Below are 46703 nucleotides of genomic sequence, written 5' to 3'. Positions count from 1 at the left end.
CTACAGTGGATGTAGAAGACAAGAGGAGGGAACCTTCATGGTATCATCAACGATTGACTTGGAAGTTAGATTTGCCGAAGCAATGAAATCTATTGCACGAAGAGCAGATTTGAAGGGTTATGTAGAGCAAACGCCGGCTGTCTACCAGCTGCTGCAGCGTGCGGCTGCCAAGTATGTGTCAGGGGAGGAGCGCAAAGACGCTCTTGAGGCCGGGCAAAGACTTGCAGACAAGGGATACGCGCTCTCACTTGAATACATCGGCGAGAATGCAACAGACGCGCTTGTTTGTGAAGCGGCCGCTTTTGAATTATCAGGACTTATTCATGCCTTGGCAGAGCAAGGGGTGGCAGCACGTGTTTCATTCGACCTTTCACACATTGGCTTATCGCTAGATGATGAACTTGCATATAAACACCTGGCTGTACTTGCCGAACAAGCCCAGGATGCTGATATTGAGCTCTTTATCAGCATGGAAGAGTCTGTAAAGACCGATGCCATACTAGCAATCTATAAAAAAGCAGCCGCAGCCTATTCAAATCTCGGAATCACGATTCAAGCTCAACTGAACCGTACGAAACAGGATCTAAGCGATTTACAATCTGCTCCCGGACGAATTCGCATTGTAAAAGGAGCATATCAAGAGCCTGAACAGCTCTCCATTCCTCGCTCCACGGCACTAAATGAGCGGTATGTGCAGCTTATCGACCAGGCCATTCGCATGGGACACCGCTTGTCAATCGCCACCCATGACCAATCACTGATCGATGAGGTTATCAAGCGGGGATGGATTGACAAACCAGGCGTTGAGTTCGAATTGCTGTACGGGATTCGCCCTGATTTGGCGAGTGAATTGAGGCAAGCAGGATATCCTGTTCGCATATATTTAACCTACGGTCGCGGTTGGTATTTGTATCTATGCCACCGAATCGCAGAATACCCTCCTAATCTGTATCAAGCGATACTAGACATGACAAGTACCGAGAAAGTAAACCCATTATTGGATTATCTATAAAGCAAAATCAAGATGACTCCACCGGGAAAGCCGCTATATGCGGCTTTTCGCATGTTCACCAGACACTATCGCTAGTACAGCATACCATTCGAAAAAACGCTCGTTGTTATTATTTTTGAGACTTCCACATAACCTTTGTTAGAATCAATTAAGGAGGTCATCCATTGGATCAATCGGCGCTTTTTGAACATCGCTTCTGGCTTCAGATTCTAGGAGATCACGGAAGAACATCGATTTGGAGATGAATTAGTTCAGAGCCTTTTTATAAGAGCTGGAAGAGCTAGAGTTGTCAGCTGAAGTGCTGGACCGCATATCACCGCTTATGCCGGATCACATGATGAGGGAAGAGTGCTATTATCTGATGAAGTTGGCGCAATTAGGCTTAGTGCCTGATCCAGAGTGCAAACCTGATCAGCCTAGAATAGAGGAAAAATTGTAGTGGTTAATGGATGGATACGAGTTTTCATAACCATCATTTGATTCGGAACATGTACGATTGCTTCATTCTGAGAAGTCTCAATAATTAGATAAATTATTACATAAGAAGGGTGAAAATGGAAAGTTTCTACTTTCTGTTTGCGCATTTTTGTTATATTATAGTAATGATTAACATAGTAAGCGTTTACTTTATGGCGCGAAAATAGAATGGAGGGATAAGAAAGAACGCTCTTTTTGTATATCGATAACATATAAATATGGAGGGTGCGAATGAAGAACACACGAACGGTTTCACTATTGTTGAGCTTTATGATTGTATTGACCTCAGCCTTTACAACTGTTCTACCAGCTAAAGCTCTTAATCAGAATTCTGGACAAGAGAATGTCATGGTTGAGCTTCAAAATGCTATCCCTAACACAACTGATCCCAAAATTTTGGGTGAAAGGAATCCAAGTGTTACGGAGGTCGTTTATGACAAGGATGGTAATGTCATTCCCAACGGGCAATCAGATGATGAAGCAGCTCGCCTTCTTGCAGCGGTTACGTTTGGTGGAACGAACTATGCTTTAAATAAGCCGGCTTATTCCTCTGGCAATGAAGTGGATTACTTAACACCAAACTTGGCAGTTGATGGAAAAGGCAATACAAGATGGTCCTCAGCGATAGATGACAACCAGTGGTTCTATGTTGATCTTGGTGAGAAGACTGCATTCGACCGTGTCGTTATTCGCTGGCAAACACCAGCAGATACCTACAAAATTCTTGTATCTGATGACGCTCAGACATGGACAAACGTTAAAGAGAACGATGGCATCATACAATCCAAGGGAGGAGTTGAAACCGTTGATTTTCCTTCGCTCGAAGCTCGTTACGTGAAATTCCAAGGCATAAAGCGAGCACCTGTAGAAGGTGTGCTATATGGTTACTCCTTTTATGAATTTGAAGTATATCAATTAAGTGATTTGCAATCGATCATTGACAAGGTAACCGCTTCGTTGACGGTCCAACCTGGGCAAACAAAGCTCGATTGGTCAACGGCTGAAGTACCTGAAGGCTACAATGTAAGCTTATTTGGAAGTGACAGACTCCCCGTAATAGACCTCGAAGGCAACATACGCACGCCGCTAGTAAACGCCAAGGTAAATCTTATTGTGCAAGTAGAGGATCAACACGATCCTAACCGGAAACTGTTGTCAAGCAGTATCGCCGTTCTTGTTCCAGGTCTCAAACAGCAAACGCCGGATCGCAATCCCGAGCCGGAAGTCATTCCTTCACTTCGAGAATGGTACGGTGAATCAGGCCATTATACGTTAACCCAAGCCTCACGAATTGTCGTGAATCCGAAGGATGAATCTGTTCTGCATAAAGCAGCAGAGCTGACTCGTGATGACCTACTGGATCTGACAGGCTACCAGTTGGAAGTCGTTACCGGCGAGCCGCAATCTGGTGATCTCTACCTTGCTATTGATCCAGCCTTATCGTGGCTAGGGGATGAAGGCAACGTGTTCAAGGTAGGTGATTACGTATCCATAACTTCCTCCTCGGCAAATGGCGCTTTCTTCGGAACGAGAACAGCCCTGCAAATTATTAAGCAGAATGAAGATCGTACAATTCCGCGTGGAGAAGCAAGAGACTATCCGAAGTATGAGAAACGCGGCCTCATGATTGACGTTGCTCGCAAATTCTTTACCATAGAATTTCTCCAGGACTATGTGAAGCTGTTGTCCTGGTACAAGATGAATATGTTCCAAATCCACTTAAATGATGATGTTGGAACACCATTCGCAGATGGAACAAGGGCTGCCTATCGCCTTGAGAGCTCAACCTATCCTGGACTAGCTAGCAGCAACGGCCATTATACAAAGCAGGAATTTAAAGACTTGCAGCTTATGGGTATGGATTATGGTGTAAACATCATTCCAGAAATCGATACTCCTGGGCATTCCCGTGCATTTACAACGTACAATTCTGCACTAGGCAATGATCATGCTCTAGATATTTCGAAGCCGGAAACGATAGAATTTGTCAAAAACTTATTCAATGAGTACTTGGATGGTAATGATCCGACCTTTGTAGGACCGGAAGTTCATATCGGCACAGATGAATATTGGGGTCCGGATGTCGAACGATTCCGCTGGTACATGGATACACTCGTTAAGCATATTAACAGCAAGGGCAAGCATCCACATCTGTGGGGGGGCTTAACGCAGTATAATGGAACAACTCCAATTAGTAATGATGCAACCATGGACATCTGGCATGAACCTTACGGTGCGCCGCAGCAAGCCGTTGATCTTGGATATGACGTGATCAACACTCAAAACGTATACATGTACATCGTACCAACTCTCTATGGCAATTATCTGAATTCGCAGTTCCTTTATGATGAATGGGAGCCTAATAAATGGGAAACCACGACGCTGCCGCTTGGCCATCCACGCGTGAAGGGCGGAATGTTCTCCATGTGGAACGATGTATCCGACGCAAATGGCCTTTCCATGGATGATGCACACATTCGATTGCTTCCAGGCATCCAGGTCGTAGCAGAGAAGATGTGGACTGGCACAAGAGATGACAAATCCTTCTCGCGCTTCGAGCAGCGGACAAAGGCCATTGGCGATGCACCGAATGCAGATCGTTCTCACAAAATCACCGTAAACCATTCGGATAATCTTGTGATGCAGTACCCATTCGAACAAGACTTTAAAGATGACTCCGGCAATGGCTTTGACGGTAAAGCCGTGAACGTGGAGATCACCGAAGGCAAGTATGAGCAAGGCGCACGGTTCAACGGCGGTAAGAGCTATATCGAAACACCTGTTGAAGCATTAGGATTCGGTTGGACAGCCTCGATGTGGATTAAGCCGGACAAAAATAATCCAGATGACGCCGTCCTAATGGAATCGCCAGTTGGGACATTAAAGCTGAAGCTCGGCAGTACGGGCAAACTCGGGTTTACCAAAGAGCATTATAACAGTACGTTCAACTATGTTGTTCCTGAGAACAAGTGGACGCATATCTTGCTGAAAGGTGATGACAAGGGCGTATCCCTGTTTGTCAATATCGATGAATATGTGGAGCGTCTGGAAATGCAATATCCGAAGATGCATACGCTAGTGCTGCCAACTCTGCGCATCGGCAGCGAGACGAACGCATTCAAGGGTCTATTGGATAATGTTGTGATTCATAACAAGGCGATCGAGTTGTTGAGTACGGAGAACTTAGCGCTTCAAAAGGTTACAGAGTCTTCAGAACTGGAGTTCCCTTACTACTCACCGGATAAGGCTGTCGATGGCAATGAATCCACACGCTGGTCCAGTCAGTACGTCGATGATGCTTGGTTCCTTGTTGACTTGGGTGAGGTTAAGGACATAAACAAAGTAACGATTAAGTGGCAGGGCGCTTATGCAGATAAATATCAAATTCTGGTATCTGACGATAAATCAAATTGGCGAAATATTTCCGGAGAAGGCGGAATCATTGAGTCAAAAGGGACGTTGGACATTCTTGATTTTGACACCACTTCGGCACGTTATGTCAAGTTCCAGGGCGTGAAGCGCGCAACGGTATTCGGCAATTCGTTCTTCGAGTTCGAGGTGTATTCACCTGGACAGCTCCCTGAATACAAACAGTTGATAACTAAGATGGACAGCCTTTTCTCAAAAGTAAACAGCAATTCGAAGCTCTACAAGTTGCTGCTTCAGGTATTGAACCGTTATCCTTATGACGCCAATCGTCCATTAGACCCGATGAAGACATTGATAAAGGAGTTTCAGCAGAATCAGTAAATGAACCACACACACAAAACCCTCGTTTCCATTACGATACGAGGGTTTTGTAATGCTTGCTCCGTCATCTTATCCATTCTCCTTTTTTCTTTTAATCCGGCATTTGAAGAAGCATTCTGTACAACGATTCCTATGGGTTTTGTAAAAATCTTTCTTAATCATACTTTATTAACTGTTCAAAGAGGGGTTCTGTTACCATTCAGTGGAGAAAGGAAGTGAGCTTCATGGCTAATCAAGCCAGTCGGAAAGGGACAATGCCTGCATTTTCCCAGACCGTGATTGATTATTGGGAAAAGCCCTTTGTGAATGGAGACATTCTTTATCGTGATAACGTCTTTTCCGTCACGATCAATTCTACACTGGACGCAGATCGTCAGATCATGGTGCTGGAAACCGCCGACGGTCGAGTGAGGGTGGCCTTAACGCCTCAGCTGGCCGATAGGTTAGGACTCTATCCGTTCCATGACATGTCTGAGCGGACATTTCGCGAGAAATTGAATGAAGCGGGAGTAAAGCTGCATGGTGCAGATTATGTGTTCTATTATACAGACGCCCAGAAGAATGCCCTGCTGCAAGAAAGTGTGAAAGGTGAGTTGCGCCAGTTAACAGAAGAAGATTCAGAGGTATTCTCTGCCTTCCAATCCTCATCCTCGGAACAAGACTTGGATGACGCTTACGTTGAACTGGAGCACTGGGCAGTGTTCGGCTCCTTCGAACAGAACCAATTGGTTTGCGCCGCAAGCATGTATCCTTGGGAAAATGATAAGATCGCAGACCTCGGTGTACTAACGCTTGCAAGCTACAGAGGAAAGGGACACGCTCGGAAAGTGGTGCGTTCCATCAGTAAGTACGCCTATGAACACGGACACGAGCCCCAGTACCGCTGCCAGCTCGATAACGAGGCGTCTACGTCACTTGCTAAGTCGGCAGGCTTAACATTGTTCGGAAAGTGGGATGTCATATCCTCAGAATAAACGGCCCGAGGTTCTGCCATATCATGTAGTGCGTTATGAAATAGTAATCCGTATAATGAGCACAACCACGCCATATCTTGACGTGGTTGTACCGCTTGTTATTCGCCTGAGTAAGATGTATTCCTTGTCGTATTGAGGATGCAGATTGGACTAGAAAGCCCAGTTGCCCTTGCGAAATACCGGTTCTATGCATCCATCCGCAAGCTCACCGTCAATATCCATATCAGCGGAACCCATCATAAAATCTACATGGACTAGACTTGAATTCAAGCCACCCGCGGTTAACTCTCCATCAGTCATTTCCTTGCCGCCTTCAAGACAGAAGGGATACGCATTACCGATTGCCAGATGGCAAGAAGCATTTTCATCAAATAGCGTATTATAGAAAATCAGGTTCGTATCCGAGATAGGCGAACGATGGGGAACCAGTGCGACTTCACCAAGATATGCAGATCCCTCATCGATCGAGATGAGTTTTTTAAGCACCTCCAACCCTTCTTCTGCTTGAATATCAAAAATCCTACCGCTTTCAAAAGTCAACGAGAAGTCCTTAATGATCGTGCCGCCATAGCTTAACGGCTTAGTACTGCGGACCGTGCCGTAAACGCCTTCCTTCAGCGGAGCAGTCCATATCTCTTCAGAGGGGATATTGGCAACAAACGGAACGCCATTCGCGTTCGTATTGCCGGCATCGCTCACCCATAGGTGTTTTGACGGCAATTTTATTCTTAAATCAGTGCCGTCTCCACGATAACGTAGCGCACGATATCTTTTACCATTCAACTGGTTGGCCTTTTCATTAAGCGTTTGAAGATGTTTTCGCCAGGCAGCACTGGAGTCCTCAGAATCGTTCGGACAGTGTTGAAAATGGCCTCCCACATGGTGTCTATCAAATGTTCTTCTTCAACGTCTGGAAATACCTTAGCTGCCCATGCTTGGGGTGGTTCGGTAACGATTGACCAACTAATCTTGTTAGACATGCCGTAGCTTCTAAATCGTGACAATGCTTTTCCTTTCGCCTTGTTTGCGTTCGATATGCGTTCAAGATCTATCCCATTCAATAAATCCGGGTCAGTGGCTAAAACAGTCAAAAACGCGGCATCTTTGCGGCAAACTGCTCCCAGCCTTTCGCTCAGAATGCTGGATATTCGTGAAAGGCCTCATCTGGCGGCAGATCGAAAGACTTAATTGACATTATTATTTCGCAAAGGTATCCGCCATCCACTTCGAGAATTTTTCTTTTTCTTCAAACTGTGGATAATGTGCGGATTGTTCGTAGGTTATAAATTCTTTTTGACTAGCATCAATTTGATCAAAGTAAGTCTTTGCTGATGTTGTCGATGTCATATAATCGTATTGTCCCATTATAAAATATACGGGCAGATCCAGCTTCGTTACAATAGTGGGTAAAGGTTTTTTCATTGCTTGCCCAGTTAATACTTCCTGGCTGTAAGCTGCACCGCGGATATAACGAATGCGATCCAATAGATTATACTCAGGACCTAACCAAAACCCTTTTTCCATATCCGCATTCTCATCGATCAGTCTAGCTGCGCCGCCATATTTCCGAACATATTGCCGTGGAGTTAACCTATCACCGCTTTGAACTTTATCAATTAACCCTTGCAGGTACTCGACATCAGTCGTATTACCGCTCCATTTAGCTTGTTCAATTGTGAAATGTAACCCATCCATCTCACTCTCTAAGGTGTCGGACATTTGTCCGATGCCGATATATGCTTCGTATTTCTCAGGAGCTTGCTGCGCAGCCTGTAAGCCAATGTACGTTCCGAAGGAGTGTCCTGCTAGAATGACTTTCTTTTGATTGAAGCGTGTGGATATGTAATCCGTCAAGGACAATAAATCGTTGACTAATAGATCTGTTGACAGGTCCTTGTAATCCTCGCCAAAGTGATATGATTTTCCACTGGCTCTTTGATCATAATGGACGATCGTGAAATCCTTCTCCAATTGATCCTGGTATTTGGTTACATAGGGAATCTCCGAAACGCCGGGACCACCATGTACAAAAATAATAATGGGATTGTTCTTGTCATGGCCTCGTATCATCAGCTCATGATAAGTGCCATTAATGTCGACTTGCTTAAGTTCACTAATGCTGTTTTCTCCAGCTATCTTCGGAGTCCAAGTAGGGAAGATCAATGCGATCCCCACGAACAAAATGATAGCTGCACCCAAATAGAATAGAACTTTTCTCACCGTTTTGATAGTCTCATCTCCCTAGTCTAGATCCAATGCTGCTCATGTGTTTCTGCAGAATGTAGAAGCCTACAACCCTATGCTATAACTAGCTTATCTCGTTATCCTTAACTTGGTAATAGCCTGTGGTCTATTAGGGGACTGGACTTATGCCTAGGTACAAAGGAGACCTAGATCGTGAAAAGGGACCATACATCGCATAAGAGGGTTAAAATTAACTTGAAGTTGTTAACAAGTTAAATAAAGGTTTAAACTGGAGATAGCATTAATGGTGAGCTCTAGCTGTAGAAACGTAACGATTATTGCACGGCAAGTATACTTATTTCTTTTCAAAAAATATAAAGATGTGGTGTTGTTATGGATATCCAACTAATCAATCGCATTAAAGGCGGTCTATATGGAGTAGCTGTGGGCGACGCCCTTGGCGGGACAACGGAGTTTATGAATACAAAGGAGATTGAGGCGAAGCACGGCTACTTAACAGAGATTATCGGTGGCGGAGTATGGAACCTGGAACCAGGGGAAGTGACTGACGATACGATGATGACGCTTTGCGTTGTAGAGGGAATTCTTGAAGATCCAGCCGAACCGAAGGAAGCTATCGGGCGCTTTTTTATAAAATGGTACGAATCTCGACCTAAGGACATAGGGAATATCATCCGCCAAGTATTTCATAAATATGACGGGGACTGGTTTGAAGCGGCCTTTATTGCACACATGGATCTAGGACAAAGCGCTGGAAACGGCTCTCTCATGCGCTGCCTGCCGGTGGCACTGGCCTACAAGGACACTGCGGATATCGAACGAATAACGGCCATGCAATCACGGATGACACATTACGATCCACGATGCACTGAAGTCTGCGTCATGTATAATCGAATGGCCTACAGGCTTCTGCAAGGAGAAGACTTAAGATCAGTCATTCTGGCAGAGGTAGCAGGCAGCGAATACGAGGGACATGTGGAGGCATTGCCGGATTGCCCGCCGAGCGGCTTTGTCGTGCATACCTTTAGATGGGTACTGCATATTTTACTCCATTCGACGAACTATGCTGAAGCCGTGCAAAAGGCGGCTAATCTAGGAGGAGACTCGGATACGATCGGTGCAATCGCTGGAGGATTAGCCGGCATCTATTACGGCTATGAAGGCATCCCTGTTCGATATACAGAGGCAATCCTGGTCAAGGAGCGGCTTGACCTATTGGTTTCGCAGTTGTATGCGCTGAACACTTCATCATCCATGTAGAGCATCAAGCAGAATACAACAAATAACCCCGAGATGCGTTCTTTAGTCTCGGGGCTTTTTACGGTAGTGAGTCGTTTAGGACTCCATTCTAAGGCTCAACTGCCAAGATACGCCGAATTGATCATTGATCCATCCATATCTTTTACTGAATGGATAGGCGTCTAATGGCATTAGGACCTTGCCATTTTCGGATAGCTTGGCGAATGCTTCATCAACCTCTTCCTCAGAGTCCAGCGTCACGAACAAGGACAAAGAGGGCGTGAAGGTAAACGCATGATTGACATAACTATCGATACACATGAACTCTTGTCCGTTAAGCGAAAACACAGCTTGTACGACTGTACCTTCTTTTCCTGGCCCTTCTGAACCATAACGAGAAATGCTTACAATCTTGGAGTTTTTAAAGAGGGACATGTAAAAATTCATTGCCTCTTCAGCATTGCCTTCAAACATGAAAAATGGTTTAATATCGGCCATTTATGAACAGCTCCTTTTTTTCTTCGATTATAACAGAAGGGGTACAAATTCTAAAAATTTGATCAATTGAGCATCAAGATAGTTCAACAACGGCAACATCATGTGGGAGCAGACGTATTCGTTCAACACGACAGACAAGCCGGAAGGGCTATTAGTGGATGAATACAAGTATATTAAAACTTACAAGAAGAAAATATCGATTCCTGTAGATAACAAAAGCGAATAGCGAGTACGAGATAGAAACAGCTTATTTCATGCGGAGTTGAATTCGAGTAGATAAGAGAGGAAGCATATTGGTTGTACTTGAGGAAGTGATCAAGCACGCAGGCGAACAATCATCGTGCGTGCGATCATATCCATATTGCCTGAATCTTGGTGTGGCCGTACTCTTAATTTGGTCAGTCAGATTCATCCCGACATCACCCAACAAATCGTTGACATCTTGTTGATGGAATAAGGCTGTCTGCTCATTCTTGAATTCAGTCATTGCTCAAACCCAATCGCCGAAAAGGGCTCGAGCCTTGCCCCAATCAACACCCAGACTTCCTTGCCAGCCTGCCCATGGCATCTCCATGTCGGAACGTCCCTTGGTATTGTCCAAGTCGAACTCAGCGTGAATGATCGTTGCCATATCCGTCCAACGATCTGGGGCAAGCTCTATGATTCGGTTAGGAAGCACTCCGACCATGGCTAACGCCTGAAGTATGCCGCGGCGCACGAACCTGCTTCCTTTTACGATCTTCTCCGCAGTAAGCCGCTTCTCGAATTTCCCTGGTGTTTCGCTCGCTTCCGCGCGATCTAAACTATGCAGCAGTTGACTAAAGATCTGCTTGTCTTGTTCGGTCGGATGAATGGGGCCTTTCTCCAGCCGTTCAGCGATCTCCACCATGTCCACATACGCACCAAAGCTTGACCGGCTATAATTATTGCCGAGATGCATCGCATAGCGGATGTATGACAAGTTGTCCCAGCCTTCATTACTATGACTAAACGCGCATACCTTACATGCCTTAAGTTTTTCGGTTTCCTCATATTGATGGACACGCGCATGAATCATGACATGATAACTGGCTAAAGAGGAGATCCCTCTAGGATAGCTGCCGCCAACCCCAGCTACAAAAGCGCTGCCTATTGTCGTCCAGGAAAGGAGATCATTCGATTTCAACTTCATCAGTTGATCCATGATCTCGTCATGGTGAATAACCTGCAGATCGTTTGCGATCCATCCACTGGCTTGAAGCAGTTCCTGCTCAGCTGGAGTCAGTGTATCCGTCTTATAATTGGATACTTCACGTTCCAAGTCATAGTCGTAATTCTTATGATGATAAAGCTTTTTAAGCACCCGCATTTGCTTACTGTCCATGGATAGCTCCTCTCAAACACAGATTCCTCTGGAAAATGTACTTCCTCCTTCCATTATAAAGCAGAACAGAAGGGACAGACATGCGCTTAAAGCACCAGAGAGCGCTCACGGCCAAGAAGCGCAGGCACTATTTATGCAGAAGAATCATTTCTTGATATGCAAAAAAACCGGCATTCTCATATGCCGGTTAACAAATGTATGAAATGAAGGTAGACCAAAAAAAGACATGGATAAATAATACTTTACAAAAAATTCAATATAAGTCTAGTACTTATTTTTTTTAAACGGTATGTTAGATAAGCGACCGCGGCGCAAATTATATGAAGGGGAACGTTGCCTGTTCCCTCTATCTGAAGGGAGTTTGACCTGAATGATTACTCTGCGAAAGATCACGTTGGACAACCGCCGTGACATTTTCAACTTGGAAGTAACAGAAGATCAGCGCCGCTACGTGGCGTCCAATCTTTCAAGCGTAGCTTCGTGTTATGTCCTTGCGACCAATGGAGGGCATCCATTTCCATTCGCGATTTACTTGAATGAACAGCCGATAGGCTTTGTTATGATTACTTATCAAATTACCGGATATGAAGTTCCGGCCATTGCAAATGACAGCTACTGCCTCCTGAGATTCATGATTGATAAGCAATATCAGAACCAGGGTTATGGTAGAAAAGCTATGGTGAAAATATTGGAATTTATCCGGACCTGTCCAGCAGGACCTGCACAATATTGTTGGATTCCGTATAAAGCAGAGAATACAGCTGCCAAGAAGCTTTATGAAAGCTTCGGCTTCCGTGACAACGGAGAAATCTGCAACGAAGAGGAAATCACTGTATTACGGCTCTAATTCATTGCGTACAAGATTCAGTGAATTTTGCTTTCTTTCATATGTAACAGCAACCTCCAATGTCACGATCGCCCGTGACACTGGAGGTTTTTTTAGAAATTGGTATCCCAGGAGCGAGAGTAGGTTGATAAACGTTATTGTCAACCATTAATACATCGTAGATTCGATGTGCTGAAGAAGTGTCTTCATCGGTGTAGTCAGATATTTATCGCGATGATGAACAACATACATTTCATTTTTCAAAGAGAGGGCTTGAACGGACAGCAGACACAATTTCCCTTGAGCTAACGGCTCATTTACAAGCACATCCGGCAAGATGGTGATGCCGTATCCTGCTTTGGCTGCTTCAATCAAGACTTGAGAATTTACGCTTGTCCATGCAGGTTGTGCAGTATGCCCCGCCAAATATAGTGCGCTGTCTAACGTATCGCGAATCGCGCTTCCTTTTTCACGCAGCAGCAGTGTTTCAGTACAAAATTCTTTCAAACTCAACTCCCTTTCCGCTAGGGGATAGTCAGGCGCACACACGATGTATAACGGATAGGATGCGAAAAGCGTGCTTGTGAATGGCCCTTGTGGGGGTGTTCCTTCAATCAAAGCAAGGTCAGCATCGCCATTTCTCAATATATCAATGGCATTTGCCGCACTAACCACCTCAACATGGACCGGGATATCAGGCCACTCTTTCTGAAAGGCTTTCAAGATTATCGGAAGCCAGAACGCTGCAATGGTAATACTGGAGACAATGTGCAGCGGAGCTCGCGTTTCTAAACGGTTGATGCGTGAATCTAGATCCTCGCACGAAGACAGGATCGGTATGATCTCTTCCAGCAACAGCTTGCCGCTATTCGTGAGCTGAACGCTTTTGGATAGCCGGTCAAATAGCGCAGTGCCTGCCTTTTCCTCTAACTCACGTATAGCATGGGAAACGGCCGATTGCGTGATATATAATTTTTCAGCGGCCCTTGTAAAGTTTCCCGCTTCAGCGACTGCGCGGAATATTTCAAAATGACGCAGGGTCATCATTCAAGCTTCTCCTCCCATGAATAAAACTAATCGTTATCGAAAAATAATATCATTTTACTAATCAATCAACAACCTCCATAATAGCAGGATGATGGGAGGCGATTAGATGGATAGCTATAAATCCAAACCTTATCTGTGGCTGCTCAGCATCAATTTGTTTATCAGCACATTTACATTTGGAGGAGGATATGTTGTTGTTCCGATGATTCGAAAGTATTTTGTTTCTCAAAAAAAGCTTCTGCAAGAAGCAGAGCTTGTCGAAATGGCGGCCATCGCTCAATCTTCACCAGGCGCGATCGCTATTAACTTATCAACACTTGTAGGGTATCGGGTGGCAGGGATGACGGGAGCTGTTATCAGTTGTATGGCTGCTATCTTTCCATCGTTCGTCATCTTGATGTTCATCTCGATGTTCTATGCTGCTTTTGCAGCGAATCCGTTCATCTCCTCCGTATTAAAGGGCATGCAGGCAGGGGTGGCTGCCTTGATCGTAGACTTCGTCGTCGATATGTGCAAGATGATGATCAAGGAACGCTCTATCTTTTTGACTTTCATGATTCCAGCAGCATTTATAGCAAATTTCATATTTGAGATTCATGTAGCCATTATTCTTATTGCAAGCTGTTGTTTATGCTTTGTACGGGTATGGCTCAGCGAAAGGCGGCGGAAGTAGTGGGTGAGTTATTGCATTTGCTGCTTGTCTTTTTACAGATCGGCTTGTTTAGTATCGGAGGAGGCTACGCAATCATCCCGTTCATTCAGGATTTGGTGGTTGAAAAATATACATGGATATCACAACAAGCATTTACGGATATGATTACAATTTCGCAGATGACCCCCGGACCTTTAGCAGTAAACATCTCAACTTTTGTCGGATTACAAATTGCGGGTATTCCTGGCGCCATGCTCTCAACATTCGGTTGCGTAATATCTGGCGTCGGGATATCCATATTGCTGTATCGCTTTTTCAAACGATTCAACCAATCTGTCTACGCGGTTGAATCGTTAAACGTTCTAAAGGCTGCTTCATTGGGGCTTATTATTTCTGCTGCTGCCACCCTATTGCTGTTGACGTTTCTAGGAACCTCTGCAATAAGCGTGGCTTCCAAAGTAGATTGGATGGCCGTAACTGTCCTTATTGGTTCTTTAATTGTATTGAGGAAATGGAAAATGAACCCGATCCTTCTTATGGTTCTGACAGGAATAGTGGGTGCCCTTATTCAGTAACGAAGATCATGACATACAGGGACATGCAAACTGTTGAAGATACGAAAAGTAGAATACATTTGCACTAATTACATCATTAGTGAAGAATTCCTCGGGGCTGAGACCGTGATTGTTTGTACTATTCGCATAAAATGAAGGAACAATAATAGGTTAGAGCAACCTTGGCTTATCGAGAAATCAAGCATGGACTATCCCATAGATAGTTCTATAAAAGGAAATCTATTTTACAGCAATAAGATTTTCGGAAATCGTTATAGCTGAAATACATGGAATCTTCATTTTTAAAATTACAGTTGTAATAGTTTGGCGCTTAGGTTATATTTACAATTGTAATAGTTGATTGTCCAAGTCAAGTAAAGGAGGTGAAACGATGAAGAATACACCTAAGATTTCAGAGTCTGAATGGGAAATCATGAAGGTCATATGGCGGGATCACCCAATGACAGCTGAGCAAATTGTGCAGCAGCTGCCTCAGGGGACGGAATGGAGCGATCAGACAGTCAGAACCTTTATCAATCGGCTCATGAAGAAAAAAGCGCTGGGCTATGAAAAGTCTGGCAGAAGCTATCTGTATTATCCGCTCATTTCCGAGAAAGAGTGTGTGCGAGCAGAAAGCCGTTCTTTTTTAAACCGAGTGTTCAACGGTGCAGCTGGGTTGATGATGACCAACTTTCTAGAGGAGACCTCATTGTCAGATCAGGAGATCGAGCGATTACAGCAAATATTGCTGGAGAAGCAAGGCAAAACATCAAAAGAATCTAAAGACGTTAAAGACTCATCACAGCCTTAAAAGCGTGAAATTCATCCAAACGAGGTTATCCCATGGATATAGCAGAAATTCTCTTCAAATGGTTTGTTGCCTCGACGCTGACGGCAAGCGCTGCCGCCGTCTTGGTGCTGGCCGTTCAATATCTGTTTCAAAGACGTATCCATGCGCGTTTGAGGCATGCGCTATGGCTGATTGTACTGTTGAGACTTGTGCTGCCGGTACTGCCGCAAAGTCCCGTCAGTATGTTTAATGCGGTTCCTGCGCTATCAGATATAAAAAAAGCTGTTATCGGATTTACATATCAGCTGAACAAGCCTGACACAATATCCGAAAACAGCCAAAAAGAAAATATGATTCAACCCTATTATACTACGAATGAAACGGAAAAAAAGCACGTTTCAATGCCACTTTTGAACACGAAAGAGACGATAGAACATGCCGAAGCGGGTATAGAGACAAAAAGCCATCCCGCCGTTCGATTTCTAGCAATTATTTGGCTTACGGGTGCGGCCATATTGCTCGGATATAATATGTTCTACTGGCTGCGATTTCAAAGAAAACTAAAACATCTCCATCCTATCAACCGTGTTGATATATTGAAGATTGCGGAAGAATGCCGAAACTTATTTTCGATTAAACGCTCGGTAGGCCTTTTCGAGGATCCGTCTGCACAGAGTCCCTATATGAGAGGTGTGTTCCGTCCAGCTGTTTATTTGCCGCAAACGCTTCTATCAGAAGCCATTAATGAACAACTGCTCAAGCACGTGATTGCACATGAACTGGCCCACTACAAACGAAAAGATACGATTTGGAATATGATCGGCAGTCTCGTGTTTGCGGTACACTGGATAAATCCATTCATTGGGTATATCCTGCGGCAGATGAAAGCCGATCGCGAGCTGGCCTGTGATGCATGTGTTCTAGAGACGCTTGGAGTAGAGGAGACCGTGCCATACGGGATGACGATTATTGGATATCTAAGACGGTTTACTTCAGAAAGAAGTGAGGCGCATCTTCTCTATTTCAAAGGTTCTAACGGACAAAGAGTGATGATGAGGAGAATTAAGATGATTCAATCTTTTAAAAAGGGTTCTTATAAATTTTCAATGATGGCTATTATTCTCATCCTAATGATCGGTACGGCAGCATTAACCAATGCGAGCGCATCTGGAGCGGGATCTTCCGCTTGGGTTCACGCCGAAGAAGGCAGGAACGAGATGTTATTTGCAAATGATGAGTTTCGACTATACGATAATTTGGAAAAAGGGGCGAAGGTAGCGCCTTTTGCTTTCAAAGTCCCATCCATGCTCCCAGAGGGGTATACCTTTAGCGATGTCAGCATTACGTTCAATAATACGCTGCCGAGAGTCAATCTAAATTACCATAAAGCTAAAATAAACCAAAGTGGCGGCAGCTTCAGCTTGAGAATGGAGCCAAGCGCAGATCTTCACAAACAAATCGGCAAGATTATTAGCCTTGAGCAAGATGAACGGGATAAGGTGGATACCGGGAAAGTTATTGAGAAAGAATCTCTATCCTTAGAAGGTATCGAGGAAGGATATAAGATTACCATTCGCATGACGGCCTGGGAAGGACAGCCGGAAAGATATTATTACGTCTGGAAGGATCAAGGTCTTAGCTATCAATTGAACGCTTTTGCACTCTCGAGCAATGAGACGGAGCAGATGATTGCTTCGATGAAATATCCCGATGAGAAGCTGAACCTGCTTCATGTAGATAATGATTATCATGGAAAAGTCTTGACATACTTGTACGACACGGAGGATATCCGGCGCGCTCAGGAACTGGTTGGCTTTAAAGCCGCATTTCCACGCGAATTGCCTGGAGACTTTGCCGCAAGCGGCGCTTATGTTTCCCGTAAAGTAAATTTCAATCACGTCGAAAATGATGAAGATTCCATGCGCAAGATGCTTCAGGTTACTTATAGCAGAGATGATCATAATCAGAACGATCAACCGGTTTCCGGAATCCGAGATATTTCATTTAAACAGATGCTTGATGTGGATATGTATCAAAGGATGAAAAAGAACGGATATGTTTCTTTCACAAGAATTGATGGAGAACGGAATGCAGTTAAGGTTGAAGCCCTACATCTAGATGGGCAGGAAGTACTCTATACTGAGCCGTATTATATCGATGGACCACTGAGCAGCCCCGGTGAGAAGCCATTAATCAGCTATTTCTGGCTTGACGGCAAGGTGTGTTATCAAGCGGTATTCCATGGTTCAGGATCAGAGGAACAAAGCATTGTGCAATATTTGATGACGCCAGATCGGTAATTTAGTAAAAATGATTGCTGCATAGGAAGCGCCCCAATGGATTTTGACCTTGGGGCGCTTTTTTGCAAAGTAGTCTATGAAATACTTTATGTACATACAATCATTGATGTTATACTGCCTGAACAAGTCAACAGAGGGTCGATTTTATAGTCAGCTATTCATCCTGCGTCTAAAGCCGCGAACTGCAAAGGCAAAGATTAGAAGAGCATATCCCATAACCCACAATAATGGGATTACGATTCCATCGTACTCGCCCGATAAAGACAGGCGCACTGCATCTACTGCATGTGCAAATGGCAGGGCGTAGCTAATCGTTTTTAATGCTCCGCCAATCATATCCAGGGGGAACCATTAAAAATGAGCTGCTTTTATCCTTTCCCAGTAACATTCCTGAATACAACGTAATGAAAGAAAAGCTAAACACAATGACACCTGGCGTAAAGTTTTCAATGGTATAGAGATCAAAAGGCATATTTTTCTGCTTCATTGAAAAAAGGCTCATCATGATGACCGGAAGTGCAACGCCAAATTTTTTGTTCTGCTTCTTCCTTACTGCTGCCATAAATAGATGCGATGAACGCTAAGTTTTCCTTTACTGACAGATTCGGCGCTACCGCATTTTCTTGAGGTGAAACGTTAATGTTCCGCTTTACTGCTATAGGGTTGCTGACAATGCTGTCACCGAATAGATTCCATTTAGTCGTTTGACGATGCCCGATATTTCATCTGTCCATTTATCCGTTAGAATGATGATTTTTGGCTCTTGATAAGCTGGATCAATCGACACTTCAATTTTCACTTCATCACATCCCTTTCACACGAACTAAATATATTGTCCATTCAGTAGATTGTAAATGAATTTACGATGTTTAATAATAACTGGTCGGAAGGAGAGGAGAACCGACAGATAGACGAAAAGATAGAACGATCTCATGATGGTGAATGGTAGATAACGCGATTGCGACGGTCTGTTCAAATTTATTCGATTGACAGCATTTAACACTCTATATATAATACTTATAATACATACTGGATTAGTTGGTTATTGAAGAATAGAATACTATTCATAAATGTTCAAAGGAGAGATATCATGGCTGCTGTTCAAACCTTTAAGGCAACTGCGCATTTACAAGACGGTGTTCAAGTTAAAACAACCTCTAGAAACTTCGAATTAACGATCGATGAGCCGAAGAGCTTAGGCGGAACGGATACTGGCATGAATCCTGTCGAAGCTCTGCTTGCTTCATTAGGCGCATGCCAATCTATTGTAGCTAGAGTATATGCACCGAAGTTTGGAGTGCAGCTCGATGACTTTAGCGTAGAGGTTGAAGGAGATCTCGATCTTGATGGATTCTTTAACCGATCTACAGTGCGCCCAGGTTACTCCGATATCCGATATACGTTTCGAATCAAAACGGATTCTCCAAGAGAAAAGGTGGACGAATTTGTTCATTTCCTAGAGAGCAAATGCCCGGTTGGAGATACCATTGCAAACCCGGTAAATCTTAAATTAGAAACCATCATTATCGAAAATTAACATCATTGCTCGTTGCAACAATCTTAATGCGACGGGAATCAATATGAGCCAAGAGACTGTGCTAGACGCAAAGTTGAGGGCTGTGACAGGTTCAGAACATGACCTGCCACAGCCCTTTTTTAATGATGAAGACTCCAACGGAGACCACGTTTATAACAATAAATACAGAAAATATTGACTAAGAATCGCAAAGTGTATATAGTCAATATATACGGTAGATACGATATTGACGACAAAGAGGTGAGGAAAACTGAAAATACTCATATCTAATTCATCGAGTGATCCAATATATATCCAAATCATGAACCAGATTCGACAAAGCATTCTGAACGGAGAATTGCATGCAGGGGACAGCCTTCCCTCAATCAGGCAGCTGGCCAAGGATTTGCAAGTCAGTGTAATCACAACCAAGCGAGCCTATGATGAGTTGGAGAAAGAGAAGCTGATCGATTCTGTTGTAGGCAAAGGCTGTTATGTATCTGGAGCCAATAAAGAATTCATTCGGGAGCAGCGCATGAAGCGGCTGGAGGAGAAAATGATAGAAATCATTAAGGAAAGCCAAGAATTAAGCATGAGTCAACAAGAGCTAATAGACTACATGACCTTATTGTTCGAGGAGGAACAGAATAGATGAATGCCATTGAATTACGCAATCTAACGAAAATATACCCTCATTTTACAATCGATAATGTATCCTTGGACGTGAAAAAGGGCTATATCACAGGACTCATTGGTCCAAATGGCGTTGGTAAAAGCACCTTGATCAAGATGATGCTTGGCATGGTCCGTCCAGATTCTGGGACTGTTACGATATTTGGCTGCGATATGCCGGCACAAGAAGTGGACATTAAGCAGCGCATCGGTGTGGTGTCCGACGATTGCTTCTACTATGAGCATCTTACGATTCGAGACATGAATCAGATGATCGCGCCTTTCTATAAAAAGTGGAACGATAAAAAGTTTAACCGTTATCTAGAGCAGTTCGAACTATCGCCTAAGATGAAAATCGAAAATTTGTCCAAAGGCATGAAAGTGAAGTTTGCCCTAGCTGTTGCTTTGTCACATGAAGCAGAACTGCTTATTATGGATGAACCGACTTCTGGTCTTGATCCTGTGTTTCGAAGAGAAATGCTCGATCTGCTTGCGGATATTATGCAGGATGAGCACAAATCCATCATTTTCTCGACCCATATCACGACAGACTTGGATCGCATCGCAGACTACATTACGTTTATCAATCGAGGAAAGTTCGTATTTAGTGACACAAAGGATTCTCTTCTCGAGAGATACGCCATTGTAAAAGGTGACTCGCAGCTGCTTGATTCCGATATTCGAAAGGTGTTCGTCGGCTTGCGCGAGACAGCGGTAGGTTTTGAAGGGTTGGTCGCGGATAGGGAAAAGGCAGCACAATTGTTTGGCGATTATGTGATCCTAGACAAAGCAAGCTTAGAAGACATTATGTACTTCACAGCAAAGGGAGGGTTCATTCATGCTTAATTTGCTTCGTAAAGACTACATTGCCCTAAAAAGCTCACTCTGGATGACGGCGCTATATCTTGTCGTTTTCAGTGTAGCGCTGATACCTAATCTTGAAGTGTCCCTTTATCTGGTAGGCATCTATACCGCGTTCGCTTCACTAAATCTTGGCACGATGATCGATATCAAAAATCATAATCACAAATTCCTGGTGACCTTGCCTGTTAACCGCAAACAGCTTGTTCAAGCCAAATACATAGCCGCTATTATCTATACCGTATTAGGAGTTCTCGCATCATATGGGATTCACAGGCTCGTCCCATTTGCATTTCCAGAGCTTAATAAGCCAGAATATTCAGCCATTGACCTATTGGCTCCTATAGGAATCATGCTTGTTCTAAGCGCTATCTACATGCCGTTGTTCTACACATTAAGCAAAAAAGGAGCAGCAGTAATCAATGTTGTATTCATGATCATCCTTATTGGTTTGGCACAGCCAACCGCGATTGTGATGAATATGATAAAAGAGAACAGCCTATCGAATTCTCCAATGCTGTTCCTTGTTGGGAGCGGTATCCTCCTGTTATTCATAGCTTCCTATTTTATAACCGTACATTTGTTTAAGAAAAAGGACTTTTAGGGGGCTCAGCCTAACTTATTTTTAGAACGATCGACCTCACGCTAGCAATCCGATATTGCGGACTTACTTAAGACCAGGTGTTGGCACACTTGGTCTTTTGATTATAGAAGGTGAATTGCCGATCAAGTAAAATAGCGGCTTCAGAAATACTAACGACCAGATATAAGCATACACTCGGAATTATTTAGCGGCTGCATAGGAGATCGATTGGAAAAAATAATGCGGAAAGGGTAGACTTATATAGGTTCCTTTTACCCTATATATATCGATTGTTAAGGTGTGAGAATATGTATAAATTATTGATTGTTGAAGATGAAATGAATATTGCTGCGACGTTAAAAAGCCATCTATTGAAATATGGATACGATTGTCATATCGTCGTTGATTTTGAAAAGGTGCTGGAGGACTTCCAACAATTCCAACCTCATCTGGTCATCATGGATATTAATCTCCCCGCATTTGATGGGTACTACTGGTCTCGTAAAATAAGACATATATCAAACTGCCCCATCATGATCCTGTCCGCTCGTATGAGTGATATTGATCAGATCTACGGCATCGAAAATGGTGCGGATGATTTCGTGACAAAGCCCTTCTCGATGGACGTGTTACTAGCTAAAATCAATGGGCAAATTCGCCGTATATATGGCGAATACGCAATGGACTCCCAATATCGCATGTTGAAAAGAGGAAATACAGAGTTGAATCTGGAGACTGTTCGCTTATCTACGCCAGCACAAGAAAAAGTGCTTACGGTTAATGAAATCAAGCTGTGCACGATGCTATTCGAAGCATTTCCTAACGTCGTTTCAAGACAGCAGCTTCTATCCGCCATTTGGGATGAGGATGTATTTGTGGAGGAAAATACATTGACCGTGAATATTGTTAGACTGCGAAAAAAGCTGGCGACTATAGAATCGTCGTTAGAAATTGCAACGATTCGAGGGATCGGCTACCAGCTTACGGAGAAAAGCGTATGAGGCTTTTTCTGCGGGACCATCTCAGCTTCGTTCTCTTATATCTGACCACATTTCTAGGATTGCCAGTCATCATTCATCTTCTGGATGGCATTGAAGGACACTTGTCTTACTTTATGTTTTTGGCTATTTTCCTGCTGTTAGTATTCCTCGTATTTCGTTATACTCGGCGCAAGAACATGTACACTCATCTGGAAGAAGGCCAAGTGGATGATGCTGATATGCTGATTCATCAGCCGCATTCACCAATTGAAAGAGCCTACGCTGCGAAGATGCAGCGTATTCAGTCTTTGTTCTTCATGAAGGAAGACAAGTATAAGGACACGTTAAGCGAACAGCAGTTGCTGATCTCCCATGCTGTTCATCAAATGAAAACACCCTTGTCTGTCATTCAGCTGCTCGTTCAGTCCAATCAAATGCGGGAGTTGGACGGTCATTCGGAATGGCAGAAAGTTAAGTCGGAATGCCATAAATTGAATTTTTCCTTAAATCAATTGCTTACCTATAGTCGATCCACCAAGCTGTTGGCGGACTTAAAGATTGAGGCCATTCCGCTAAAGACTGCGCTTAAGGAAGTCGTTAATGATCTTAAGGAGTATTTTATCGAGAAGGAAGTCTTTCCAAAAATCGTAATCCCCGAGGACGTATTGCTATATACCGATCGAAAATGGATGAAGGTCGTTTTTTATCAACTTCTTAGCAATGCTATCAAATACGGCGACAAAGAATCCATCATTCTCATCCATTTTGAAGAGGACAAGATAAGGTTCAGTAATCGTGGAGAAATCATACCCGCTAGTGAAATTAACCGTGTCTACGACTTATTCTATACGGGATCTAAAGGCCGAATGAAAGGGGAAGCTACAGGAATCGGACTGTACTTAGTTAAGAACATTCTTGAGACGTTGAATCATCCTTTCCAGCTTCATTCTGCCAATCACGAGACGACCTTTATGATTGATTTATCGAGAAGCATCGAACGAACGCTGTCATGATGAATGTGACAGATCTGTCATACTGCTGTCATGTTCATAGATTCATGGAAGGGTAGGAGGGAGATTATACTTTAAGCAACGCACAATAAAAGGAGTAGCAACGAATGACACAAACGATATTAGAAGTAAAGCAGCTGCAGAAAGAATACACAGGAGAAGTTACCTTCAAAGCATTAAAAGGCATTGATTTTCACTTGAACAAAAATGAATTTGTTGCGGTTATGGGACCATCGGGGAGCGGGAAAACGACGTTCTTGAACTGCATTTCCATCATTGATCGCCCTACGCATGGAACGGTAACCATCAATTCCAAAAACCCGTTTGAATTGAATGATGAAGAGCTGGCAAAGTTTCGTCGGACGGAATTAGGCTTTGTCTTTCAGGACTTCAATCTGGTTCACACGCTAACCGTGGAAGAAAATATTTTACTGCCATTAGCACTTGACTCCATGCAAGAGGAAGAGATGATGAAGCGTTTAGCGAAGGTGGTTGAGTTTCTGGGTATTGAGCAAATTCTAAAGAAACGGACCTTTGAAATTTCTGGAGGTCAGAAGCAGCGCGTTGCGATCGCTAGAGCAGTCATACACGAGCCTGGCTTATTGCTGGCAGATGAACCGACGGGCAACCTTGATTCGAAGGCGGTTAACGATGTCATGGGTCTGTTCGAATCCATTAACCGAGCCTACCATACGGCGATCTTAATGGTTACGCACGATGCTTATGTGGCTAGTTTTGCTCATCGTGTCATCTTTATTAAAGACGGCATTCTTTATAATCAAATACATCGAGGCAATAACAAGCAGCATTTTTATCAAGAAATCATGGACACACTGACGTTTTTGGGTGGTGGTCAAAATGAAGTTTAATCACATTGTCATCCAAAATATTTTACGGGATAAAGCAACGTATATCTCTTATTTTCTAAGCAGTGTCTTTTCCATTTTGATCTTTTTCTTATTTTCGACTACAGCTCTTCATCCCATGATGGCTGAGATTGATCGTACCAGCACATTGGGGCTGACAATGCTGCTTGCCAGCCTGTTCATCTACCTCTTTTCATTTATCTTTATCGTCTATTCGATGTACGCATTTTTGAAAAAGAAAATGAAAACTCTTGGTATTTTCATGATGACAGGAGCATCCACCAAGCAAATTCGCACAATGGTCTTTAGGGAAAATATGCTTATTGCTGCGGCAGCGATCATCACGGCATTGGGAATCGGGATGATTATCGCACCATTGTTTCTCATGTTGGCCAAAAAGGTATTGCGTGCAGACAGCTTCGGCATGTATCTGCCCATTGCCTCCATATTGTTAACGATTGGATTATTTACGGCTTTGTTTTTGGTCGTCTCAACCTTCATATCGCGCTTGATCAAAAAAGAACAAATTGTCCAGTTGGTCAAGGCAGATGTTGTGCAAGAGAAACGAATCGCGTCTTCACCACTAATGCTTGTACTGTCTATCATCATCAGCGGCATACTGGGTATCTCCTTGTTTATGGAATTAAGCTGGATGGAATCTCTTGGCTTAATTGGGTACATGGCCTTCTTTATTAGTACGTTGTCAGCCATCTACTTTATTGTCACGCAAGGCATGCGAGGTGGTATTCTTGCCCTGCAAAGAAGATCCTCATATCTTCAGAAGACCAATCTGCTGCTCGTCTCCAACTTAAAGGCAAAAGGGCGCTCGCATGCTCACATCATGTTTCTTTTGACCATCCTGCTGCTTGGTGTGTTTGTATGCACAAGTGTCTTGTACAGCTCTTACTTCAATGTAAAAGCGAGAACAGAAGCTCAATATCCGTACAGCTTCCAATATGTTTCACTTCCAGGCAATGCACCAGAATCGAAGAAGAAGGATATTGCTTTCATTGAAACGACCTTCGAAGGCACGGGAGGCTATGATGCGTACCATTCCGCCTACAAAGTGGATGACGAGCACTGGATCGGGTTCATGTCCGTATCGAACTATAATGCGCTTGGCTTGCATAAGCCGATTCAGCTAAAGGACAACGAATATTATGTAGCTGCAGGACATGAAGGCATTCGCCCAACTATTGAATCTATTCATAACTACGCATTCGGGGATCTGAAGTATGCCGGAATGGAAGAGCAAAATATATTCTCAACCGGATTGCGAAATGTGTATTATGTCGTCCACGATTCGATCTATAGCACGATTGATTACCCAGAGTATGAGGTATTCGCCTATGAAGTGGAGAACTGGATGGATAAAGGCGATGTCGTGGACAAGCTTCTAGCACAGGTATCCACCGTTGCGGATCAGCACTTGGTCGCTTCGAAGATCGATTTATACGAGGCCGAAAAGTTCACGAAAAGCATCATGTTCTTTATTGGCTTTATGCTCAGCCTCATCTTTTTGAGCGCTGCGATGAGCATTGTTTATTTCCACCTGCAAACCTCGCTTGAAGGGGAGAGGATAAAATATGCCGGAATCCGTAAAATTGGACTTTCCTTGAAAGAACTAGCTGCAATTGTAACAAAGGAACTGGCTATGCTTATTTTTATCCCGTTTGTATTCGCATCCGGCATTCTGCTGGCTGCAATGGGCTTTATGAGTAATAAGATATCGACGACGATGTTCCAGGTGACGGTGTTGGGGCTAGGAATCTTTTCCCTTCTATTTTTGGTCAGCTTCTGGATCATACGCCGTGAATATTTGAAGAAGCTTATGGGCTAAGAGCTGATGGTCAGATAGGCCACACCGTAGAGAATAATAGGAAGCATGGGCATAAAGGAGAGAGAACCGAGAATGAAATTAATGACATGGAAGTCAAAGCAAGTTTGGATGATTATAAGTATTGTGGCCATTTTGATGCTAGCTGGCTGTGGCGGCAAAGAGGTCTTGCTTGAAAAGGATTATTATGTGCAAGTTGCAGGATCCCCTGAACAAACCAAAAATGAACAGCAATATATATATAATATAACGGGGTTCGATAAAAACGGAAATGAGCAGGTGGTCTATTTCTATGTTGAGGAACCTTACAAAGAAGGAACACTGCTGCGTGTACCTAGAAGTTCTGAAGGATACACGGGGAATCCCACGGTAATTGAAGAGAATGATTTGCCGGCAAAGGTAAAGGAAATATTCAAGCGTTAAACCAAACACCTTCAAGAGTATGCTCCCTGGTAGCAATCTTGGAGGTGCTTTGACGTTCACAATATAGTGTGATTAAATATTTTACAAACTGATAGGAATGGATAAGAATCACGTTCAGTTTAGAAAAGAATTCATGTGAAAGGAAATGTAGTATGAATGGATATGAAGTATGGTTTGAAGGTTTTATTGTCTTTGCTGCCATAATAGGATTGATTACGCACTCTGGTATTTTAAAAAAGAAATTTAGAGTGAATTTGTTTTTATACTATACCAATTTAAGTAATCTTTTGGTTCTTTTGTTTTTCTCCTGTCGAGTTGTTGTCACGTTTTTGGGTATACAATCAGGCTTTTTATACCAAGTTGTTTATTCGGAATTTTGGCATTTCTCCATCACAGCCAGCATTTTGATTACTTTTTTGATTTATCATTTCCTATTAGCTCCTCTTGTAAAAAAAGGGGACATAGGCAGTGCGGAATTTAAGCATCATTCTTTTGATAATATTGCCGTACATTACGTCGTTCCCATTCTCACCTTATTAGATTGGCTGTTTATAGCAAGTAAAAGTAATTTAAACTGGATGAGCGGGGTATATTGGATCGTCATACCGCTGGCATATACGCTATTTGCTCTTCTCAGAGGAATGTTGGGAGGGAATATTAAATATACAACAAGCCCATATCCATATCCCTTCATGGACCCCGCAGAAAAGGGCTGGATGAAGGTAATGCTGAATCTGTTCTATATGTCCATCGGTTTCGTTGTTTTAGGGATGATGATGGTTGGAATAGGTGGAATATTATAAGAAAAATTGATGACAGAAAGGAATAGCATCATGATGTTGATAACGATAAAAAAGTGTGCACTTGAAGATATACGCGTTCTCCAAGAAATTAGCTATGAAACTTTTGATGAAACATTTCGTCATCAAATTCTCCTGAAAGCATGAATGTCTATATGGAAAAGGCATTTAACCTTAGACAATTAGAAAAAGAATTATCCAATACTTCATCACGATTCTTTTTTGTGTATATGGATCATGTAGTCGCAGGATATTTAAAGGTCAACACCCATGATGCACAAACCGAACCCATGGGAGACGGATCTTTAGTGATAGAGAGGATCTACATAAAGAGCGAGTTTCAAAAACAAGGGCTAGGTAAATATCTGCTAAATCAAGCTATTGAAATAGCTGTGGAATGGAACAAGTTTAAAATCTGGCTCGGTGTATGGGAGAAAAATGAAAACGCTATTGCCTTTAATAAAAAATGGGGTTTGTTAAAACGGGATCCCACTCCTTTTATATGGGGGCTGAAGAACAAACCGATTATATGATGACCAAATCTCTCGATTAACATTTCAAGGGCAGATTAGTAGAATCATGATAAATTGGAATAAATGAAGAGAACCCTTATTGAAACAACTATAATGCCATTAAAGACCGCGTAGATCGCGGTTTTTTATTTTATTCCATTAAATTATAACTAATAGACCAGCGCAAGAGCTTGACGACATTAACCTAGCAATCAAAAACTAACATTTTTTTCTTGCCAGGTCATGCGTTCAATGTTATCCTGCGAAAAAGGGGAGATGATCTGATGTTTAATAAGGAATCGTTTCAACCCGTTCAATCCACCAAATTAGTCGACGATGTCGTTCAACAAATTCAACAACACATCTCAGCAGGAACCATCCTGCCTGGAGACAAATTGCCTCCGGAACCCGAGTTAATGCAATTATTCCGTGTCGGTCGATCCACCATTCGAGAAGCCGTTCGTGTACTGGTCTCTGCTGGATTATTAGAGAAAAAGCAGGGTTTTGGGACTTATTTAAAATCAAAGCCTATTATTCAAGAGCCCCTTGCTCAACGTTTGCAACGTGCTGAATTGATTGAAGTGTTCGAAGCTCGAAAAATGATTGAGTTAGAAATCTCAAGATTGGCAGCTCTTCGCCATGATGATAGCGATTTATCCAATATGCGCAAGCATCTGGATACAAGAAAGATGGCTTTGCAGCAGAATGACCGTGAGTTGTATGCCAAAGCGGATGTAGATTTTCATATGGCGATTGCAAATGCGAGTAAAAATGCTGTGATGATCGACTTGTACAGGACCTTTACACATGTACTATCCGATGCAATGAGTACATTAAACCTCAATTACAGTTCCCATGATCCTCAATCTCACCACCATGAACTGGTCTATGAAGCGATTAAAAATGGAGATTCAGATCAAGCAGTAAAATGGACGCTGACCATTTTGAATGGAACACTGTCTGAGTTGTAGATTCAAATCAAAGGAGGGGAGACTTGGCGATAATTATATCACTCAAAAATGTATCATGGAGACGTGATACGACCATGATCCTGCACGATATGAATTGGGAAGTGAGACAAGGGCAGCACTGGTGTATCGTCGGCCTGAACGGATCAGGCAAGACGACGATGCTGAACGTTGTGAACGGTTATATCTGGCCGACGACAGGGCAGGTCGAAGTGCTGGACCATCGCTTCGGTGAAGTAGACCTGAGGGAGCTGCGCAAACGCATCGGTTGGGTAAGCACCTCCCTGCAGCAGAAGCTGCACGGCCACCAGACTGCGCTGACCATCGTCCTCAGCGGTAAATTTGCGACAATCGGTCTGTATGACGATACGATTGCAGAGGATCTGAAGCAAGCCGAGGAGCTGATGGAATTTCTAGGCTGCTCCTCCTTGGCTGCTCGTACATACGATACCTTATCGCAAGGTCAGCGGCAGAAAGTTCTCATCGCACGCGCACTAATGGCCAATCCAGACCTCTTAATACTGGATGAGCCATGTACCGGACTTGATATTTTCGCACGTGAACAGCTGCTTGAGATGATCGAGAAGATTACCAAGCAGCCTGGCGGACCAACCTTGCTGTATGTGACGCATCATATTGAAGAGATAACGCCTTGCTTTACGCACACGCTGCTGGTGAAGAGAGGCGAAATCTACAAGGCGGATGAGACGGTCAACTGCTTGCAGTCAGATGTGTTGAGCGAATTCTTTGATACCCCCGTAGAAGTACAGGAGCATCATAATCGCAAGTGGCTTACACTTGCTGGTGATCGTTAAGTCACAACCCATACCTGTCGATCCAACAACAAAGCTGCCAAGCAATCGCTTGGCAGCTTTACAACTTGAAGCTCTAGCTTAATGCAACATAAATGTCGATTTCATTTTCGGGACCTAACGGGTACGTCTGCATGAGAATAATATGATCATTTTTCCTGAATCGAATTTCGTGTTTGCGATCAAGCAGACTGGCAAACGCCATTTTACCCGCACCTGACTCGAACGCTTCGACATTAGCCTCAATCTGAATCCCCACAACGAGAAAAGCAGGCAGCATAATAACTTCAGTCTTCATCATTTCTCTCCCCACATTATGACTTACAAATCATCACTTAAGGATAACAAGACTTCGGTGGAGTTGAGACGATCATGAACCTCATGATTCTTACGAAATGTAAGAGAGAGGAGCAAAATGGTTAGACGAGAGTCAGCTGATAGGTTTTGTGTTGGTTATTATCATTTTTGCAGGTATCGGATTCGGTGTAAAGCGTTTTGTAGAAGGGCCATCGCAACCCGTCATTAGCATTGTCGTGATCGGCACAGAACAAGAAGTGAATAAGGTCAAGGCGTTATACAAAGAGAATACCAAACAAACGACTAACTACAAATTAAAATTGGTTACAACCTGTATGGAAGCTGGCCGTACATGATACATCAGCAGTTTTATAACCAATTGAAGGCTGATTCTATTGCAACTTGGGGTGAAATCACGGCTAGAATGGTGGGACTCCGTTCCGACAATGAAGCAGAAATAATGAAGGTACTAGCAGGCCGTTCTAAAAAGCATGATTCGTCAGGAATTGGCTTCGCGCTTGCCAAAGCCATTATCGAAGCTCATCAGGCACTGATTAAAGTGGAAAGTGAGAAACATGTCTATATAGCATTTACGTTACCTTTATCAAGTTCTAGTTTCGTATAGGCAGGGAATGAACCCTACCTTATTTTCATTTCTATGATACATTTAGGATACGTACTGTATGAAAGGAGAAGGTGACTGTGGCGAATATTAATGATATCGCAAAGCGTGCAGGCGTATCCGTATCGACAGTATCTAGGGTGCTGAATCACCATCCCTATGTATCTGAATCGAAGCGGGCAGCTGTTCAGCGTGTGATTGATGAAATGGACTATACGCCAAATCGCGTAGCTGTCGATTTAATCCGTAAGGAAACAAGAAGGATCGGTGTGATCATGCCATACAACAACAATCAAGCCTTCGATCAGCTGCTCCATGGCGTGCTTAATCGATCGGTTGAGCTTGATTATACCGTGATGGTTCTGCCTACGAAATACGATCCGGAAAAAGAGCTCAACGGTTTACATATGCTGAAAAATAAACAACTGGACGGAATCATCATTACCTCTCGTTCAAACACATGGGATGCCATTGTGCCATTTACCAAGTACGGGACCATCGTTGCATGCGAGTATACGGAACATCCTGAGATCGGCTGCGCTTATATGGATCGATACACGTCATACTTAGAGACCTTTCAACGGTTAAAGGATAAAGGACATTCTAGAGTAGCATTTTCTACAGCAAGAGGAGAAGAAAGCAATAGTACACAGCTGACGCTCAAAGCTTACCAGCAAGTATTTGGCGAAATACCTCCAGAATACCATATCAGGGATTGCCACAGCATGGATGATGGGGTACGAGCGGCACAACAATGGCTTCACTTGGATGCAAGACCAACCGCTGTATATGCGAACGGAGATGAGGTTGCGGCAGGTATTTATCAGTATGCAATGAGCATGCAACTAGAGGTGCCAGAGGATCTAGCGATCATTGGTCAAGAGAACCAGCCAATTGGAATTGGGCTGCAGCTATCAACGGTTGATCACCAATTGGTGAAGGTTGGTGAACAGGCCTTTGATCTTGTAATTGAGAAATCAAAGGATAAAGTAGAGATTTCTTATCACATCATTGAACGCCAATCCACTCAATAATTGACCTGAAATGGATTTCATACTTTAGCATGTTATGAAGGAGGGCATCTCCAATCATGCTGAAGGAGGACGACATACATGTATACAACCATTATTTTTGATATTGATGGCACTTTGATCAATACAGAGCAAGCGGTATTGGGATCTTTGCAGAAGATGCTGAAGCATAACTATAACCGTGATATGAGCCAGCAAGATCTCGCGTTTGTGCTTGGAATTCCAGGGGCTGCATCCCTGCGCCAACTTGGTATTGAAGACGTTGATCATGCAAATAAATGCTGGAATGATCATATGAAGGAATATTATCATACCATTCATGTATACGAGGGTATTCAGGTCCTGCTTACTGATCTAAGGAAAGAATCGATTACGACGGGAGTTGTGACCTCGAAGACCCATCAAGAGTTTCTAGATGATTTCGTACCGTTTGGACTCGTTCGAGAGCTTCCGTATGTCATATGTGCAGATGATACGAAGCAGCATAAGCCGCATCCAGAACCTTTACTTCAGTTTCTTGAGATCTCTGGAGCTCAGGCAGAAGCCGCCATCTACATCGGGGATACCATCTATGATTATGAATGCGCAAGGGACGCTGGAGTGGACTTTGGATTAGCACTGTGGGGATGCAAGCAGCCTAATGCTATACCGGCTAAGCATAAGTTTGAGCATCCGAAAGAATTGCTGCTCTTTACTGACGGTAGGATGACTGTAGTTCGAACTAATCATAAAAGCAGGTGATTGTATTGAAGGTTAAAACCATGCTGTTTGATTTTGATGGAACGCTGGCTGATACGCTCCCCGTTTGTTTTCATGCCTTTCAGGAAGTATTTCACAAGTACGACAGCAGGCCTCTATCCAAAGAGGACATCATCGGGATGTTTGGACCGTCAGAAGTCGGCATTATCGAGCAAAATTTACATAATCGGCATTATGTAAAAAAAGCAATTGAAGATTATTATGATTTCTATGACAAAGAACATACAAAATTAGTAAATAAGAATACAGAGATCCTAGAGCTGATTAGATTGCTGCAAGAAAAGGGAATTCAGTATGCCATCGTGACAGGAAAAGCGAGAAGGAGCTATGAAATATCGATCAAGCACCTTTTCCCCACAGATACGTTCCATATATCTATTACCGGAGATGATGTCATACATCCAAAGCCGCACCCAGAAGGAATAATGCAGGCCATGAAGCGATTAAGCGCCTCAACAGAAGAGACGCTTTATATAGGTGATAGTACAGCAGATATTCAAGCAGGTTTAAGTGCTAATCTGAAAACAGTAGGTGTGAATTGGTTAAGCAACTCTCATGGAAGCAAATTTGTTGTTAAACCTCCTCATTATGAATTCACAAACATTGCGGATTTCATTCGTACATTCATTGAAAGTGGACATATGAGATGACAGTAATCATGCCATCATAAAATATTTCATGTTTCATTTTGCTTATAAGCGTGAACCGCCGCTAGCATCGATCAATTGGCCGGCTATCCATCGGCTGTCTGGAGATGCAAGGAATGCTGCGATACCCGCAATATCTTCTGGCTCTCCCCATCTGCTGAAGACGGAAAGTCCAGCCGCATACTGCTGACCTTGAGGATCTCCAAGCGTTCCTGCATTCATCTCCGTATTAATGATACCGGGCTGGATCGCATTTACGGTAATATTGCGGCTGCCAAGCTGCTTTGCTAAGAGGAGTGTAAAGGTATCGATCGCTCCCTTTGACATGCTGTAGGTAAACACGCTTGGAGAGGCTACGCGCGTTACAAAAGAGGAGATATTAATAATGCGGCCTCCATCCTTCAAACGTGGCAGCGCTTCTTTTGTAACAAACAGTGGAGCCTTTACATTAATGCTCATGACTTCTTCGAATGAGGCTTCTGTCGTTTCTTGCACGCCAAGAATTTGGCCGATGCCTGCATTGTTTACAAGAATATCAAACGCTTTTGCCCCCGTATGCGCCTGAATGACGTCTTCTAGCTGCAGGAATAAATGATTGATGCCATCAAGGGAGCTTAGATCAGCGCAGATCGTGCATGCTTTTCTTCCGTCCTGTTCGATCTGACGGACAACTGCCTTCGCATCATCATGCCTGCTGGCGTAATGCACAATAACGAATGCGCCTTCCTGTGCGAGACGACGTGCAATGCTACGGCCAATACCACGGCTTGCTCCAGTTACTAAAGCGATCTTTCCTTCCAATGTACTCATGCTTTCATCTCCTTAATCCGAATTCAATACCGTTATACCATGGGTCGGCGTTTGAAATGTTGCTCTCTCATTCGGATATGGAAATCTTGTTGGACAGCAGAAAAACAAAAAAAGAACCTGGACAGTATTGTCAGGTTCATTATGATTGCAGATAAATATGGACGATGATATAATCATGTCACGACTTTTTATTCATAATAAGACATAAATACCTTATCTTACAATTTAATTGTACCATGACGGCAAACTCTTGTCAAAGGTTTTTCTCAATTTATTGGTTAGGAGCGATCGTGCATGAGTTCTTTGGTCCTTGGATTGCAGGAAATGGATAACACGCAGCTTTTTCTCGTTGGCGGAAAAGGGTTGAATTTAGGGGAGCTATCTAACATTACAGGCATACAAGTGCCTGAAGGCTTTTGTGTTACCACATTGGGATATCAAAAAGCGATCGAGCAAAACGAAACGTATCATGCGTTGCTCCATCGACTATCCATGCTAAGAGTAGAAGAGCGGGATCAAGTTCGTGAGGTCAGCGGGGAGATTCGACAAACCCTTATGGAAGTAGAAATCCCTTCCGATGTGGTGCATGCAGTATCTCACTATCTCTCTCAATTTGGCGAGGAGCATGCATATGCCGTTCGTTCTAGTGCAACTGCTGAAGATTTGCCCCATGCCTCTTTTGCCGGTCAACAAGATACCTATTTAAATATCATCGGACTGGAAGCCATCTTGGAGCATATCAGCAAATGCTGGGCTTCCTTATTTACGGATCGTGCGGTCATTTATCGCATGCAAAATGGATTCGACCACTGCCACGTTTATTTATCCGTAATCGTTCAAAGGATGGTATTCCCTCAGGCTTCAGGGATCTTATTTACCGCTGATCCGATGACCTCAAACCGAAAGGTGCTTTCCATTGATGCAAGCTTTGGACTCGGTGAAGCATTGGTCTCCGGGTTGGTATCTGCCGATGGCTATAAAGTAAAGGACGGGGAGATCGTCGATAAGAGGATTGGATCTAAACAATTGGCGATCTATGGACGTAAAGAAGGTGGAACAGAAACCATGCTGATTGATCCTGATCAGCAAGAGGCACAAACGCTTACAGAGCAACAAATTATAGAGCTGGCAGGCATCGGAAGACAGATCGAGGATTACTTTGGCTGCCCACAAGATATCGAATGGTGTTTGGTGGACGATGCCTTTTACATCGTCCAGAGTCGGCCAATCACGACCCTATACCCAATCCCTGAAGCGAATGATCACAACAATCACGTCTATGTATCTGTCGGTCACCAACAAATGATGACTGATCCCATAAAGCCGCTGGGATTGTCTTTTTACCTGTTAACGACTCCGGCACCCATGCGCACGGCTGGCGGAAGGCTGTTTGTTGATGTCACACCTCTGTTGGCTTCACCTGCCAGCAGAGATAATATAATAAATACGCTTGGACAATCCGACCCGCTCATCAAAGACGCACTTATGACCGTCATAGCGCGAGAAGATTTTATTCAAACAGTACCAGAAGATCACACAGTACCAAGTCCAAGCAGAAGCAATGCGGATATGCTGGCTCAAATGGAAAGCAATCCAGCAATCGTTTCTGATTTGATTAATCGTACTCGAGCTTCAATCGAAGAGTTAAAGCAAAACATCCAGGATATATCAGGACCTGCATTGCTTGATTTTATTCTAGAAGATATCCAGCAATTAAAGAAGATCTTATTTGACCCGCAAAGTTCTGCTGTGATTATGGCTGCTATGAATGCTTCAACATGGATCAATGAAAACATGAACAAGTGGTTGGGAGAAAAAAACGCTGCAGACACTCTTTCACAATCTGTACCAGGCAATATTACTTCAGAAATGGGGCTTGCGCTGCTCGATGTCGCAGATGTGATTCGCCCTTATCCAAAAGTCGTTGAATACTTGCAGCATGTTACAACGGATGACTTTATCGATGAGTTGGGTCATTTGGAGGGAGGGCAGGAAGCCAAAGACGCGATCTATGCCTATCTCGACCAATACGGAATGCGATGTCCCGGAGAAATAGATATAACAAGAACACGTTGGAGCGAAAAACCAATCACACTTATCCCTTTGATTTTTGGTAACATCAAAAATTTCGAGCCTCATGAAAGCAATCGAAAATTTGAGCAAGGGCGACAGGTGGCTTTGAATAAAGCACAAGAATTGTTGGATCGATTAAAGAAATTACCAGAAGGTGAACAAAAAGCCAATGAAACGAGACGAATGATCGACCTCATTCGGAACTTCAGCGGGTTTAGGGAATATCCCAAATACGGAATGATTAATCGTTACTTTGTGTATAAGCAGGCCTTATTGAACGAAGCCGAGCGACTCGTGCAAGCGGGAGTTCTTATTGAAAAAGAAGATATCTTCTATCTAGCCTTTGAAGAACTTCACGAAGTTGTACGCACCCACAAGCTAGATTACCAAATCATCAGCAATCGAAAAGAAGCGTACATGTTTTATGAAAAACTGACCCCACCTCGTGTGATCACGTCAGATGGTGAAATCATTGTGGGGAAGTACAAACGAGAGCATCTTCCAGCAGACGCTATTGTCGGTCTACCAGTATCTACAGGAGTGATAGAAGGCCGAGCACGTGTCATTTTAAACATGGAAGAAGCTGACCTAGAAGATGGAGATATCTTAGTCACTTCCTTTACGGACCCTAGCTGGACACCATTGTTTGTATCCATAAAAGGCTTAGTAACCGAAGTGGGCGGGCTGATGACCCATGGCGCTGTTATCGCACGTGAATATGGCTTGCCGGCAGTCGTTGGAGTGGAGAATGCCACCACACGGATACAGGATGGACAACGAATTCGAGTATATGGAACAGAAGGGTACATTGAAATATTGTAAGGGCCTAACTCAGACGATCACTTGGAAAATAATGATGAAACTAAGCACCCCCCAGTCGAAAGATTTGATTGGGGGAAGCCCTTGACGTCTAAATACGAATTGGATATAATTGTTACATGAAATGTTAGTGAGTACTAACTATAAAGTATTCATCCCGTTCAGGAAGGTGAAGATTTGAAAGATAGACAGACATTAGATAATAAAAGCAGACTGATGCTGGCAGCTATCGATTTGATGGCTGAGAAAGGCTACAAGGGTATATCGACCAAGGAGATTGCCTCAGCAGCAGGCGTCAGCGAGATGACATTGTTTCGCAACTTCGGCAGCAAGTTCAATCTGCTGGAGAAAGCCGTTGACCATTATCATTATTCGATTGAAATGATCCAGATCTTTAACGAGAAAGTCACTTGGGATCTGAGGGAGGACCTGCTTACGATTAGCCAGATGTATCACGAGATTATGGATCGTAATCGCAAATTGTTCCTCATTGTCTTGAGAGATGACGAATTGATCGCCATTCGCGAGAAGGCGCAGAAGCATCCGCGTACATTACTGGAGCTGCTGACGAATTATTTTACCGAAATGCAGAGCAAGAATCGAATGATCCAGACTGATGCGGAAACACAGGCGATCACATTTATGTGGATGAACTACGGGGCCTTCATGACACAGCTATTTGGAGCGTCAAAGATCACGAAAGTTGCCCTGCCAACATTCATAGCGTCGAGTATCGAGCTGTTTGTGAGGGGTTTGAGACCCTAAACATTTTTGTATGCAAGCAAGTTAGTTCGTACTAACAATCACGAATGAGAGAAGGGATACGATGAGAAGTAAACCTCCCACATCGAACAAGACTGTTGGTCTGACCGCTTCGACAGGTTATCAGGTTGGGGTTCGAAGAACACTGCTGATCTCGACAGAGGAGGCATGGTCATACCTGACCTCAGCCGATGGACGAAAGCTTTGGATCGGAAACGTATCGCAGCCTTCCTTTACCGAGGGAGAGACCTTTTGTTCCGAAGAAGGCATTTCCGGTCAGTTCCGGGTCATCAAGCCATACCGGCAGCTACGCTTAAGATGGGAGAAGAGCGAGTGGGGAGAACCGTCCACTCTGCAAATACGGCTGCTCTCTAAGCAGTCAGACAAAACGACGATCAGTTTTCATCAGGAGCATCTGGATCATCCGGATACGCGAGAACAGATGAAGCTGCACTGGGAAAACGTATTAGCCGCGATTCGAGAGCAAACAACCCATTCCAAATAAGAGGAAGGTGAGGAATATCAATGAACAGATTCAGTCATATCGATCTTCGTGTCAACGATTTGGCAAGCACACTGCCTTTTTACGAAAAGCTTCTGCCCGAATTAGGATTTACGCGAACTTTCCACAGTGCGAATTGGCGGGTATTTGCTGCAGATGGAGAATTGCCGAGCGCTGCTTATTTTGCAATCACAGAAGATCAAGAGCATAAGCCTAATGCCAATTTGATCGGATTCTGGGCAAACGATCAGGCAGAAGTTGACCGCATCGCTGAAATTGTCAGGCAAAATGGTGGAACGATCAACGACGGACCACGGTTGTTCCCAATCAGCCCGACCTACTATGCTGTATATTTCGAAGACCCTTGCGGCAACAAATATGAGATGCTGCATCGCTTGAATTAATCTGAGCAATAAAGCAGTAAGATTCGAAAGAGCACACCCTTTAGGATGTGCTCTTTTTTTGTCATGGGGTTAGGAATGAATGTCATCGTCTGGAGATGCGATCAGATTCTGATACATATGCTTTAGAAAATGAGAGAGCTTATCCTTGTCCATCTGATAATAGACGCGGTTGGCTCGTTTCTCAATCTTTATAAACCCAGAATTAATTAAGGCATTCATATGGTGCGAGATGGTTGCCGTTGTTAAGTTAAGACGCTCTGCAAGTTCCTGCCCATAAGCTGGCATATCGCGTATGGACTTCAAGATAGCGTATTTGCTTGTATCACTTAAAATCTTCAATTGTTTGCATATGCTCTCATCACTGATGACCTCATGGACGATCATGGAGAGCTTATCGAACAGTACTCCTGTATATAAATATTCAAAGTCATCAGTCCGATTTGAATGATTCAAGCGTGCACTGTTAAAGCCCATCACATTCGGATAAATATGAAGATCATGGCTTGTATCTGTAATCGTCAATTTAAAAGAGGAAAACAATTGAGATGCGGACTGTTGTTCAACGATCTTTTCATAATGAGTTTGAAATTCATCTAACAATGGCTGAATCAGATGCATTTTTTGTTCATACAAAGCCGCAGCTTGATTAAGAATAGCAAACAGTTCATGCAGATGGGATTCATAATTCTGATACACCTGCATGCATAACCACTTACGTTCAAAATCGATCTCAAACGAATCAATGATTTGAAAGAGTTCATGTTCATTTGAGATCAATAGGGTTGTTGATTCGTCATCGTGATCGGTAATGTGTGAAATGAGGGCTTTGGCATATCGATTAATCCATTCACCCTTATCACCCTGATGTGCTTCCATAAGCAGCTGATGAATGTTATCCGATTGATGGTAAAGTCTATCCATCAGCAGCAAATGTGCGCAGCACCAATTCATCTCTTCCTTCGTAGCAAAGAAAAAGGCTAGGCGTTCTTGCGAAACGTCCAGATGACTCACAACATGATCATATACTTCAATTATACGAACAAACATCTCATCCACTACTTCGGATTGTACGTCATACTTTTGGATTAAATCACCTTTATATTTTCGCGGACTCTCCTTATTCGCATGCTTCATGAGGAGCTCCATACATTCAACGAAAAGATTCGGTTTATTGAATACCTTGATATTCATACGTTCCCCCTTACAGCTGTTTTAACACTTTTATAGATAGCATACTCGCAAATAGAATAATTGTAAAAATTCCAGTATAGATAAACAGTTGATTCACTGTTAAAAACAGCGAGAGTCCAGCAACGAGCAGAGAACCGAGCGGCGTCATACTACTGGCGATCGCGTTAAAGATAGCCCCTACACGCGAGATATAAGCCTCCTCAATATGCTGCATAAATGAGATGTTAATGACTGACATGATAAATGAAGCGAAGAAACCAAATAAGAAGGAGGATAGCGCTAGACAAGTATATGTTAGCCACAAAAGCTCATGATGGTAGGCAAGCAGAACCCAAAGCAGATAACAGATGCCAATCATGATTCCGCCGACGATAAATAGGATTCGGTTGGTGATTCTTTTTTGGATGAAGGGAAACAAGATTGTTCCGATTCCAATGCCTGCTGTCGAGGCTATTCCTTGAACAGATAATCCGATCGAAGGAAGCCCCAAGGTTCCCGTAATAAATGGAGCCTGCATGGAATTGACCGGTAGGAGTGACAAATTAATGATGCCGGCAAGCAAGCAAATAGCGAAAATGATTTTAGCATTTTTCAGATAAGCAAATCCTTCGGAAAGAGTATGGAAATAAGATTTTGTATTCATTTCAATGGCTTTGCGCTTTTCAGCAGGGATCCGAATGAAGGAAATGATTAGTGCTGAAGCGAGAAAGGTGAGCGCATCAATAAAGATTGCTGTTCCGATTCCAAATAAACCGATGATGCCTCCCGCTGCAGCAAGCCCTACAATCTCAACAACCCTGCCAATTGTGGAGTTAAGAGACATCCCATGCGCATAATAATCCTTCTTCAATATCTTTGGAATAATTCCGATTCCAGCAGGGATGCGCAATGCTTCAAAAGATGAGTTAAGAAAGGTGAGCAGCAGCAGACTCCACGGGCTAAGCAGGTCAAGAATGAGCAATAATGCCGTGACACTTACAACAAGCCCGCGCCCGAGATCACAGATGACCATCGTATACTTTTTGTTAAGGCCTTCGACAATCGCTCCAGCAAAAGGCTGCAGCAAAATGGTAGGTAATGCATTGAAGCCGAAAACCAGGGCGACCCAGGCAGCCGAGCCCGTAATCGAATAGACCATTAATGAGAATGCGATCATGTCGAGGGAATCCCCGAAGCGATTAATGACGTTGGCCGCCATTAACTTCACATACTGTGTCTGTATAGCAATATCTCTGTATCTAATTTCTTGTTTCATGATCATCTAACCCCCTCTCTAGATATAAGTAAAACATTGGGTTAGATATGTGTCAATCATTAATTAGATGTAAATCAAATATAAAAAAGAGACTATCGCCTTTAGATAGTCTCTTTTTTTTATACGGAGAGTCATTTATGTCTTAGTCTGCATAATCGGCTCTGTTATCGCACATAAAATGGTTTGAACGTAGGTAATCAAGTAGCCATTTTAATCTTTATACGGAGCTGATCGAGAAATCTTTTCGCCGCATTGGAAAACACTTGATGTTTTTTCCAAACAAGATTCAAATTAGCCTCTAATCTAGGGGATAACGGCTTGAAACACAGATTACTCGTTCCTGAAGTGTTGATAAGTTTATCTAAACATAAGGCATACCCTATATATTCTTCAACCATAAGTGAAGCGTTATAGATTAGATTATACGTAGCCACGATATTTAAATTCTCCATAGGTTGACCCAACCAACCTGATAGCTCATTGCTTACGGTAGTTTGACGTGATATCAGCAATGGCTTATCCATAATATCTATTGGTTGTATAAATGGCTTTTGTGCTAAAGGGCTGTCCTTTCGCATCAATACTCCCCAAACATCTGTGTCTGGCAGTTTGATAAAATCGTATTTATGTTTATCTGTTGGCTCTATAACAACACCAAAGTCCAATAACCCGCTATCTAATTTACTGGCAATGTCATCTGCATTCCCACTGTATAAATGAAATCGAATACTTGGATACGCTGCAAGCAGCTCTTTTAACGTTCTAGCTATAAAATGCATGGCGTCCGTTTCCCCGCAGCCAATATAAATATCACCATTCACCATTTCCTTTGATTCTTTAAACTTCGCTTCGGTTTTATTGGCCAGCTCTACAATTTCTTTCGCTTTTTCAAGTAAAAATATGCCTTCTTCTGTTAATGTAATTTTTCGATTTCCTCTTATAAATAAAGTCGTTCCTAATTCCATTTCGAGTTCTTGTAGTTGTCTAGATAAGGTTGGCTGAGATAAATGCAGCTGCTTTGCAGCAGCTGAAATGTTCTCTTCGTTCGCTACAGCAATGAAATAGCGTAATACTCGAATCTCCATAAGCATCTCCTTATTTCTTTTATGCCTGATAGGCATATGTATTCATTTAATATAGGCATTTGATATTTGAATCGTATCATTTTATGATTTCATTGAAAACATGAAAGTGGAGGGGATACACATGGCGATTCAGGATAAGGTAATTATTATTATGGGTGCATCCAGCGGAATAGGGGAAGCAATAGTCAGGACATATAATCTCGACTGATTCAGTAGCTGGACATGTCGTTTATCCGGATTCTGCCGTATACTGCGGGACGAAGTTTGCAGTCAGAGCCATAATGGAGGGCCTCAGACAAGAACAAAGGGAAAACAATATCAAATCGACGATTATATCGCCAGGTGCAGTCGAGACTGAGCTCTATACGACGATCAGTGATAAAAATGTGGCAGAGGAGCTGCATCAAGCACAAATAGAATGGGGGCTGTCTGCAGAAGATATTGCACAACAGTCGCTTATGTTATCGATACACCCGATAGAGTATCCGTTAGTAATATCATGATTCGTCCAACCAAACAAGAAGTATAACTTCATAACTCTCAATAAAGGAGGAATGTTGAGAAATGGATATGAAACAATTTATTGATTTTTGCAGAGAGGGTAATCCCATATCGGGCGAGGATAAAGAATTGCATGCTTTATTAACACGGTGTAGTTATGAAGCTCAACAAGTGACAATGAAACTGAATACCTCTTATCATTCAAAAGAAGAAATCGTTGACATATTTAGCGAACTAACAGGCAACGATGTTGACCCATCCTTTATGTGCTTCCCTCCATTCTATACAGACTTCGGTAAAAATATATGGATCGGAAAAAATGTGTTTATTAACACAGGGTGTTCATTTCAAGATAGAGGTGGAATAAAAATAGGGAATGGCTCAATGATTGGTATGAATGTCACCATTGCAACACTTAATCATGGGTTGCCATTGGATACAAGAAACACTACATACCCCTCTCCTGTTATTATTGGCGAAAATGTATGGATCGGATCGAACGCAACGATCATACCCGGTGTCATAATCGGGGACAACGCTGTTGTTGCAGCTGGAGCAGTAGTGACGAAGAATGTACCAGAAAATACGGTTGTAGCCGGAGTACCTGCAAAAGTAATAAAAACGATTATCCATCGTTCATAGTAACTTCATAACGAGGATTGATTATGATGGTGTAACCATGGTATTGACATTCCTAAACACACCGTGATATTATTATCTCGAATTCAAGATATATAATGATCGTTTCCTCTTCGTTTATTCATAAAGATCGTTGATTTCACGAATAATAGCAGGTATTTACTCAACTAAGAAAGGAAGATATATGTTGCTCACTATTGATCCAAGCAAAAATACAGAGCGCCAGAACTATAAGTTAATGACAGGCAGCATTATTCCAAGACCTGTTGCTTTTGTGACGACGAAATCAGAAGATGGCATCATTAATGGAGCGCCATTTAGTTATTTTAATATTGTATCATCCAATCCACCAATGGTGTCGATATCCATACAGAGATTAAATGGAGGCTTCAAAGATACTGCGAAGCATATCATTGATAATAATCAATTTGTTGTTCACATCGTCGATGAAGACAATGTAGAACAGGTTAATAGAACGGCAGCATCATTGCCGATTACAGAAAGTGAAATCTCCAAAACAAATCTTACCTTAGTTGATAGTCACAAAATTAATGTCCCTGGTGTAAGAGAAGCAAAAGTCCGCATGGAATGTCAGTTTGTTTCTAGAATACCTTTGCGTAATGGGGAGGAGGAAACAGGGGACTTATTTATCGCTGAAGTCGTACAATTCCATATTGATGAATCCATTTACAATGATGGCCGAATCGATCCAAAAAAATTAAAAGCGGTAAGTCGACTTGCCGGTTGGAATTACGCAAAAATAGGAGATATTTTTTCCATAGAACGGCCTAACTAATATTGAGGTGCATTTGGGATTTATAATCAACTTGCATGAACGAACACAGTAAAAGGTGATGTCCTTACATGGGCGTCACTTTTTTTATTTCGCAAAGAAAATGAACTTTAGACGAAGCCGCACTCTTGAATGACTAATGGCTAAATGCTATATGAAAGATTTCCTTATAGGAATGATCACAATCGCTACATACATTTATAGGGTGAACATCGCTGGTATGTCCGATTAACTCCGTCCATATAAAAGAGGTTATGACCTATGCGGTAGAAGAAATAATATCAACTTAACAAACATATATGTTTAATAAGTATTCAAATTAAGATATTCTATAAACAAGGAAGACCTATGTTAATGAAAATTGGAGGCGTTTTCATGAATGGTTGGATTCAGGCAGGTACGGTAGAAGAACTTCGAGAGCATGGACCGAAGCTAATCAAAGGAGGCATCGTTGTTATATATCACGAGGACAGGGTGCATGCACTTGACAACCGCTGCCCTCACCTCGGGTTTCCGCTTCACATGGGAAGTCTGTGCAATGGTATTTTGACATGCCATTGGCATCATGCGAGGTTTGACGTATGCAGCGGTGGGACGCTTGATCCTTGGGCGGATGATGTTCCCGTGCACGATTTAACCGTTCAAGATGGATCAATTTGGGTGAACCCGAATTCACGAAACGGCAACCAAGTACAACGATATAAAGAGCGGCTGCTGAATGGCATTGAGCAAAATATTGGCCTTGTCATCGCCAAGGCCATAGTCGGATTAATGGAAGCAGGTGTTTCTGAGAAGGAAATCGCTGCGATTGGGATCGAAATAGGGGTGAAACAGCGCAGGCAAGGGTGGGGCTCTGGATTAACGATCCTGACCGCTATGATGAACATCCTGCCAAAGCTAGATAAACAAGGTCGTATCCTTGCGTTGTTTCAAGGATTGCTGCATACGGCGCGCGACTTAGCCGGAAGTGGAACGCGCTTCTTGCTCGATCCACTCCCGATCACGGACGTCTCCGAAGAACGGTTAACAGAATGGTATCGCGACTGCATCGAAGTTCGGGATACGCGAGGCGCAGAACGGGTGCTGTTGACCCTTGTGCAGGCGGGAACTAGTGATAAAAGGTTATTCTCTATGATGAACATGGCGGCGACAGATCATTTCTACATTAACGGGGGCCATACGCTGGATTTTCATAATAAAGCATTTGAGAGCTTGAAGTATGTCGAGCACGATAAGCGCAATGATGTCCTCGCTTCACTTGTTCCGATGTTTGGAAACGCTTCTCGAAGCGAAGAGCTTCATAGCTGGCAGTCTCCAATCAATTTGGTTCAACCTTTGAAGGAAGCGTTCGAAGAACTGTCCAATAAGGGTATTCCGACTGACAGAGCAGGGGGCTCAACCCTTGAAGAAGAGGAGCTGCTTCAAGCTCTCCTTGGGGACGACCCGCTTCGGACGGTTAGCATGCTGAAGGAAGCCTTGCTTGAAGGCGCTTCTCCGGTACGCATCTCGCAAATTGCCGCATTGGCTGCGGCAGAACGGGTTGTCCGCTTTCATACTCATAATGATTTCGGAGACTGGATTTCTGTGCTGCACACGTTTACGCATGCTCACGCCGTTCACGAAGGTTTGATCCGATCCGCCGATTCATGGCTGGTTCGTGGGATTTTTCATACAGCAGCTACGATTTACCTCGATCGGTTTTTGAATATTCCAGCCGCACCGAGGCCGTCTGCAACGGGGACGACTGAGAATGTGCCGCAGCCTTCGGAGCTGCTTGAGATTCTAGACAAACAGCAGCAGGTGGCGCAGGCAGCAGAGTGGGTAATCCGATATCTGCGTAGTGGTGGGAAGCCGGAGCCTTTGTTCAATGTATTGGGTCATGCGCTGCTTCGAGAGGATGCGGAATTTCATTCCTTCCAAATGTACGAGGCCGCCATGGCAGAATATGACCGCTGGGCTTCTGAGTCTGGACCGTTTGCAGAGAAAGCCTGTGAAACGCTGATCCTTGCGGTTACCCGTTATTTAGCGGCGCATGCCCCGACGTCCCGTGAGATTCCTCATACAGCAACGATCGCGTGGCGGCTCCATCGTGGCGAGAAATTGTTCGAGGAAGAATAATGTGCCAAGCATGTAATGCGAAATCATCAAGGAAGAAGTTAGGGCATGGTATTTGAATGTAAGTCCCCGATCATCAAACAACCTGAATTTATATATAGATATCCCGGTAAAAATGGAGCCCTTTCTGAGGCTCCATTTTCATATGTCGGTTAGCTAGAACTTGTAGGGTGGAGTGTTAAAATCATGACTTATCGTAAAAATTGTTTCAGATAACTGTCGATTACGAACGAATCTGGTTCATTGGCTCCGATTCCAAAGCAGTGGCCCCACTTGGATTCAACAGGCTGATAAACAGCATTTGGCATAAACTCTACTTCATACGCATTGTCCTGGGGAGGGAAGAAGAGATCGGTCGAACCTGGCATAACTAGGGCAGGGACGGTGATTCGGTTCAACGCCTGTTCAAAGTTTCCGTTGTCTGCTGGAGTGGCGCTGATATCCCCATGTATCCCAGTGCGAAGCATGGCAATCAAGTCGTTTGCATCAAAAGAAAAGAACACTTTATCCCAGTAGTTTTCAAGGTAAGACTTCAATGTTGGGTAGCCTTCTGCTTGATAAAGCTGTTCTAAGTAATAGGCCTGTGAGAACCCCCAAGGGGCATAAGCACGTCCCATGGCGGCAAGTCCAGCTGCTGGCTGACGAGTATAACATCCACCTTTCCAATTAGAGTCAGCTTGCAATGCAGCGATCAACGACTCAAAAACGACTTGTGCATGCGGTCTAGTCTTAGCTGTTCCGCCAAACGGCGCAATTCGCTCAACCATTTCCGGGTAGCTTGCCCCCCATTGGAAAGTTTGCAGCGCACCAAGCGACCACCCAACAACTAAAGCAAGCTTCGCAATGCCAAACTTCTCCGTTACAAGTCGGT

General features: G+C 43.3%; 44 protein-coding genes and 3 pseudogenes. 35 read left to right on the top strand and 12 right to left on the bottom strand.

Going from position 1 to position 46703, the window contains the following annotated elements; genetic code table 11:
- The first annotated feature begins 37 nt into the window (after positions 1-37).
- The 4 genes and pseudogenes from I2H74_RS15380 to I2H74_RS15365 all read left to right on the top strand — a co-directional run bounded on the left by I2H74_RS15380 (position 38) and on the right by I2H74_RS15365 (position 6213).
- Positions 38-1012, top strand: coding sequence for a proline dehydrogenase family protein (locus tag I2H74_RS15380; protein ID WP_195575112.1), 975 nt, complete (start codon positions 38-40; stop codon positions 1010-1012).
- A gap of 268 nt (positions 1013-1280) precedes the next feature.
- A pseudogene (locus tag I2H74_RS15375) lies at positions 1281-1451 on the top strand (DUF2935 domain-containing protein); the annotation flags it as partial.
- Between the two features lie 269 nt (positions 1452-1720).
- On the top strand, positions 1721-5239 hold the full coding sequence (locus tag I2H74_RS15370) for a discoidin domain-containing protein (protein WP_195575111.1): 3519 nt from the start codon (positions 1721-1723) through the stop codon (positions 5237-5239).
- A gap of 224 nt (positions 5240-5463) precedes the next feature.
- Positions 5464-6213: a GNAT family N-acetyltransferase gene (locus I2H74_RS15365; RefSeq protein ID WP_229106720.1), complete on the top strand. Its 750-nt coding sequence runs from the start codon at positions 5464-5466 to the stop codon at positions 6211-6213.
- A gap of 150 nt (positions 6214-6363) precedes the next feature.
- Here the strand turns inward: I2H74_RS15365 and I2H74_RS15360 are convergent.
- Together I2H74_RS15360 and I2H74_RS15355 are read right to left on the bottom strand one after the other, a co-directional pair.
- A pseudogene (locus I2H74_RS15360) lies at positions 6364-7337 on the bottom strand (aminopeptidase).
- Positions 7338-7410: 73 nt separating this feature from the next.
- Positions 7411-8442, bottom strand: a complete 1032-nt coding sequence (locus I2H74_RS15355; protein WP_195575261.1) for an alpha/beta fold hydrolase — start codon at positions 8440-8442, stop codon at positions 7411-7413.
- A gap of 348 nt (positions 8443-8790) precedes the next feature.
- Between I2H74_RS15355 and I2H74_RS15350 the strand changes: the two genes are divergently transcribed.
- Complete coding sequence (locus I2H74_RS15350; RefSeq protein ID WP_195575110.1) at positions 8791-9678, top strand: ADP-ribosylglycohydrolase family protein; 888 nt, start codon at positions 8791-8793, stop codon at positions 9676-9678.
- A 75-nt stretch (positions 9679-9753) separates the two neighbouring features.
- Here the strand turns inward: I2H74_RS15350 and I2H74_RS15345 are convergent, their stop codons facing one another.
- The gene (locus I2H74_RS15345) at positions 9754-10155 is read right to left on the bottom strand and encodes a VOC family protein (protein WP_195575109.1); all 402 of its coding nucleotides are present in this window, start codon (positions 10153-10155) and stop codon (positions 9754-9756) included.
- Positions 10156-10645: 490 nt separating this feature from the next.
- Complete coding sequence (locus I2H74_RS15335; protein ID WP_195575108.1) at positions 10646-11518, bottom strand: hypothetical protein; 873 nt, start codon at positions 11516-11518, stop codon at positions 10646-10648.
- A gap of 370 nt (positions 11519-11888) precedes the next feature.
- Between I2H74_RS15335 and I2H74_RS15330 the strand changes: the two genes are divergently transcribed.
- Positions 11889-12365: a GNAT family N-acetyltransferase gene (locus I2H74_RS15330; protein ID WP_195575107.1), complete on the top strand. Its 477-nt coding sequence runs from the start codon at positions 11889-11891 to the stop codon at positions 12363-12365.
- 147 nt (positions 12366-12512) lie between these two features.
- Here the strand turns inward: I2H74_RS15330 and I2H74_RS15325 are convergent, their stop codons facing one another.
- On the bottom strand, positions 12513-13391 hold the full coding sequence (locus tag I2H74_RS15325; protein WP_229106719.1) for a LysR family transcriptional regulator: 879 nt from the start codon (positions 13389-13391) through the stop codon (positions 12513-12515).
- A 106-nt stretch (positions 13392-13497) separates the two neighbouring features.
- On the opposite strand from I2H74_RS15325, the gene I2H74_RS15320 reads away from it, so the two are divergent.
- The 4 genes from I2H74_RS15320 (at position 13498) to I2H74_RS15305 (ending at position 17687) form a co-directional block, all read left to right on the top strand.
- A complete protein-coding gene (locus I2H74_RS15320; RefSeq protein WP_195575106.1) occupies positions 13498-14064 on the top strand; it encodes a chromate transporter in 567 nt (188 codons plus the stop codon).
- A complete protein-coding gene (locus I2H74_RS15315) occupies positions 14064-14618 on the top strand; it encodes a chromate transporter (protein WP_195575259.1) in 555 nt (184 codons plus the stop codon). The genes I2H74_RS15320 and I2H74_RS15315 overlap by 1 nt, the downstream gene beginning before the upstream one ends.
- A gap of 370 nt (positions 14619-14988) precedes the next feature.
- Positions 14989-15408: a BlaI/MecI/CopY family transcriptional regulator gene (locus tag I2H74_RS15310; protein WP_195575105.1), complete on the top strand. Its 420-nt coding sequence runs from the start codon at positions 14989-14991 to the stop codon at positions 15406-15408.
- A gap of 32 nt (positions 15409-15440) precedes the next feature.
- Positions 15441-17687 (top strand): M56 family metallopeptidase, encoded by a 2247-nt coding sequence (locus I2H74_RS15305; RefSeq protein ID WP_195575104.1) that lies wholly within the window; start codon positions 15441-15443, stop codon positions 17685-17687.
- A 655-nt stretch (positions 17688-18342) separates the two neighbouring features.
- On the opposite strand, the gene I2H74_RS15295 is transcribed toward I2H74_RS15305, so the two are convergent.
- Positions 18343-18486 (bottom strand): hypothetical protein, encoded by a 144-nt coding sequence (locus tag I2H74_RS15295; RefSeq protein ID WP_229106718.1) that lies wholly within the window; start codon positions 18484-18486, stop codon positions 18343-18345.
- A 291-nt stretch (positions 18487-18777) separates the two neighbouring features.
- On the opposite strand from I2H74_RS15295, the gene I2H74_RS15290 reads away from it, so the two are divergent.
- The 13 genes and pseudogenes from I2H74_RS15290 (at position 18778) to I2H74_RS15230 (ending at position 29530) form a co-directional block, all read left to right on the top strand.
- On the top strand, positions 18778-19224 hold the full coding sequence (locus I2H74_RS15290) for an OsmC family protein (RefSeq protein WP_195575103.1): 447 nt from the start codon (positions 18778-18780) through the stop codon (positions 19222-19224).
- A 250-nt stretch (positions 19225-19474) separates the two neighbouring features.
- A complete protein-coding gene (locus I2H74_RS15285) occupies positions 19475-19858 on the top strand; it encodes a GntR family transcriptional regulator (protein ID WP_195575258.1) in 384 nt (127 codons plus the stop codon).
- Positions 19855-20721: an ABC transporter ATP-binding protein gene (locus I2H74_RS15280; protein WP_195575102.1), complete on the top strand. Its 867-nt coding sequence runs from the start codon at positions 19855-19857 to the stop codon at positions 20719-20721. Before I2H74_RS15285 ends, I2H74_RS15280 begins: the two co-directional genes overlap by 4 nt.
- The gene (locus I2H74_RS15275) at positions 20714-21340 is read left to right on the top strand and encodes an ABC-2 transporter permease (RefSeq protein ID WP_195575101.1); all 627 of its coding nucleotides are present in this window, start codon (positions 20714-20716) and stop codon (positions 21338-21340) included. The genes I2H74_RS15280 and I2H74_RS15275 overlap by 8 nt, the downstream gene beginning before the upstream one ends.
- Before the next feature lie 287 nt (positions 21341-21627).
- Positions 21628-22320 (top strand): response regulator transcription factor, encoded by a 693-nt coding sequence (locus I2H74_RS15270; RefSeq protein ID WP_195575100.1) that lies wholly within the window; start codon positions 21628-21630, stop codon positions 22318-22320.
- Positions 22317-23312 (top strand): sensor histidine kinase, encoded by a 996-nt coding sequence (locus I2H74_RS15265; RefSeq protein WP_195575099.1) that lies wholly within the window; start codon positions 22317-22319, stop codon positions 23310-23312. Before I2H74_RS15270 ends, I2H74_RS15265 begins: the two co-directional genes overlap by 4 nt.
- 104 nt (positions 23313-23416) lie before the next feature.
- Positions 23417-24178 carry an ABC transporter ATP-binding protein gene (locus I2H74_RS15260; RefSeq protein ID WP_195575098.1) on the top strand — a complete coding sequence of 254 codons (762 nt, stop codon included), beginning with the start codon at positions 23417-23419 and terminating at the stop codon, positions 24176-24178.
- Entirely contained in the window at positions 24168-26015 is a 1848-nt protein-coding gene (locus I2H74_RS15255; RefSeq protein WP_195575097.1) for an ABC transporter permease, read from the top strand. Before I2H74_RS15260 ends, I2H74_RS15255 begins: the two co-directional genes overlap by 11 nt.
- Positions 26016-26087: 72 nt before the next feature.
- Positions 26088-26435, top strand: a complete 348-nt coding sequence (locus I2H74_RS15250) for a YxeA family protein (RefSeq protein WP_195575096.1) — start codon at positions 26088-26090, stop codon at positions 26433-26435.
- Positions 26436-26587: 152 nt separating this feature from the next.
- Positions 26588-27238 (top strand): Pr6Pr family membrane protein, encoded by a 651-nt coding sequence (locus I2H74_RS15245; RefSeq protein ID WP_195575095.1) that lies wholly within the window; start codon positions 26588-26590, stop codon positions 27236-27238.
- 33 nt (positions 27239-27271) lie between these two features.
- Positions 27272-27788 (top strand): annotated as a pseudogene (locus I2H74_RS15240) (GNAT family N-acetyltransferase).
- 243 nt (positions 27789-28031) lie between these two features.
- Positions 28032-28718 carry a FadR/GntR family transcriptional regulator gene (locus tag I2H74_RS15235; RefSeq protein ID WP_195575094.1) on the top strand — a complete coding sequence of 229 codons (687 nt, stop codon included), beginning with the start codon at positions 28032-28034 and terminating at the stop codon, positions 28716-28718.
- Between the two features lie 23 nt (positions 28719-28741).
- Positions 28742-29530: an ABC transporter ATP-binding protein gene (locus tag I2H74_RS15230; RefSeq protein WP_195575093.1), complete on the top strand. Its 789-nt coding sequence runs from the start codon at positions 28742-28744 to the stop codon at positions 29528-29530.
- 73 nt (positions 29531-29603) lie between these two features.
- Here the strand turns inward: I2H74_RS15230 and I2H74_RS15225 are convergent, their stop codons facing one another.
- On the bottom strand, positions 29604-29828 hold the full coding sequence (locus I2H74_RS15225) for a hypothetical protein (protein WP_195575092.1): 225 nt from the start codon (positions 29826-29828) through the stop codon (positions 29604-29606).
- A gap of 348 nt (positions 29829-30176) precedes the next feature.
- Between I2H74_RS15225 and I2H74_RS15215 the strand changes: the two genes are divergently transcribed.
- From I2H74_RS15215 to I2H74_RS15200, 4 genes are all read left to right on the top strand, one after another.
- A complete protein-coding gene (locus tag I2H74_RS15215) occupies positions 30177-30449 on the top strand; it encodes an ATP-binding protein (protein ID WP_195575091.1) in 273 nt (90 codons plus the stop codon).
- A gap of 77 nt (positions 30450-30526) precedes the next feature.
- On the top strand, positions 30527-31480 hold the full coding sequence (locus tag I2H74_RS15210) for a LacI family DNA-binding transcriptional regulator (RefSeq protein ID WP_195575090.1): 954 nt from the start codon (positions 30527-30529) through the stop codon (positions 31478-31480).
- A 78-nt stretch (positions 31481-31558) separates the two neighbouring features.
- Positions 31559-32218, top strand: coding sequence for an HAD family hydrolase (locus I2H74_RS15205; RefSeq protein WP_195575089.1), 660 nt, complete (start codon positions 31559-31561; stop codon positions 32216-32218).
- 5 nt (positions 32219-32223) lie between these two features.
- Positions 32224-32886, top strand: coding sequence for an HAD family hydrolase (locus I2H74_RS15200; protein WP_229106717.1), 663 nt, complete (start codon positions 32224-32226; stop codon positions 32884-32886).
- Positions 32887-32928: 42 nt separating this feature from the next.
- Here the strand turns inward: I2H74_RS15200 and I2H74_RS15195 are convergent, their stop codons facing one another.
- Positions 32929-33693: an SDR family oxidoreductase gene (locus I2H74_RS15195; RefSeq protein ID WP_195575088.1), complete on the bottom strand. Its 765-nt coding sequence runs from the start codon at positions 33691-33693 to the stop codon at positions 32929-32931.
- Positions 33694-33987: 294 nt separating this feature from the next.
- On the opposite strand from I2H74_RS15195, the gene ppsA reads away from it, so the two are divergent.
- The 4 genes from ppsA (at position 33988) to I2H74_RS15175 (ending at position 38253) form a co-directional block, all read left to right on the top strand.
- Positions 33988-36588, top strand: coding sequence for a phosphoenolpyruvate synthase (gene ppsA / locus I2H74_RS15190; RefSeq protein ID WP_195575086.1), 2601 nt, complete (start codon positions 33988-33990; stop codon positions 36586-36588).
- Between the two features lie 174 nt (positions 36589-36762).
- Complete coding sequence (locus I2H74_RS15185) at positions 36763-37350, top strand: TetR/AcrR family transcriptional regulator (protein ID WP_229106716.1); 588 nt, start codon at positions 36763-36765, stop codon at positions 37348-37350.
- A 61-nt stretch (positions 37351-37411) separates the two neighbouring features.
- Positions 37412-37852 carry an SRPBCC domain-containing protein gene (locus tag I2H74_RS15180; RefSeq protein WP_195575084.1) on the top strand — a complete coding sequence of 147 codons (441 nt, stop codon included), beginning with the start codon at positions 37412-37414 and terminating at the stop codon, positions 37850-37852.
- 20 nt (positions 37853-37872) lie between these two features.
- Positions 37873-38253 (top strand): VOC family protein, encoded by a 381-nt coding sequence (locus I2H74_RS15175; protein ID WP_195575083.1) that lies wholly within the window; start codon positions 37873-37875, stop codon positions 38251-38253.
- Positions 38254-38322: 69 nt separating this feature from the next.
- Here the strand turns inward: I2H74_RS15175 and I2H74_RS15170 are convergent, their stop codons facing one another.
- The 3 genes from I2H74_RS15170 to I2H74_RS15160 form a co-directional block, all read right to left on the bottom strand.
- Entirely contained in the window at positions 38323-39444 is a 1122-nt protein-coding gene (locus tag I2H74_RS15170) for an ArsR/SmtB family transcription factor (protein ID WP_195575081.1), read from the bottom strand.
- A 10-nt stretch (positions 39445-39454) separates the two neighbouring features.
- Positions 39455-40699 (bottom strand): MFS transporter, encoded by a 1245-nt coding sequence (locus tag I2H74_RS15165; protein ID WP_229106715.1) that lies wholly within the window; start codon positions 40697-40699, stop codon positions 39455-39457.
- Positions 40700-40896: 197 nt separating this feature from the next.
- Positions 40897-41784 carry a LysR family transcriptional regulator gene (locus I2H74_RS15160; RefSeq protein ID WP_195575077.1) on the bottom strand — a complete coding sequence of 296 codons (888 nt, stop codon included), beginning with the start codon at positions 41782-41784 and terminating at the stop codon, positions 40897-40899.
- Between the two features lie 194 nt (positions 41785-41978).
- Here I2H74_RS15160 and I2H74_RS15155 point away from each other — a divergent pair, with 194 nt between their 5' ends.
- The 4 genes from I2H74_RS15155 (at position 41979) to I2H74_RS15140 (ending at position 45835) form a co-directional block, all read left to right on the top strand.
- A complete protein-coding gene (locus I2H74_RS15155) occupies positions 41979-42287 on the top strand; it encodes an SDR family oxidoreductase (protein ID WP_324254084.1) in 309 nt (102 codons plus the stop codon).
- Between the two features lie 61 nt (positions 42288-42348).
- Entirely contained in the window at positions 42349-42927 is a 579-nt protein-coding gene (locus tag I2H74_RS15150; protein ID WP_195575074.1) for a DapH/DapD/GlmU-related protein, read from the top strand.
- Between the two features lie 184 nt (positions 42928-43111).
- Positions 43112-43720, top strand: coding sequence for a flavin reductase family protein (locus tag I2H74_RS15145; RefSeq protein WP_195575255.1), 609 nt, complete (start codon positions 43112-43114; stop codon positions 43718-43720).
- A gap of 372 nt (positions 43721-44092) precedes the next feature.
- On the top strand, positions 44093-45835 hold the full coding sequence (locus tag I2H74_RS15140) for a Rieske (2Fe-2S) protein (protein WP_195575072.1): 1743 nt from the start codon (positions 44093-44095) through the stop codon (positions 45833-45835).
- A gap of 188 nt (positions 45836-46023) precedes the next feature.
- Here the strand turns inward: I2H74_RS15140 and I2H74_RS15135 are convergent.
- Positions 46024-46703 (bottom strand): alpha/beta fold hydrolase (locus tag I2H74_RS15135; protein WP_229106714.1); only part of this gene is annotated, 680 nt, incomplete at its 5' end.

The organism is Paenibacillus sp. 1001270B_150601_E10, from assembly GCF_015558675.1.
In the GTDB taxonomy this organism is placed as follows: Bacteria; Bacillota; Bacilli; order Paenibacillales; family Paenibacillaceae; genus Paenibacillus_B.
The sequence above is the reverse complement of the archived record's forward strand: the minus strand, read 5'-3'. Positions and strand labels throughout refer to the sequence as shown.

Excerpts from the sequence above, each read along its gene's own strand:
- I2H74_RS15250 (WP_195575096.1), top strand. The coding sequence starts at position 26,088 with ATGAAATTAATGACATGGAAGTCAAAGCAAGTTTGGATGATTATAAGT.
- I2H74_RS15195 (WP_195575088.1), bottom strand. The coding sequence starts at position 33,693 with ATGAGTACATTGGAAGGAAAGATCGCTTTAGTAACTGGAGCAAGCCGT.
- I2H74_RS15280 (WP_195575102.1), top strand. The coding sequence starts at position 19,855 with ATGAATGCCATTGAATTACGCAATCTAACGAAAATATACCCTCATTTT.
- I2H74_RS15175 (WP_195575083.1), top strand. The coding sequence starts at position 37,873 with ATGAACAGATTCAGTCATATCGATCTTCGTGTCAACGATTTGGCAAGC.
- I2H74_RS15345 (WP_195575109.1), bottom strand. The coding sequence starts at position 10,155 with ATGGCCGATATTAAACCATTTTTCATGTTTGAAGGCAATGCTGAAGAG.
- I2H74_RS15305 (WP_195575104.1), top strand. The coding sequence starts at position 15,441 with ATGGATATAGCAGAAATTCTCTTCAAATGGTTTGTTGCCTCGACGCTG.
- I2H74_RS15260 (WP_195575098.1), top strand. The coding sequence starts at position 23,417 with ATGACACAAACGATATTAGAAGTAAAGCAGCTGCAGAAAGAATACACA.
- I2H74_RS15265 (WP_195575099.1), top strand. The coding sequence starts at position 22,317 with ATGAGGCTTTTTCTGCGGGACCATCTCAGCTTCGTTCTCTTATATCTG.
- I2H74_RS15320 (WP_195575106.1), top strand. The coding sequence starts at position 13,498 with ATGGATAGCTATAAATCCAAACCTTATCTGTGGCTGCTCAGCATCAAT.
- I2H74_RS15335 (WP_195575108.1), bottom strand. The coding sequence starts at position 11,518 with ATGGACAGTAAGCAAATGCGGGTGCTTAAAAAGCTTTATCATCATAAG.
- I2H74_RS15140 (WP_195575072.1), top strand. The coding sequence starts at position 44,093 with ATGAATGGTTGGATTCAGGCAGGTACGGTAGAAGAACTTCGAGAGCAT.
- I2H74_RS15170 (WP_195575081.1), bottom strand. The coding sequence starts at position 39,444 with ATGAATATCAAGGTATTCAATAAACCGAATCTTTTCGTTGAATGTATG.
- I2H74_RS15325 (WP_229106719.1), bottom strand. The coding sequence starts at position 13,391 with ATGATGACCCTGCGTCATTTTGAAATATTCCGCGCAGTCGCTGAAGCG.
- I2H74_RS15245 (WP_195575095.1), top strand. The coding sequence starts at position 26,588 with ATGAATGGATATGAAGTATGGTTTGAAGGTTTTATTGTCTTTGCTGCC.
- I2H74_RS15150 (WP_195575074.1), top strand. The coding sequence starts at position 42,349 with ATGGATATGAAACAATTTATTGATTTTTGCAGAGAGGGTAATCCCATA.
- I2H74_RS15275 (WP_195575101.1), top strand. The coding sequence starts at position 20,714 with ATGCTTAATTTGCTTCGTAAAGACTACATTGCCCTAAAAAGCTCACTC.
- I2H74_RS15235 (WP_195575094.1), top strand. The coding sequence starts at position 28,032 with ATGTTTAATAAGGAATCGTTTCAACCCGTTCAATCCACCAAATTAGTC.
- I2H74_RS15160 (WP_195575077.1), bottom strand. The coding sequence starts at position 41,784 with ATGGAGATTCGAGTATTACGCTATTTCATTGCTGTAGCGAACGAAGAG.
- I2H74_RS15205 (WP_195575089.1), top strand. The coding sequence starts at position 31,559 with ATGTATACAACCATTATTTTTGATATTGATGGCACTTTGATCAATACA.
- I2H74_RS15165 (WP_229106715.1), bottom strand. The coding sequence starts at position 40,699 with ATGAAACAAGAAATTAGATACAGAGATATTGCTATACAGACACAGTAT.
- I2H74_RS15180 (WP_195575084.1), top strand. The coding sequence starts at position 37,412 with ATGAGAAGTAAACCTCCCACATCGAACAAGACTGTTGGTCTGACCGCT.
- I2H74_RS15380 (WP_195575112.1), top strand. The coding sequence starts at position 38 with ATGGTATCATCAACGATTGACTTGGAAGTTAGATTTGCCGAAGCAATG.
- I2H74_RS15310 (WP_195575105.1), top strand. The coding sequence starts at position 14,989 with ATGAAGAATACACCTAAGATTTCAGAGTCTGAATGGGAAATCATGAAG.
- I2H74_RS15350 (WP_195575110.1), top strand. The coding sequence starts at position 8,791 with ATGGATATCCAACTAATCAATCGCATTAAAGGCGGTCTATATGGAGTA.
- I2H74_RS15255 (WP_195575097.1), top strand. The coding sequence starts at position 24,168 with ATGAAGTTTAATCACATTGTCATCCAAAATATTTTACGGGATAAAGCA.
- I2H74_RS15270 (WP_195575100.1), top strand. The coding sequence starts at position 21,628 with ATGTATAAATTATTGATTGTTGAAGATGAAATGAATATTGCTGCGACG.
- I2H74_RS15370 (WP_195575111.1), top strand. The coding sequence starts at position 1,721 with ATGAAGAACACACGAACGGTTTCACTATTGTTGAGCTTTATGATTGTA.
- I2H74_RS15215 (WP_195575091.1), top strand. The coding sequence starts at position 30,177 with ATGATACATCAGCAGTTTTATAACCAATTGAAGGCTGATTCTATTGCA.
- I2H74_RS15365 (WP_229106720.1), top strand. The coding sequence starts at position 5,464 with ATGGCTAATCAAGCCAGTCGGAAAGGGACAATGCCTGCATTTTCCCAG.
- ppsA (WP_195575086.1), top strand. The coding sequence starts at position 33,988 with ATGAGTTCTTTGGTCCTTGGATTGCAGGAAATGGATAACACGCAGCTT.
- I2H74_RS15330 (WP_195575107.1), top strand. The coding sequence starts at position 11,889 with ATGATTACTCTGCGAAAGATCACGTTGGACAACCGCCGTGACATTTTC.
- I2H74_RS15290 (WP_195575103.1), top strand. The coding sequence starts at position 18,778 with ATGGCTGCTGTTCAAACCTTTAAGGCAACTGCGCATTTACAAGACGGT.
- I2H74_RS15225 (WP_195575092.1), bottom strand. The coding sequence starts at position 29,828 with ATGATGAAGACTGAAGTTATTATGCTGCCTGCTTTTCTCGTTGTGGGG.